Here is a 57,141-nt window from a genome sequence, read left to right on the forward strand (position 1 = left end):
AGGCATTCGCTATCAATGCCCATTGCCTCGCTTACTATGGAAAGCGATACTATTTCAAGGTCGCTAAATCTCGGAACGACGCCTGGGCGTGGAATATTACCTTGCTCATTTACTAAATCTTTTGAGAATAGCTTGCATATATCAAGGATTTTTACGAAATTTGTATATAAGTTGTGCATACTGATTTTATAACTTAATGTATTGAGCAATACTAAGTTACAAATAAATTCTTGTATGTACAACTTTTCTTTCATATAAATTTATCTATTATTTTAATTCCGCCAACGGGTAAACTTAGTTGCATTTTTTTTATAGAATCTTCCTAAACACTTTCTAAAGTTTAATTAACCTTGAACCATCGTCCTCTTCTTCTATAACAACTTTTATAACATTATCTGGTAAAAGATCTTCTATAAGCTCCGGCCACTCTAAGAAACAAAGATTACCACTATCAAAATAATCAGAATATCCCATATCATAAACCTCTTCAAGCTTCTTTATTCTATAAAAATCGAAATGATATATAGGTAATCCCTTCCCATCAGTATATTCATTAACTATCGCAAAAGTGGGCGATGTTATAACATCTTTTACCCCAAGTTCTTCACAAACAGCTTTAATAAAGGTAGTCTTTCCTGCCCCCATTCTACCATAAAAAGCAAAAACATTATTGCTGCCAATAGTATTAATAAATTTCTTTGCAGCTTCATTAATCTCTTCTAAACTATTAACTTTTATTTCCATTTTCTTATCTATAATTTATTACATTTTCTTACTATGAATAGTGATATTCCATACAGATTAATTAACCCATAACCTCACTGCTTTTACATTATACTAATTATATATATATTATTACTTTAATCATTCATCAATAAGTGCTATAAGCTCATCTTTTATTTGATCTGGCACATTAATACCCCGTATCATTAAGCTCCTACTCCACCCCTTAACCTCATAAGGCTTCATTGTATATAAGACATAAGCAAACTCATCTGCCTCATCAGAGGTATAACTGTCAGAAGACCTCCCTATAAACCTGTCCAGCTCTTCATCGTCATAATATTCAGCCTCATTTATAGCAGCCTTCATGACGCATACTTGTTCACAACTACCATCTGTAACCATACATGTAGAGCAGTCATTTGGAATATTACGTATAACTTTATGCTCACTACCATACTTATTAGCAATACGTGTAAATATACCAGCTATTAAGCCCAATACTATTAAAGACACTATACCTATTATTACTATATTCATCTTAACATCTTTCTTCTACTTTAAAACCCGCTTCTTTAAGATCTTTCCAAAACAACGGATATGACTTCGTAACAACATTAGGATCGCTTATGATTATTCTTCCTAACCTCAAGGCTAATGGTGCAAAAGCCATAGCAATACGATGATCTCCATAAGTGTTTATTATAGGCTCAGATTCTATATCACAGCGTTTACCGTCCCATCGCAATTCATCATCGTTATTATTATATAAAACATATCCTAATTTTCGCATTTCACACTTCATAGCCTCTATACGATCAGTCTCTTTTATCTTTAAGCTCGCTAAACCTGTAAAATGAAAGGACATATTCAGCAATGGGCACAAGGCTATAAAAGTAGGAGCAATATCTGGCTGATTTATAAAATTATAGTCTAAATGCTTTAACATACAGGTATGTTTAGACAATTTTACTACAGGAAGTGAATCATTTTTCTTTCTTTCAAAAAAAGTCTTAACTCCTAATAACGAAAAAATATAACGTAATGCAGAATCGCCCTGCCGCGAACAATCCATCAGACCTGGCAATAATAGCTCTACATTGTTACTTTTATGCAAAGCAATCATCTCATACCAATAGCTTGATGCGCTCCAATCATTTTCCACATAATAATGTCGTGCCTTATACTTCTGAACTGGGACTGTTATAGTATCGACATCTGTCCACTCTGCCTTAACACCATATTCATGCATAACATGTAATGTTAAGTCTATATAAGGTCTGGATATGATATTATTTTTTAAATGCAACTCCAACCCTTCTTCAAAAACTGGAGCCACCATTAACAAAGCAGATATATATTGTGAACTTATATTCCCTGCCATTTCAATGTGTCCTCCTTTTAATTTTTTACCTATTATACGAAGTGGAGGAAATCCTTCTTCTTCTTCATAAGTAATATTAGCTCCAATACTTCTCAAAGCATCTACAAGAACTCCTATTGGTCTATGTTTCATTCTCTCATTTCCAGTTATAACATGTTCCCCTTCAGTAACACTTAATAAAGCCGTCATAAAGCGCATAGCTGTACCTGCAGCATCTACATTTATCTGATATGGCATATTTTTTAAAGCATCAATTATAACCTTTGTGTCATCACAATCAGAAAGATTGTCTGGAATTATTATGCTTTTTGATAATGCATTGATAATAAGAGAACGATTACTTACACTCTTAGATGCTGGCAAATAAATGCAAGCATTTATAGGATTTGCTGGAGAAGTGATAGTATATAGCATTATTATATCTTACTTTTTAAAAGTTTTTTACTTATCCTATAATATTATAAAATCATATTAAACGTCCTCTTTATAGAGGTATACAAAAGTAATATTTATATTTGAGCCTAAGTAAAAACGAAACAAAAAAATTTGCTAATCTCACCTTTTATCTTTAATTTTGTAACGTAAAATAATCAACGGGATGTAGTTCAGTAGGTTTAGAATGCTGGTCTGGGGGACCAGTGGTCGCAAGTTCGAGTCTTGTCATCCCGACAAAAACAAAGCTAAGCAATTGATTATTTGACACTTCCGCATGGTCGGGGCTGTTGAGGTCGGCGAAAAGTCGGTGAAGCTTGATTTTAGTTTAATACTAATTGTTCAATGGGGCATTTCAAACAAAGTTTAGAAATGCCTAAAAAAAGTTTTTCTTATCAGAGCGGAGCAACAGCTACCAATGAGATAATTGGATGGAAAACTCCGAAGTTTCATCAGGCTTCGGAGTGTTATGTTTCTCTTTCTGCCTTTGACCCTGCAAGGGGTAAGTTTCATATTAAGAAGTTTATGCTTGGTCATATTAAAGGTAAGCGTAACCAACGGGTATATGGAGAGGCACTTATCAAGAGGCTCACGGAGAAGCTGATGCAGGGATGGAATCCTTGGGTGGAGATAGAACAACCTTTAGCATATTCTTCTTTCGATGATGTATGTAGGAAATATGAGGAATATTTATGGAAACTATTGAAAGAGCATAATATGAGAGAAGAGTCAGTGGTATCTTATATGAGTAGACTGAGGGTATTGAAGGAGTGGAAGGAAAAAGAGAAAGTAAACCTATTTTATTCTTATCAGTTTGACCATCGAATGGTGGGTCAGTTTTTGGATTATGTTTTTATAGATAGGAATAATACACTTCGTACGAGGAATAATTATTTATCTTGGTTAAAGACGTTTTGTAAGTATTTGGTGGAGCGTGGTTATGTTCCGAATGACCCTACTAAGAGTTATTCCGTGGTAAAGCGTAGGGGACAGGTAAAGAATCGTGATGTAATTCCTGATGAAGTGTTAACCATAATGCACTCTTGGTTATGGGAGCATAATAGGCATTATTTGTTGGCTTGTTATATGTTACATTATCTTTTTATTCGTCCTCGTGAGATGAGTTATATAAAGGTGGAGGACTTTAGTGTTAAACGGAAGACTTTGTTTTTACATGGTAACATTACAAAAAATCATCACGATGCAGTGCTTACAGTTCCTGATCATGTGTTACGACTGATGAATGATTTGAGAGTGTTTAATAATCCAGGAAGTTATTATTTATTTGGTGATGATTTTATGCCTGGTGCGGAGCGTAGAAACGAGAAGTGTTTTAGAGATTATTGGACTCGAGTGCTGCGTAAGGAGTTAAATCTTAGCGACCGTTATAAGTTCTATTCACTCAAAGATACTGGTATAACGAATATGCTTCGTGCGAACACGGATATTTTGACTGTGCGTGATCAGGCGCGTCATTCTTCGATATTAATAACTGACATTTATACGCCAAAGGATATTAAGGAGGCTAATAAGCTGTTGTTAAATTATAAAGGAGTGCTGTAACCTTTTAATATAAAAAATAAAATGGCATATATTACCATCCTACTGTCCATCTTTCCTACAAATTATTAAACAGAGGAATACAGTGAGAGGGATATGGGGGGCATTTTAGTTTTGCCACCCCCAGTACCAATAATGATTTTCAGCATCATAGACAAACTGATGAATATAAGCTCCCTCTAATTTCCTATCCGTATCTCCTCTACTATAACTTAATCTATCCCCGTCAGCAGTATGAATTGTTACTGTACGAGATCTGCTTGGTACAATATAGAAAGATTGCCCATCTTCACAATCAGAAGGTAGATACCAATCAGCGGAATCTGCTCTATTTACTAAGAATGTGTCCATCTTGTCGATATAATATGTTTCTTTATTAACACGCTTTACATTTAAGCGGAAGCCCTTTATATTTCCTCTCTTTATGTATAGCGCATTACAAATCTCGGTTTTACGGAAGCCATCAATTTCAACGGAAATATAAATACCTATTTTCCTATAAAGGAGGGTACTTCTTGTTATTGGAAAAGAATCTTCTAGCCTACACAGAGTTATCTCATAGTCTTCATCACTAACATTATTACCTATACTTACAATCCTGTTACTATCCCTATCTTTCTTCCCGAAAGTCATTTTGGCACTTGTTGTAATTGTTGCGTCATTAATTAACGAACCACCTTGTATATCAAACCCTCCAATTTTCCCCGTTTTAGCCTTAACACCACCCTCTATATTAACATTTTTAAAAGTTGCGTCTTTCGCATCAATGACTTGTGCCTTAACACCCTCTGCAACAATCTTCTTGGCATCAATTAAATTGGCATTAAGCTTACCATTCTCAAAAAGAGATGCTTCTTTATCGTTATTGGTAACTTTTACCTTGTTACCCATTAAATTAACGCTATCAGATGTTATCTCTATCCCAGCTCTCTTTAATCCGTCTGTAACAAACAACTTAATTTTATCCGATAACATCTTAAACATAGAGTAAACCTTACTTAGCAACGAGCCATCCTCTTTTATAGCTGTATCCGATACTACCGCTTCTATGGCTTTTTCTTGCGCTTCAAACTTAGCTTCGTACACGTGGTTAGCGTTCACATTGAAAGCTACACTGCCTACCCTTGTCTTGCCCTTGTAAATAGCCGTAATATCTACTCTACCGCTATATGCGCCCTTGGTAACGCTTGTAATAGTCAGCACACCATTAGCAAATGTAGCTGTACAATTCACAGGCGTAACATTGTACTTCTCGGCTGTTACCTCTGTCTGTCCGTCATACAAGCCCACCTTAGCCGTGTTCGCTGATAACACCTTTGTAAGAATTGCTCCGCCCTCATCGGTATCAAAGATTAGCTGACTAGGAATGACAGCTAAGGTAAGGGCGGGCGCACCGTCCTTACCGTGAATATTCTTTCTAACCGAGAATGTCTTTTGTGCTAATACCATACGCTAATCCTCCCCTCGGTTAGTTTAGTTCCACCGTGAAAGCCTGCGTACCGCTCAACAAGTCAGCGTATGCAATTGTTAGCTCATAGCGTGCTTCCTCTGCGTTGAGTGTACACTCTTTTTTACCTTGTGTTCCCCACGTGGTATCCATAGCGTTGTTGGTTGCAAATCGCCACACAAACATCTTATGCGCCTGAAGAAAATCAGCGTTCGTAACATAGGTAGCACCCTGACGGATTTTAAACCAATGTGCCAATGTGCCGCCTGTGTCCACGCTGTCGCCATTTGGCTGAAATACATCTATCTCGTAAGGGTCGCTACCGTCGTAGAGCGTGCCAATAGCAAACACTTCCTTTTGTGCTGTGGCACTACCCTCATCGGCATCTTTGATGACACACTTAAAGATACCCACATTCGTAACTGCCGAAGCAGGTACGGTGATTTCGTTAGTCGTAAAATTGGTGATGCCTTCTGCCGTGCTTGCATCCAGTTCCACCCACGAGCCATCTCTCAACATCATCCACTTGTAGGTAACATCTGTATTATCAATATCGCCACCACGCATAAGATCGCAGTGCAGCTTCAATGATGCTGTCGAATTGTCGAACGTGTCGCCTTGTGGCATATACATACTTGCAAGAATGTTCATACCCGCATTCTCCACCTTGGTAATATCAATAGAGGCGGTAATAGGTGCTGTTATCTTACTTGTTGGATCGGTATAAGTCGCTTCACAAGTGATTTTCAAACCTGTACAATCGATAAGGTTGGTAGCCAACTTCTTAGCCGAACTACTCTCAATATCCACTAACTTTGTAGCCGATGCCGTGCCGTCCTGCTTTACTACGCTCCACTTAAACCCGCTAACATTAGCGATTTGATCACCCGTAAGTCCACTTACCAGCAACATCGGTGTAATGGTAAGGTTCTGCTTTGTGTAGTCGGGCGCAAAACTCTTTGTGTCACGCGAATAAATCTGTGTTAAAGCCTTATCCACCTTTAGCGTAAAGGTGAGTGTCTTACCATTGATAATCTTTTTGACCGTAAAGGTCTTTTGTGCTAATACATTTGCCATTGTTTCTATTTTTAAAAAATTAAAAAGTTCTACTTGCTAATACATCATTGCCGTCGGCACTCAAAAACGCACAGATAAACGAGGTATCCCCCTTTAAGTCATCATAAGTTACCGATAGCGTATTACCTATATTCTCGTGCGCTCCATTCCAAGCCGTATCACCAGCCGAATACTCGCTTACCCTCGTCCAGCGAAAGCGAGTAGTGGGCAGCGTGTCTGTCGTCTCAATATCATTCTCCCATACGTGCAGCTCAAAGGTAGCCCTCCAATCCGTCTGTCCCTCCGTAAAAGCAGCACTACCAGCCGAGGAGAAACCCTCCACCCTTAGCCCACTGCCACCCTTAGCAGCATAGATACCCCATGCCGCAGATTGATCGTTAGGTTCATCAGTTGTATCCATGAGACATATCCTTGTACTTCCGTTATAGGTATAAGTCTCATATCGGTGTGCTTTCGTTCCAGGCTTCCAATCGCCCATATATAGCACATTAGGCACTTCCGCACCACTCTCGCTAATCCATTTCAAGCTATTAGAGCGTAATAACACTTGCCCCGCACTTAGATAAAATACGGCATTATCGGCAATGGAGTAATTGAAACTATAGATAGCCCTATATCCCGCATTGACGGGAGAACCACCGCTAATGGTCTGCATAATCACATTCATACGATTGGCAGTAGTAGCCGTATCTATGCCGTGTGCAAGATCCCATGCTGCATTATGTCCGAACTGCACCACGCTATCGCCAGCTTGTGGCGCATCTGTGCGCTTGTCGTCATAGTAAGGTGTTTCGTTAGAAAGAATAATATAAGCTTCTTCGCTGTCGGTCTTATCCTTAACATCGGCTACCACACGCCAATAAGTGCGATTAGCAGCATCTTTCGTCAATCCTTGACGAAGATTAGAAGTTTTGCAGAAAGCCTGATCACCGGCAGCCCAAGTGTTGAATATCTGTGTAGTGCCGTCATCTGTTTTGAGGTGGCACTTCCACGCTACCACCTTACCTTCAGTAAGTATTGGGATAGCATCTATCAATACGCTAGCAGCATTGCTCTGCATCTGATCGCCACTAATACCAATCATACGCCTAACTTCCAACTCGTGAAAAGCAGCTCTCACCATTGCTTCAAAGAAATCTACTTGTAAATGGCTTTTGCCCATGTGGTCTAACCACAACCTCCAACCAGCCCCACCTATACCTTCAGAGAAAGCATTACTCCCAAGACTGCCATGAACGGTAAGATTTCCTCCAATGGTAAGGTCGTGGCTAGTAGAGTCGTTGCGGTCTTTTCTCAGGATAGCATCCCAATCGGTGCTTTTCGGAGCAAGGTTGTTAGCTATCGTAGCCTTATCCGCCATTCCCGCTGCTATTTTCTCCGTTCCTAAAAGAAGATATTTTCCAAACCTATTCAGCGCATCAAGCACAGAGATGTTGGTATGCGTATGACCAAAAGCTCCATCTCCCTTATATGCCGCAGTTATAGTTTCTTTGAGAAATGCAATAATAGCATCTGCGGTTGTTACCCCCCATGACTCAGCATAAGGGTTCTGCACGGGGAAGAGTGCCCCACCACTCAGTTGTAGCTTTTGGAACTCAACTAAGCGTGGGGCGATGGTAAAAGACCCTACATCGGGTACTTTAATATTAAGTTCAGAGAGTGTTTCAGAGAGCGGAGTGCGTGGTAGGTTGAGATAAGGTCTGGCATCAGCATACTTATAAGTGAAGCTATAGCTAGACGGCAGTTTCTTCACTTCATAATTGACATTGCTCTCCGTTACTACAATGCGCCGTATATACGCATTAACATAGATATACTTGCCCAGCGACGGAAAGAAATCAAGTAACCACTGCCGTTCCTGCTTAGATAGTAATCCTGTATTTTTCTTAAATTCCCTCGCAGTATCAACACGATATTCCAGCGTATCGTTCTCTATCTCAGCAATATTATGCGTATGCTTTGCCGTATTTTCAGCATCGCCATAAGCACGGAACGTATCAACACCCCCGAGCGAGTTTTCAAACAAGATCCACTGTTCCTGTTCGCTCTTGATGTCAGAAGCATAGTACCGCTGCTTATAGGTGAGCCTGACACCCATGGTACTTTCTATCCAAACATCATAAAACGATGGCATCTTTTTAATTTTCTCCGCAATGATAGCATACTGTACGGGAATTGTCCATACACTGTCTTTAGGAATATTAGCCAATAGCAAGTCGGTAGTACCGTACTGCCCATTGTTGTCAACAAAGGCTTGACACTTAGCCACCACATCTTCGGTGGCATAATAAGTTAAAAATTCTGGTGTATAATAAGTAACGGGTTTTATGGATGGTTGCCATGTAAGAAAGTTCTCTTTCAGGAAATTGGTAGGCGAGTCAGCCAAATGGTCGACCCCTGCCCTCATAACTCTAAATGTATAAACGAATTTATTCTCCTCGTCATCCTTTTCCGCTATTTCTACTTTAAACGAACGTGCTATGAGTTCCTGCTTATATGGTTCTTTTTCCTCTTTAAGTATGAAAGTTAATAGCGGAGCAACAATTTTTTCGACATCAATATCCACCATATTCTTCTTATTGGGCGTATAAGCGTGCTGCACGACTATAGAGTCGCCCTGCTCAAGCCTTAATACAAAGGAAATTTCTTTATTCGCCGCAATAACGAAGTGATTGATGTTGCCAGTGAATGACAAGCTATCAGGTCTTAATATAATATCCATAAACGAAGATATGTGAAAGTATTAAGTACAAAAATAATTATAAGCACATAGAAAAGAAAGGACATACTCCCTTATTATTGCAACGATACTCTGTCGCAATTAGGCACACACTCCAACCATACTGTGGTGCGTGTAAACTCCCATTCCGAGTGATTCCAAAAAGAGCTATCCCTAAGCATTTTCGAGGTGAAGGAGGTTTGCAACCCATATTTTTTCCCCACAAACTCCTTAGACGGTAATGGGGGATAAATTGTAACGAAGGTGCGATCCTTATCTTTCCCCGAAGTCTCGTAAGCCTCTCTTGATACCTGCTCCTGCGTTACTTTAGGCACCCACTTGTATTCAGCCACCATATTAACAAGAATATCCTGTATTTTTGGAGCTTCGACAATGGGTTCCATTAATGATATGGTCTTAAACTCCGACTCAAAGGGTTCATTCTTCCCACCGAGTGTAAACTTTAGCTTATTAAAAAAGAACGGTGTACCTCTGATAACTACCTTAGCTACAGCGGGTAAGTTTTGCTTCTGCGATAGCGACAGTAACAATTTCACCTTCATGTCGTGTAACGAATTGCGAAGCATAAGATCGTAAGGACGATAAAACTTCTCGTAGATGCCATCAGAACCGTTATAATAGAGTGCGTAATCGAATAATTTAACATGATTACTATCATTAACCACCCGATAGGGCGAAATGGTAGCTCTTGTTTGGTCAATATCATAATAAGTGAAAGCCAGCATTGTATTTTGCTTCACTGGCTTTTCGGATGTCTCCTTCTTATCGCTACCTGTAACTATCATTTTCGAGTTAACCGCAATGTAATTACCCACATACAAGAATTTTCCCAATTCGGTAGTACGCTTCTCCCCCTTTGGCTTAACCGTTAACATTCTAAACTCAGGGATGAGTTCTGGTACCTTTATTTCCTTTAACGCTAAATGTTCACCTGTATTATAGTCTTGTGCCGCTTCCCCTATTTTGGTGATGACCTTATACGCACCCGAGAAGCCCACCTTATAGAAAGTGCCCTCTACGGGATTAAACAATGCGCCAGGGTTAGCATAATACATACTCTTTAGATCATCGTAAGAATCAGTAGACTCGGCATCGATCTTATTAGCAGCTCGCAGAATAATTCTTTGATAATCCTTTTCCGACTTATAGATAACTGTAGGTTCTTCCGTAATACAGTCCGTAAGATCCTCTGAAGGCACGTTCTGGAGTATCTCCCTTAAAAATACTACCTTTACCTCACGGCTTCCCTCATCGGCAGAGAACTCACAGCAGAACTTCTTGCGAAAGACCTCTAAAAAATCGGTACAAGTTACATCAGGTACAAGGTCAGCCACTTTTATTTTACCATTGACCAAAACATCGATAACATTATTAAGTACTGCCATTTTATCAAAAGGCTCGGTAATAGAAAAGAAATTATCTTGCAACGTGTATCCAAAATACTTGAAGATACGTTGTAGCAGATAATTAGCACGGATAAAGGGCGATATGTAGTAACCAGGCTTTAACCTAATGGGGATATTGTCGACATATTCCGTACGCTCTACAGCATTATAGAAGTCGCAAAGCTCTCCACCCACATCAGGAATAAAAGCAGAAACAGGGGCTCCCTTTTCCTCTTTTTTAAAAAAACCATTGGTTAGCACAAATTGCGGCTTGTACTGTAAAGGTGCTTCCCATCCAAAAGCATTAATAATTTTGTAATTATAAGCGTTAGCATCTCCAGAGTCGTCGGTAACGAGGATGGGGAAAATGGTAAACTTATCGTTAGTGTTATCGCGGAGCTTACGACAGAACTCTATGCCCTGCTCCACGGTATTAACACCAGGTATAAACTCACCTTTGAATACCTCCTTGAGCTTAATGTTTTTTATCTTCGAGTAAAAAGAACCATCGTTGATGTAAAAAGACGTAGCAATATCGCCTTTATATTGTGCCGATAGTACCATTTGTCGACATTGTGCAAAGTATTCCCCATCTTGGATAGTTACATCAATGAGTTGTGCTTTTCGCCTTTGTGCCAACATATCGGGAAAATTGAGCAATCGTCTGTTGTGATCAGAGGCAGGAAGCTCCAGCGGAGTTGATTGCTCGCCATAGTTATTGAAGAACGGATTGGTACGTTCAATTTGTATTTGGGTATCGGGCTTGAGGTTGTAGTCTTCACCCTTTTCGAGATTTGTTACTCTCATGATTTACTTCCGTATTTACGCGCTTTATCGCGCAGTTGTTGTTTCTGTTCAAGCTCGTTTAGTGCCACGCTAGCAGCAATGCCGTTGGTGGAGATACTATCGAGGACATCGGTAAGGCGTTTGATGAGCGAGTTCTGAAGGGGATCCTGGGCAATGCCACGCACATCACTGGTGGTGGGGATAATGTGTCCCCCTGAGGCACGCCCCGAGGCTTGCTGTATGAGGAACTTATTCATATCGAGGGTGCGTATCTTACCTGCACGCTGGGCACGGTCGATAATGTCGATGATAGGGGCTACGGTAGGATTCTCAACAGCTGCATTCGATGCCACCCACTCCTTGCTATGGCCATAGCCTCCCTCTCCGACGATGACCGTAGGTTTGTTGATAAACCCTCGACGGTTAGGGTCGTAGGCTGCGTGGAAGAGCTTGCCATCCTGCTCTCGCTCAATGTCTATGCTACCGCCCGACTCCAAACCAGTGGCGACACGTGCGCCCGAAGCGGAGGCTGAACCGCTCGCTCCGCTTAGGGTCATTCGCTTAACCTTCTGACGCTCGGCGTAGGCTAAGGCGAGCTGTGCTGTACCAGTGATACTCATCAGAATTGCTGCTGGGATACCTGCCGGATATCCAAGCTCAGCGAAAGTTTTAGCAACAGCTGATGCAGTAGAGGCAATAATCTGTGCAGCTTGAATTGCAAAGTTCACATCGGCATACTTCTTCTGTATATTCAGCTTCTCCTCGGCTTTCTTCTTCTCGATGTCAGTAGTGTCCTTACCTGCGTTTCGTGCAGCCTCTATCTCGGCATCGTACTTGGCGTCGACATTCGCAATCTCGGCATCTTGAAGAGCCTTGACCGCACCACTGGCAAGATTAGCGTAGTAGTCGAAAGCCTCCTTTGCCTTCTGTATCTTGAGATTCTTGACGGCTTCCTCGTATTCCTGCTGTGAGATTTCCTTGTTCTGCAAATGGAGTTGGAGCATCTCAAGCTCGGCGTTATAGAGTTCCTGCTGGGTAGCAAGTCCGTACTGCTGGCGTATCTGTAGGCGATGTTCTTCAGACTGCTGATCAAGATTGGTTAGTGCCTGTTGGTGTTGCTGCTCGGTGAGTACCCCTTTGGCGAAATCCTCGTCTATCTTCTTGCGACGTGCCGCAAGCTGGTCTTCAAAGGAGTCAAGTCCGTACTCCTGACGAGCCTGTGCCTTTTGCTGTTCAAACTCTTTTATCTTAGCAAGCTGCTTATCATTATATTCGGATAGGATATTGAGGCGAGCTTGCTTGTAGGCAGCATCAACGGCAGACTCGTCCTTGCCGCTTTGCTGCGCCAGCTGTAAAGCCGTGTCATAGTAGCCACGGAGGACTTCGAGTTTGGCATCGCGTTCCTGTTCCAGGGTTAAGGTTTGCTGAACCTTGCCCTGGTCTATGAGCTGTGTCATTACGCCTTGATACTTCTCTTCGGCAGCGATGCGTGCCTCTTCAAGTTTTTGCTTGGCTTGGGCAACGTTCTTACTCTGCCCCGTTTCGAGTTCCTTCTTCTTGGCAGCATCCTTGAAAGCCATCTGCGTGGACTTGGTGTAATAGTTCTGCTCAATAGTAAGGAGGTCGGTGGCGTGCTGCGTGTTGAGCGCAGAGGTATAGATGTCGTATTGCTCCTGTGAGATTTTCTTCTGGGCAAGCGACATATTGAGGTTGTTTACATCCTTTTGATAAGCGGCATTGGCTGCATCGAGCGAACTTTGTCGAGAACTTGAGAAATTACGAGACGCAATGCTATCAGGATCTACACCTTTAGATTTAGAAGACGCCTTTCCCTCCTTACCGCCTTTACCCCCACCAGATGAATATTCCAGCTGAGATTTTCTTTTTTCTAACTGTGCAATCTGAGCATCAATAGCTTTAAGTTCCTTTGTGTCACCAACCTTAATAGTAAGCCTTTTTGCTTTTAAAGCTTCTATCTTTTGATTAATTAAATCAAGGGTAGCTCCGACCGTCCCGACATTAGCACCACCACCACTATTGTATGTCGAAAAGAGTTTTTCACCAAACTCCTTACCAATAGCATCAAGAGAAGTGTCTATTACTTTAATTTTCTCAACCGTGTCCTTCAATTGACGTGAGATAGTAGAAACTTCAGCAGAATAACCAGACGCTGCATATACCTGCCCTGGAGCAACATTACCTTGCGAAGTCTGCGGACGACCTGCATTGTTTTTGGTAAAGTTCGCCTGTTCTTGCTTCATCTTTTTCAGGTCTTTTTCCTGCTGACGCTGTTTGATAAGCAACTCAGCCTTTTGCTTTCCTAACTCCTTAATAGCGGACTGTGCGCCTTCTAATAAGGCTTTTTCTTTTAAAGCATTGAGATAGCGAGTTAAGGCACGAGTATTCTCGTCGTAAACCTGTCCTTCACGAGAAAGCTTAGCTGTGTAATTAGGAACGATTTTCTGTAGAGCTACTATCGCATCTTGACGTTCTTTAAGAGAGAGCGAATGATCGTGAATGCGTTTGGTAAGCATTTCTATTTTAATACGTTCTTCCTCTGTCTTACGGCTGGCTTCTGACTGAATGTCATTAAGGTGTTTCTGTGCCACAGTGGCAGCGTCAGCACGCTTATTGAACATCAATAATGCCCCGACAACGAGCGTGATTGCTCCGAAAACGAGTCCCCAAGGGCTGAGTTTAAGAACAATATTAAAAGCCTTCTGCAAGGCAATAGAAGTTGTCATGGTCTTATTGAGCACTGCATGACGTAATACAGACAATTGCAGCATTGCATTCTCAACCGCAGCTGCGGCAGCCTTAAGTTTACTCACAGCAACAGCACGTAAACTCCATAGATAAGACAGTTTTTGCCCTGCCGTATAAGCAGCATAAGTAGCAGTAAGAAGTATAACAGCCTTTGTAAGAAGAACAAGCGTCTCACGATGGTCAACGAGGTATTTAATAGCCTTAATAGTCCCGACTTGAATCTGACCATAAATGTCAGAGAATTCCTCCTTAATAGGAAGTAAAGCCTTACCAAGTGCGAGTTGTGCATTCTGAAGGTCAACGGTACGCTGAGTTGCTCGGTCAGCAGCAGAGATATAAGTTTTTCCTGCTTGTGCAAGATTTTTTTCGACAATATTTGCGACACCTTTCATAAAATCGCCAGTCTCTTTTGTTTGTTCCTTAATCTCAGCAGCAGACAATCCCAAGTTGTCAAGTATCTGTGGCGACTGACGACCAAGACCAGTAACGATTGAGTCTACCATGTAGTCGAGTTCCTGACCAGTCTGCTGGGCTTTAAGCTGAGCAAAAGATAAGTATTTACCAAGGTCCTCAAGAGGGATGCGGAAGTCTTTTGCTTTAACCGCTGCCTTCATCAGTTCAATATCTGACACGGTGTTTTTTGTAGCAGAACGAAGTTCTTGCAAATAGTCTGCTGTGCCAATCTTCTCGAAGGCATGAGTTATACCATCGGCTGACTCGGCAAGTTCAATGCTTTTATCAATAGTATCTGAAAGTGTACCAAGAAGTTTCTTTCCCCAGCCAACAGCAACCTCAATACCTTTGACGGCAACTTGCCCTAAAAAGAATTCATTATATCCGTCGGAGCTCGCAAGTTCCTTGAAGTTTTTTGCATTTTGTCTTAGCTCAGCCATACGAGCATTAACTGTTTTCAGACGACTTTCAAGAGCTTCATATTGAGTAGGGTTGAGTGATTTAGACACATTGTCCAGTTCTTGTTGTAAGGACTTTGACTGCTTACGAAGCTGAGACATCGTCATAGCATTTGTATCCAAGGAACGTGTTTGTTCTTGGATACGTGAAGATAATTCTTTAATCTGTTTGCCTGCATCTCTATAGGAGGCTGAGAGTTTTTTGTACTGATCAGTTTCTTTCTTGCCTGAAGCTTCAAGCTTAATCATCTGCTGAAGTCGCTGCTTATTCTCATTACGAAGACTGGCAGACTGAGTTTCCAACTTGTGAATCTCTTGCTGTGCCTTTGCAGTCCTCACGTCAATGGTGTACTGAATTTCGTCTTCTGAAAGGTGTTTATTAGCCATACACTTATGGGTTTAATGAATGTTGTAATTGATCATGAATAGTTTTACGCACTTCGTCCGTGAATCCGAAACGAAGTTGTGGGAATGTTTCATGGTAGAGCACACCCCAAACAACACGATTATAAAGAGCAAGGTTACGTCGCTTGGATTTAGCGATGCGGTCACTGCGCTGACGATATGCCATATCCAAAAAACGGAGATAAGGCAAAATTCGAACAAAGATAGTATAAGACTCGCCTGTAATAGTGGAACTGGAAGAATGCTTGGAGAGAGAAGTTAGAAGACGCCCAGATTGAAGCTGATAATTACTACGCACAACTGACTCTTGCGTAGCATAAATTTTAGAGATACCCTGCTGAAGGGTATCACGAACGAATTTCTTACGAACGAGACTGTCTGTTACCATATTTGTCTTTTTATTTGCAAATATAATAACAGACAGCAGACGAATAAAGGACAGTTTATTCCTCTAAGAAGACATATTATTTCGTTAGATGTCGGTAAAGGGGTATTCCTATTATTGGAGTAAGAAAGCCACAAATACCGATGTATAATAATTTTAATGACCAAGAGTGTCCATGAGTAACAAACGGCATAAGTATGAGTGCTATTATTAAAGATAAGCCTTGTATCAGTTCCATAATATAATGTTTATTTTAATGCAAATATAAAATTAAATTTGGAATAAAAAAAGTTATTCTTCAAATTCTTTATAAAAACATATCTTGTATAAAACGTAGCTATATTTCCCTGAACATCCATTTAAACTCTAAGCTGTGCGCCCCGGGGCGGTTGCAGAAATTGAAACCTGCATCGATAAGTGCGGAAAACACTTGCTCGGGGCTTACCTTAGCAGAGGGGTCGATGCCACGGATGGCATCGACAACCTCGACGGTAGAGAAGAAATGGGTGGCTTCGGCTGGTGCGGAAGCAGGGCGGTAGGTAGTGAAGAGAGCTGCCACATAGATGCTGATGTCGGTAATGGTCTGCTCAGGGGTTTCTTTCTTATTACTCATTGTCTGAAGGGTTTTATTATTCGGTTTTGACGGGGAGATCATTGTAGCGGATGTCGATGGCTGCTATGTCGGCAATGCGCTCCTTAGTGAGAAGGAGGTCGGAGAGGGTTTCGAGACACTGCTGTGGCGTGTATTCGCGCGGGTTGCCCTGTCCGAACTCGATGAAGAGAGTATTGAGTTCGTCTATCATCTTGAGGATTATGCCTGACACTTCTTTTGCCTGTGCTATGGCACGCATCGCATCAGATGTGAGAGACAGCTTGTAGTTGTCAACGGAAACGATAGTTGTTGACTGGGTGGTGGCGTTATTGGTTTTCATTGTCGAGATCCTTTCTATAGTTAAGTTCTTGAATAAGTGCATCGGCAAAGGCTACTGCGAGCCTGGCTGCCTTTTCGGGCGTAATGGTACGAGGCGTGCCAGCGTCCCAGATGCGCTGGTTGGCGATGGCTGGCAGGACACGCTGTGCGGTGGTGATGCGAAGACGGCGGAGGGAAGCTTCTGTTATGTTCATTGTGCGCCTCCTTCCTCTTTTAGCTGGAGCTTCCATAAAGGCTGCCACGTATTATAACTCTCATCGTCTTGGAGCATAGTTACCTCAAGGGCTGCCTTGCCATCTTTGTAGGCAATGATGGGCGAGACTATTCGGCAAGGCTTGCTAAGCTGGTCGATGATTTTTCCATTAACCGAGCGTTCCACTACCATCGCCTCGCTTCCAACCTGTATGCGCTGGTGAAGTTTCTTGGCAACCCGACTAAAGATATAGCCGGCAAAGACGCCGTCTACCTTTACGTTGAGCAGCAGACAGTCGTTCTCCTCTGACATACGTTGCCCTTCGTTAAGAGCTTTCTTAACATCGCCATCAACTCGGCAACCACCCACATTATAGTCGCCTCCGTAAGCCATAGCTATCTCCATCTCTGTAAAATCATTATCGTGCATCACGTCCTCCTTTCTTTTGAAAACGATAAACCAAATAGCCAGCCGACAGCGTAGAGCATAGGGCTACCACTGGCGATTGCTCCGCAGCTATGGCTGATAGCATGAGGCACAAAGATACGGCATTTACGCGAAATACCAAACGACGGGTTACGGGAAACTCGGCGATACGGCTGTAAAACTCGCTCTTTGAGTCGAGCCAAAGGTTAATGGACTTGATTTTGCGCTGTATCGTAGCACGTACGTTGATAGCTGGGCGAGTAGTTTGCGCCTGAGCATCAAAATTGATTGTCTGTTGCATATTACGCTTTGTTTTGACATTTCCCAGAACCGCTGGGTACGGATACGAAAAAAGCGGATGCTCTTCCCGTTCGTCAAAACAAAGCGATTTCGCACCGAAGGGCAATTTCACTGGGAGGCATCCGCCATATCTTCTTTACAGCGAGGCTGTAATATGGGCATAAAAATAAGCCCATCGAAGTTTAATAAGTTCGGGGCTTGAAGTTCTTCTCGCCCTTCTGTTGCGTATTACTACGCTTTGTTTTGACAATTGCAAAGATAAGAAGTCTTTTTGTAACCGCCAAATAAAAATGCGATTATTTTTGCATGGCGAAAAGAAAAACAAGGAGAATATAGACAGAAAGGTTAAAAGTATTAAAACGAATACTTTTTATCAACTAAAAGTTCGGATAATAGTATTATTATTACTACCTTTGTGTTGTCAAACAATAACAATATACAACAAATGAAAAGGTACAAAGTAAAGGAAGTCATCAAGATGCTGGAAGCCGATGCTTGGGTGTGTATCACGACAAAAGGCGACCACAGACAGTTCAAACATCCCGACGAAGCCTGGAAAGGTAACGATAAGGGGTCACATGAACGAGGATTTAAGTCAGTTTTTACTGAACAGCATTTGGAAACAGGCAGGGTGGAAATAACCACCCTCCATTCCAACAAAACATAAGACAACTAATAACAAACACTATGGAGCAGATAAAAGTATTTATAGAATGGTGCGACCATAACTTTGGCGCAACCTTCGGCGACAATGTACCCGGAGCAGTGGTACTCACGGCAAAGACTTACGACGTGCTGATGAAGGAAATCCCTGAGACCTTGCAATTCCATGTGGAAGGCATGGTAGCCGATGGTGACGAGGTGCCAGAGTGGCTGCGCAATGGGGAATACGAGTTTGACTACGAGCTTGACACGGCAGCCCTTATTCGTTCGTGTGAGCAATATGCAAGCCTTGCCGCCATATCGCGTGCATCGGGCGTCAACGAAAGGCTGCTGAGTCACTATGCCAACGGCATAAAGAAACCTCGCCCGCAACAGCGTAAGCGCATTGTGGAAGGGTTGCATGAGATAGGCAGGAAACTAATAGCCGTTGTATAGTTATTGTTTGACAGCAGACTTCCAATGGCAGGTCGGGGCAGCAATGCTCCGGCTTTTTTCGTGCGCTCTGGAAGAAGTTTTGTAACTGCCAAGGAAAAGCGCAATTATTTTTGCGTGGCGGAAAAATTAAAAGCTGACATCATCAGTCCATGTTCCGTGCAGGTCTTCATCTAAGTCTGTAGCTCCAACACGCATCAATTGCAATCGACTCCACTCCCAATTAGAGATAGCGGTCCACTCTCCTCCCTTGTAATGCAGCCGTAGGTCAAACTTATGTTCCTCTCCATCAATTGTGTAATGTCCCAATACATTGTATGCATTATTTCCAATAGAAAAAGCGTCTTCGTCAGAGAAATCAATATCAGAAGATGTGTGCAAATTGACTCTTACGATTTGCTCGGCTATCGTTATAGCTTTTGTCCGCATAGGGTCCTGAGAGGTAACTTGTTCTGTTGAAGAAGGATCTACTGAATCAGTATCACCATCACATGTTTTTACTGCAAAAATGAAAAGAAAACCCATTAATAGTATCATTAAGCATCCCATAGAGCAGCTTTTGAAAGAAGATTCATTTTGTTTCATAAAAAGTTTTTAGTTAATATCCGTTGCAAAGGTACAAAAAAGAAAAAACATCAAAGTTTTTATCTCAACTTTCAAGAGTTTAATAAAAAACTTGCAAGCGAGAGGTTGCATCTTTCGTGGAAAAAAGAGATTATCTATGAAAGAGATATTTAGCAACGATGATGAATATGCCAATTACATTGGCTGTAGTAGTGGTGAGAAGTACATTGATAACAGTATTGTCGAGTAAAAGCCAGCAGAACCCTTTAGAAACTACAATGCAGAGTACCACTGCGAGATACACGCACATAAGTATAAAAATGCGACCAGCAAAGTTTCCACGCTGGCGTCGGTCTTGCCGTTTGCCTTCGAGGTCTTCGCGCAGATTTGCTAACTCAATGTCATCTTTGGTTGCAATTTGCTCTTCTTCCTTTCGTGTATTCTGCCCTTTCAGGGAAGACAGTCTTTCGAGTTCCTTAAAAAAATCACTGTCTTTCATTGTCTGCAATGGATAGAAGATGAGTTACCAATCGAGTGTAGTAACGTTGTGTGAGGAACTCTGGAATAGAATTATTCTTGCCTTCCTCATAGACAAAGGCCCATGGTGTACCCTTTCCATGAAGAAGCTTTACAAGCTCGGAGTCGGAATAATCATTGTATCGTTTCCATATATAATCACACAATGCTTTAGCGTCGGTATCAGAAAGTTGTGGTTCTACGAAAGTTATACGGCCTTTCTCATCACTATCCATTACAACAGTCTTAGCTGTAACGGGGGCATTTTTATAACTTTTAAAAGAATGATAAACGGAAGGAATAACTGGTCCATACTTCCATGCTTCTACCTTGTCAAAGCGAGGGTCTATGAGCGACCGATTAAGCATTGCCAACCCATAACCATAAGCTATATATACAAGTTTCATTAACTTTAGCGGGCGAACTTTCTTATTGTATTCTCCCGCCTTGTCGATGAAATAATTGGCTATTGATAAGGCATTGGTCTTCATTGTTATAATGGTTGATTTTATTTATCAGATGATGTTCGATACAAAAGTAGGGATAATCAACGAGATAAGCGACACTTAACGCAATTATTTTTGCGTGGCGAAAAAATTACCATTCGTCTTTTGTTTCAACCTCTCGCTTATCTACAAATTTCTCAAGGCTGGTAGAAAGCTCTTCAAAGGCACTTTCACAGAGAGGTTTACCTTTTTTAAAGAAATATTTATATCCAGCCTTTCTGTTTGCGCCTTCTATGCCTATCTCTTTTAAATCCTTTGGAAGGGAATCTACAAGAACTCCAAGGTGATTATTATACAGTGCCTCACGAATAGGGTCATGACGGAAGTCACTTAAAGTAAGTTTCAATCTTCCATCTTTGAATTGAACATCTATTAGATACTTGATGTGACCTTCAATACTTGAGAATATCATATTTGTCTTGAATGGAATGTTTCCATTACCTGTCAATTCTTTACCTGAGTTCTCATATTTCAATACAGCTCGTGAGTCAACATAGGTACGTACAAACCAGTTCTTGGTTGCATCGTACAACTGCTGAGCTGTAAAACCATCCTTCTGAATTACCTTTGTAAAAGTCAAAGGCTTCTGTGCGAAACACATGATCGTACTAACAAGTAAGATACATGTAAAAAATAATTTTTTCATATATTTAATAGTTCTCAGTTAATATTAGTTGCAAAGATACAAAAAGCGAATAGAAACGCAATGAAAAGCAAAAGAAAAAGCCTCCGATGTATCACACACCAGAGGCTTCGGCTCTTTTTTATGAAGTACGTCGCCTTTAGAACGAGGCGGCCTGTAATTCCGTTCTTATTTGTGAGATACAAGCGGAGAGCTTCTTATAGGTAGCTTCTCCTGCTGTCTTGACACCACTCGTGTACTGGCGCATGAGTGAAGGATTGATGCCGGCACGTTTGGCTATCTCGGTAACGTTGAGAAAGCTGAAATAATTGAAGAATGAACGGAGGTCATATTTATACTCGAAAGTAAGTCCTGTGTAGCGTGCATCTTCAGGATATGCCTGACGGCATTCTTCGACAGCTTTCAGAAAGTCGGCCTTAGCCTCACTGGCGGTTGCTCCGTCGCCATCAATGAGGGCGTATTCGCCAATGGGTTGTTCACTGTAGCAAGAATAAGTCCCATCGTCGCCGAACTCGATTGTTACCAAAATTTTGTGTGCCATATTTCTGTTGTTTATAATATACTTGAAAGAAAAGAGCCCCTCCTTATTATTTCAGCAAACCAACTCTTGAAAAAGGGGCGGTACGCCCGGACGATTAACGTCCGAGCAATACCTTGTAGATTTTCTTCAACAGTCCCGTTTTGACTTCATGGCTGCCATGCCTTGGAATCCTGATTTTCGCCCCAGTTGCAGGGTTTGTCCATTCATCGTGCTCGGCACCATGTTGAGTGAGTAAGCATCCTGCTTTCCTCAACTCCTTGTAAAGTTGATTGTACTTCATAATTTAAAAGAGCTCTTTTTGTCTTAATGACAATGCAAAGGTAGCAATTTCGCTACAAACCTCCAAATATTTTGGTAACTTTTTTGCTACCAAGTAAGATTTTTAACATTTGAAGCAAAAAAGCCCCCTTGCTTGGTGCAAGAGGGCTGGGGTGCGCCCATAGACCAAGGGCGACTTGTGTCTTAATATGGTCAACAGAAGACCAGGTCTAAATACTTTCAGCAGCTCGACGGATACGGTCGGAGAGGTCGAAAAGCGATCCACGGAGTTGCTCTACCTCTTCTTCAGTAAATCCACCTATGCCACCATTGCCGTCAATTCCTTTCATTTTATGGTAGAACCATGATGATGACTTGTGGAAGTATTTGTTAGCAAAATCCATCCACGATACAGAGAGGTTTATGTCTGCCAAACGCTGTTTCATATCGCTGACTACAACCTGTTTTCTGATAACTGTTTCCATTGTTGATTTCCTTTCTATTAGTTTTAAGCCCTCTCTCGGAGGAGAGGGCGAGAGGGTTTTATTAATTAGGCTGTCTTAGCATTGAGTAGAAATTCTCAATAATAATTTCGAGTAGCCTTGGATAACCGTCTGGATAGGAGCGATTATAATTTCTTATTTGCTCAATCAAATCTCTTTCCTCAGATGTGACCCTCATCATTTCTGTTTCTTGTTTCATATTTTGTTGTTTTATTAAGACACTACAAAGATACTACATTATTTCGTATTAACCAAATATCTACTACACTTTTTTATAGTAAAATATAATTTTAACATTTGAAGCAAAAAAGCCCCCTTGCTTGGTGCAAGAGGGCTAAGATGCGCCACCAGCCCACGTGGCGACTTGGTGTTCAAATCGGCTATATAGTAGCAGCCGGGGCTGGAATATTATCGGCAGCTCGACGAATACGGTCGCTAAGGTCTACGAGCGCACCACGAAGTTGCTGTGCTTCTTCAGGTGTGAAACCTCCCACACCACCGTTGCCGTCAATGCCATACATCTTATGCTGAAACCAAGGCACAGACTTCTCGAAGTAAGTGCGTGAGATTTCACGCCATGACACACTAAGATATATATCACGCATACGGTTCTTCATATCGGTGATTTTGTCTGCTTTCTGTACTGCTATTTCCATAATCTTGTAATTTTAGTTTTATCTTTTAAGTGGTTCTCCCCGTAGGGAGAACCTTTTGTTTTACTCTTTTGGCATATCCGTTAGTCGGTCGAAGATGTCCTGTGCATAAATAAGGAGCTGTGGATAACCGTTTGGATAACTGTCGCAATAATTTCTGATTGCCTGAATGAGGTCTTGTTCTTCGGAGGTAACCTCCATTTTGATTTTTTCTTGTTTCATACCATATATTTATTTGAACAATACAAAGGTACTACTTTTTTGGATAGTAATCAAATTTTTTACTATCTTTTTTGATAGTAAATTATGTTTTTAACATTTGAAGCAAAAAGCCCCCTTGCTTGGTGCAAGAGGGCTAAGATGCGCCACCAGCCCACGTGGCGACTTGGTGTTCAAATCGGTCAATATAGAAACCGAGGCTTAGTGTATGCCGTCAGCGGCTCGGCGGATGCGGTCGGCAAGGTCGGTAAGCGCACCACGAAGTATTAACTTCTCTGCCTCGCTAAACTCTGTGGGCTTCTTGTTACCGTCGATGCCGTCAAGTTTGTGGTAGAGCCAAGAACCTGATTTGCCGAAATAACGCTTTGCGAGATCTGACCATGAGATGGAAATCAGCAAGTCGCTCATTTGGGCTTTCATTGTGTCCGCCTGTGTTCTCTTTAATGTCATTGTTGCCATAGTTGTATCCTTTCTTTAATAACCCCTCCTCCGAAGAGGAGAGGCATGTTTGTTTTAATCTTCGTTGCCTTCGAGCCATTCTACAAAGAGACGTTCAAGATAGTATCTTAACTCGGGGTCTCCGTTTGGATAACTCTTGCGGTAGTTACGCCCTGACTCAATTATATCGAACTCGATTTCTGTGAGTGCTAATTTTTTTGTCTTCATATTCTATATTTATTTTATTGAACAATACAAAGGTAATACTTTTATCCGTACTACGCAAATATTTCAGTACTTTTATTTGTACTGAAATAAAATTTTAACATTTGAAGCAAAAATCCGTAGCAGTTTGAGGGCTGCTACGGCTACAAAGAACGAGCGGTGGGTGGGATTATTCTGCTACGACAAAACCGTGAGTTATGAGGTCGTCAAAGAAAATCTCGGGGATTATCTAAGGATAAAAACGATAATCGGGTAGGAGGTAAATGTTATTCATAAAAGGCAGTTACCTCCTACTTTCACATTTACCGACCTCCCACACCACCGTACGTGCCGTTCGGCATACGGCGGTTTCGTACTTTTACACCTCACGGTGTGTGGCAAGTTGTTTTCAGCTATCCCTTTGAGTAACGTCACTTCTATCCTATTGTCGGATTCCGTCCTATCGTCTTGGATAGAGAGCTCCTTTCGGACATCTGACGAAGAAATTCGCAGGGTAACATTCATTTACTATTGCACTGCACGATTCGGTCCTTCCCTGTAGGCACACGTACCTTGGGTACTATGACCTCTGCTGACTTCTCACGGCAAGCTTTACTCCGCTTCTTTCGTAAAAGCAACTATTTGAAACGTCCGTGAGACCTCCTCGGATAAGAACATTATCTTTCCATCTTATACCTACTTCATTTTTTCGCTAAGCTCAAGGAAACTCCACCGACCATTCCGAATAGCTATGGGACTTTGATTTGTCTGGCAATCTTATCCATGGTCATATGCCTTATATGAAGTTTCTGTTCGTTAGGCCAGATGTTTGCCACCGGCTTCCTTCAGATTTCACCTCACGATGAACACCCTTGCCTTTGGCTATGTAATTCCCGCTATTAGGGCTTACTCGGGACTTCCACCCATTAGATAATGCTCATGCCGAGCGTACCAAAAAGGGGCTTGCGCATCGCTGCGGAAGCCCCATCATCCTAAAAAATCTTCTAACCTAAAAACTAAACCTTATAAAAACATTTATTTGATTAACTGAAAATATCGTGCATAAGTGAGCCGTGTGTGTGGATTACGACTAATGATGTCCATGCGTACCTGCTTACAGCCAAAGCGAAAGAAAAGGAAACGCTTGGGAATGCGGTGGACGATGATGTCGAGGGTATCGGTGGAAGTTACCGACCCTCGGAATATACTGTCGGACACGCAGCCTGATAACGACAACCAAGAATCGTGCCAAGAGAAGCATACCAGGCTATCGGGACGATGCAAACTATCGGTAGATACTGTGGCGGTGTCGGTGGTGTGCCAAACTGGTGTGGTAATGTCGGCAGCGGTGGTAGTGGCAGCGGTGGCAGCCTCGGAGATACGTGAGGGCTTGATACCTATCTGACGGGCTACCTTTGTCAAGGTGTCTCCGCTTTCCTTAAACTCGGAAGTGCGAAGCGTGAGGGCTGGAGCAGAAGCATGGCTGTTGCCAGTGTTGGTCTCGCTAACCTCTACCATGCCGTTATGAAGCAGAAGGCTTTGGTTCTGCTTAATGCGGTTGCGGTCAGCTGCCGTATCGAGATAGAGCTGCACGAATAAGGCAAGAGCAACGATGAGTATCAGGAACGCACCGCAAATAGCATAGATAATCGCAATTCTCTTTTCCATAGTCTATTGACACATTTTACGAACAGAGACTATAAGCGAGAGCATCTGACGAAGGTAGTCGGGAGAGGTGGCATACTTGCTGCCACGATTATCGCAGATGCGACGGGCGAACTCTTCGGCATCGTGGCGGTATGGCCACGCATCGGCAAAGCCTGGCTTCTGCAATAGCCGTGAATGCTCGGCAAGGCAGTCGGCAAGGGAGTCGAAGTCCTTAAAGAGACGATAGACGGTGTAATACCAGCGATTTCCACCTTTGCACTTGCATATTGACACGACACGCTCGGGAGCGACGAAGGTGCGGTTGGGGGTATTGAAGTACTCGTGTGTCTTTACTAGAACGGTCTTGCCCGTCCATCGGCTGCCCTTAGTGATGCCGAAGAGGTTGTACTTGCCTACACGGGCTTTGCCCCAGCCACTCTCAAGAATAGCCTGTGCGGTAACGAACTCGGGGGCGATGTCGGTGGCTTTCTGAGCTGCCACATATATGTTGCGTGCGAAATCACGCTGTGCTATTGTTGCCATAATCAGTCTTTTTTGATGTATTCGCCCTTATCGTTGAAGTCTTTCAGACGGCGGACGAATGAGGTTGGAAATATGGGATAGATGGCTTGGATATTCTCTACGCAAGAGAAACACTCGCGTACCATCATAAATACGCAAAGATAGGTTCCTATCCACTGGGTAGCACCGACCACGCTGCCATTCACCTTGAAATTGGCAAGTACGTTGGAGAGGATGAGTAGAAGAATGTAAATGGCAATCTTCTTGCTGAACTTACCGAAAAAAGCCTCGCTGGAGGCGTCTTTGTGAAGAAAGTGCTTCCACACGCTGAGAATAGTGTCGATGATGATGGCGACGCCTATCCACTTGGCAAATTCCCAGTCCTGATAGAGATACTGCGAGAAGTCGGCCACTATGGTGAGTGGCAGAGAGACGATAGATATCATTGGTAGTTTTGTCATTGTTATCAGACTTTAATTTTGGTACAAAATTACGTTACTGCATCCGCTTGGCAAAGGACCGACTGAGGTGGTGGGTGCCGAGCGCATCGGGGCTGATGCAGGAGAGCATAAGCGTCCATCCGACAGAGGAGAGTTCCGTGGCGACAAAGGGAATTATCTCCGCCTTATCGAGTTCACCACGTGAGAGCCACTCGATATTGCCCTGCTCCGCATCGGCAAGCATCCAGGCGTGAACCCTTGAGAGTAGACGAAGTGTAGCATCGGAGGCAAGCATATATTCGGCAGCATCGGCACGGTTGGTCATCTTGTTGGCTACGGTGATGGCTATGCGCTGAGTAATCTGATAGGAGTTGCGCCCATCGGCAAGCATATTCAGTTCACCGTAATCAACGAAGAGGAACGAACCTGCCAGCTTATCGATGCGCTGCTTCAGTTCGTCAAACGACTGACCGTAGACATAGTTGGCAATCTCGGGGATGCGCGACATATCGGGAAGATTGTCGAGAACTTCGGTAAGCTCGTTATAACCAGGGAAGTCGCTCGACCCATTAGTAAGTATGGCACGGATACCCTCCTTGGAGGGGTACTGTGCGAAATAGAGAAACTGGTCTTTAATCATAATATATTGTCGATTACGGAAATGGGCAAGCCCACCTCCTCACTGATTTTCAACTTATCCCACCCAAAACCCTTCATATCGTGGACGGCATCGATAGTCTTCTTGCGCAGCACCTTCAGATAGGTAAGCACGTTCATCTGCTCTATCTGACGAGCATCGCCAAGCCCCTCTTTGGAGAGGTCGTAGAGCGCATCGGAGGCATCGGTAGTGATGGGATGTTTGGGCTTTTTGACGAACTTCGATAAAAGAGAGAATGAAGTATTACTAAAGAGATAGTTGTTAAAAGCCTGAAAATTAAATGATATAGCCGTAAGTAATTCGAGCGGTAGTTTAGCGAACTCTTTAGCCTTTTCGTGGACAAGCTCGGAATGGTACTCCTTTTCGGGATAGTAGAGAATGGCAGCGAGTAGTGGAAGTGACTCGTCGCCCTGCTCGATGAGTTCCTGTGCCTCGATATACTGAAGGGCTGTGAGCGAGCAGGTGAGCATTCCGTAGCCTGTCTCAATCTTGTAGCCTTGATAACGATGCTCGCCAATTCGGACGGCAGGGATGAGCTGCGCACAGAAGCACAGGTCCACCACATACTGATAGTCGAGCCGGCGCAGTACACGAGCAAGGGGAATATGCAGACGGTAGGGATCAATGCGACGGCATAACTGGTAAGTTTCGTCGTCCACGCCGTCCAGTACGGCGTTGTTGTCGGGATAGTTGATTTGAAACATAAACGTGAGCTGCTCGGAGATTGCAACGAGATTGGCTATCTGTTCCTCGGAGCGAAACTTATGCTTATCCCAACCCATAATGTCGCACAGCCAGTTGATGCGCACCTCTCCAGCAGAGAGTTTACCAGCAGCCATACGAAGCAAGTCGGCCACAAGGTGAACGTACTGGCGGTCGGTCATACCGTCCCAACAGTTCGGGATGCGGTGTATTTCCCCTTTGTAGACGAGTTCTATATCCTTTATCATGGCAGTATAATGATTTTGTCATCAGGGCGGTTATACGCAGAATTAGAGCAGAAGTCCACAGATGCGTCCGTTGCGAGCAAGGTATCGGCATTGGCGGTAAGTTCCTCGGCTTCGAGGTCAAGACGGTCGGCGAGGTCGATGGCTGCATCGTGTTCGTCCTTGCCCGAGCGAGAGACGTGGCTGTCGTCAAAGAGGTTGCGGATGGTTGGAGGGAACTCTAAGATGTCGAACCGACGGAGCGACTTGGCTACGGTCTTTTTAACCAGTGCAAGGGTCAATATCGGCTCTATTCGCTCACGATTGTCATCAGTGAGGCGGTCGTAGTATGCCGAAAGACGCTCGTCGAGGGTCTCCTTCTGAAGGGGAAGAATGCGGAAGAAAAAGAAGTAAGACAGGTCTATTGGATAGATAGAGTCGAATTCATCCGCAGTTCTGATTTTGCAGCTATCAATAATCTTGTAGTATCGGGATTTACGCCATAGGGCAGCAGGAGAACAGGTGTCCCCACTATTGACCTCTGCCGACATAAGCTGCTGGATAATGGTATCCATAGCGTTGTAGTAGTTGTCCATATAGGAACGCTTCATTCCCTCAATCTCGTACTTATAGACATCCACGTGGTTCTTACGACGGTTGATACTGTCAAATATCAGCTGCGAAGCCATTGTCATATTGGCCACAGCAGAACGCAGGGACTCTATCAGTGCATCGTCGGGATTAAGGGCGATGGCATTGAACACCTCGGCGGTGATGATGGTTTCCACACGCTTTCGGGCTGTTACGCCTGACGAGAGGAGGTCGTTTAAGTCCATATTCGTCTCGACACCGGGAGCATACTTGCTGAAGGTGCCGAAGTCTTTAAAGATATCAACTAATATATTCTTCATGCCTGTTGCTGATTAAGTCTGTCCTTGGGTGCTACATCTTCCTGTCGCTGCGGAACCTCACGATAGAAGCCTATGCGATAGCCCTGCTGCCAAAGGTCGGGGAAATTGAGGCGGAGCGCATAATTGAAAGGCTCGCAGCAAATCTCGTCCTCTGGTGTAAGCGACATTATATATATAAGGTAGTTATAGTAAGAGTCGGAACCCGACTTGCTGATAACCCCGTCTTTGTCCACTGCCGTTATGGAGGCATCGAGTCCGACACTTGAAAGCAAGGCTTGTTCGGTGCGTTTGTCGTAAGCTATCAAAGCCTCGATATATTCCTTGTATTTAAGGTCGATAGTCTCTATCTTCCATTGCTGCTCGTTACCTGAGCTGTCCATAAACGAGATGGAGGAATAAGCCTTTCCCTGGTTGCCAGAACCGCTTAGATAATCGCCAATCTTGCGTAGCTCCAATCGCATATACTCCACAAGTAACGACTCCCTATATTCCGTGCCGATACCGATACCGTTATATTTTACCAACTCCTGCTTCTTCGATTTACGGATTTTATTCTCCTCGCACAACTTCATCAGTTGGTTGCGCTTGCTCGATACCCACGCATTGGGGATAATGATGTGTATCTTGGCAGCTAACGAGTTGCGCAGGAAGGAGTTAATGTAGGTAGCAGTCTTGTTGCTACCCTGGATATAGGGGCGTGCGCCTTGGTGAGTTTCGTTCACGCCGTAGAACTCATCGACCGATTTCTCCCGATGGTGAGAAATGGCAGCATACTGGTAGTTGTCTACTTCTGATAAATTGAACTTAGGATATATCTTGTAGCTACTTGCACAATAGGTCCACCTGCCCACCGCTATATGGCGGAAGTCGCTGTAACTCATCATCTCGTAGGCTACATCCTGCCGTGTGGTGGCAAGACGGCAGTGCTTATTCTCCATCGCTTCCAGCCCAGCCACAGGCTGCATCCCCAATCGCTTACCACGGGTAAAACGCCACTTCACGAAGAAGTCGCCAAAGTAGTAGAAGTTCTTAATGCAGGTCTTGGCGAAAGCCTGTGCCGATGTTTCCATCCCACGCTCACACCACGTATTGATCCACTCATCCCACTGGGGCAGCGCAAGGTACTCACGCTTCATCTTGCCACCCTCTATCGTCTGCATATAGGCACATGGACCATGACCGTAGAGCATCTTAATCTCCTTGCTGTATAAGCGTGGCAGCAGACGGTTCTCCTTGATTTCCGCCGTTACTTCGTCGCAGAGTGCGTTGTTCACGCCACGCATACATACTTGATACCCATTGAAACTGAGCCACTGGTGTTCGTGCATGACTAACTGTCTGCCCTGCGGTACGAGCAGTCCAGGTGTTTGGAACACCTGCTTACCCTCGCCTATCTGAAAGGATAGTACGTTGCCGTCCATGATATATGTACCAGCATTGCCGTATAGTTCTATACTGTCTGTCATAACCAATTTATCTTGTGTAGTTTATATCCATCTTGCGGGAAGCCCATATACCTAATGAGTATGCGGTAGCACATCTTAGGTTCTCCATACTCGTCCTCGAACAGAAAGTAGTTCTCCGAGTTCACTGCAAACCTATCCTGTGGTAGTTGGGTGCGGTACTTGCAATGTGGTTTCACTATGAGCTTATCCCCTGCCACGCCCTGCGACCTCGAATAAGGGAAGAAGCACAGCGTGAAGTCGCCACCAGGGAGCTTGCTAATCTCCCTTGCCCACTGCATCGCATTGATGCCATCCATTTCGATTGCCTTCTTCATCACTTGCGAAATTACGCAATTCCCCTATGGGAGCAAAGGACGGCAAATGGTGGCTGGCGTCATATTTCCGTGCTTTTGAGAGGTTGCACCTCAATATCCAAAATCAGCGGTGCGTGCTGACAAACGCCGTTTGTTTATTTTCGTTTTTGATTTTCAGAACGCAAACCATTGATTTTCAACAAAGTAATTTTTTGATCTATGTAAATAGCCCTCGTTATTGCCTGTTTTTGCCAACTTTTTATGTTGCTTTTGCTACATTATTGGGGCTTAAATGGCTATGTTTTCGGGCAAATCATCGGGATAACTGCTTAATTCTTTCTTGATAAGGTCGGAATAAAGACCATAAAGCAGATAAATCATTGCACTGGGGAGCTGCGTCGTTAGCCCTGGTCGCCGTTTCAGTTCCTCCTTCTTCTCCGAGGCTTTGTCAAGCTCTATTTTGCCGTTGGTTTTCTTCAGCGGACTGATAAGAATGGCACTGCACAGGTTAGGGCACTCGTTCTCATCGATACGCACCTTTGGGAGCAAGGGAAGTTTCTCACCAAAGAGCAACTGACATAGGCGGAACTGCTGCCAGTGGTAGATGGTGGGCGCACCGTTGTTGTAAAGGATAACCGAGAAGCCGTAACTCTCCAAGGCAGCCTTCATCGTGAGCGAGTCGGTGGTTATCTGCTCCAGTTCCTCACGTGTCTTGTTGCCTGCACGGTCAGGGTAGAGGTGGATAACCTTGTTCACGGCATCCGTGCCGAAGAACGAGTACACCTGCTGTGCAAGCTGCTGCTGGTCGTCGGGAATGTATGCCCAAAACTCCTTGATGATGTCGAAACGGTTACCATAGTCCTTCTTCTGTCCCACGATGAGCGACTGGAAGTTGCCTGGGTCGTAGCCTATGTAGAGAGGTTCTCGCTTATCGTAATGGCGCAGGTAGCGTGCCGTGAGCAGGAACTGGTCCTTGAGGTCAAATTTCAGTATCTGGTCGTAGATATAGCTATCCTTGAACTGATGTCGCTCGTGATCGTAGGTTGTGAAAAACTTGTTGGTTACCTCCTTATGGCGAATGGCGCAGATAGCCGTGAGAAACTCGTCCATATCAAGCGTGTCGAGCTGTGTCTTGAAGAATTTAGGACCGAGAATGTCCTTGTTGCAGAATGATGATGCACGGATATAGTAGATGGCGTTACGGCGCATATCGGCAAGGCGAGGCTTCCAGCGTGCCACAAAGGCATTGAGCCGCTCGTTTTCCAGTCGTATCTTCTCCATCACGACGGGGTTCTTGGTGTTTCGCAGCTCCTGCTGAAGGGTGAACTGCTTGTACAGCGACTGGTTGATGGAGAGCGACACCGAGGCTATCTCCTCGATGAGCTGGCGGTCCATCTTGTTCTCGTATTCCTCAAACCAATCGTCCTCACCCAAATCGACACGCGCCGTATCGCTCACTCCCGTAACACCCTCGTAGTAGGCCGACCGTCTAATCTCTGCCGAGCCACCGCGGAGCGATGGGAACAGGCGCGACTTCAGCTTCTCGCCGCTGTTGTGCTTCATCTCCTCCACGAAGGCGTGTACGGCGTTACGACCTGCCACACTCTCGGGCTGGTCGGAAGACACGAGCTGCAAGTGTGCTCCGTTGCGGAAGATAATGGAGTGCTTGGCGTAGGCTATGGGGTAACGGGGACGGCGGAAGTGGGAAGGCAGCTTTGCTTCGCCCACCACATAGTCGATGCCATACTCCAGCATTGCCCTCTGCTTACCGTTTACCATGACGGGACGAGAGAACGATGCCTGAATATTCGGCCATACGTTGGTCATCAGGGCAACGTAGGTCTTGTGCACCAGGAACGACAGCTCGCCCGGCATATCGTTCGCCACACGGATGAGCCGTGGCACAATCACACCCTCGGTCTTACCCGTGGCACGCGCCCACTCGGCATAGAGCATATTGGGGTCGATGATGTTCGCCAATAGCTGCACGTGGTTCATATAATAATGCTCGAAGTCGAGCGTAGGGTTCTCGGTTGGTTGCATATCAGTCATTGGACAGTTCCTCCACTATTTCGGCATCCTGAATATCGGCATCACGCAGCAGACGCTTCTTCTCCTTGTTCTCGATGGGCAGGGAGTCGATGAGTGTAACATAAAATCCTTGGTTGTGCTTGGCTGCAATCTCCTTGAGGTTCTTCTTCGAGAAGCCAAGTTCCTCGGGGGTTAGTTCAGGAGAAATTAAGAAGAGAACTCCTAAATCCCTGTCTGCCTCTGCTATCTCTGAAGACCTACGACGACATTCCAAGGCAGCGTCATAGCATGACTTCATACCCTTGTAGTCGCGATTGAGGGCACAGAGTTTAGCAATATCCTCATACTTGTTGGCAAAGTTGCTTTCCCAAACTTTAATGGGGACATTACAATCCACCTGAAAGTAGTTGATAGCCTGATAGATTCTCGCCATACAGGTGCGTTCCTCTATCTTTAGCCGTTGCTCTGCATTGATACGGAGCTTCAGCTTTTTTGCAGCTCTTGTAATGTTACGCTCATGCTCGAATATCTCCGCAGACCATTGTAGTTGCTGTAAGAACAACTTTATTTCCTGTGGAATACCCTCGCAGTCCCCATTCGTCAAGAATGCGGATATAAGGTCAGGGTGTATGGAGTCTAACTTCTCAATTTCACTTTTCATATTCCAAAGAGTTTCATACGCAGGTCTTTCTCAGCACGCTCATTCTTGCGTTCCTCAAGCAAAGTAATAGAGTCATTATCCCCTTTCTCTGCTTTTTTAGCAAGCTCTGCGTCAATGTTATATTCGCCAAGCGCAAGTCCTTGCTGGTATGCCTCGCAATACACATCCCCAGGAATGGTGATACGATACAGCAAGGCTATACGCTTAGTTTTCCTCAGACCGAGTAGCTGGCAGATACGTTCGGGGGTATAATTCAATGCTCCGAACGTTCTGACTTGATAGATATACTCATCTGAGAGAATTTCATTCTGTACTAATTCCGACATAGAATTATCTTTTTGGTGTAATCCTCTGATAAGACATTGCCATCCCTCTCCAACAGAACTGGCTGTTGGGGAAACATTGCCATGTATCTTCGTACAGTAGCAGACACGTATTTAGGGTCTATTTCCATTCCATAGCCGATACGGTCGGTCTGTTGGCACGCCATAATTGTAGAACCTGAACCAGAGAACACATCAACAACAATATCGCCATTCTTGGCACTGTTGGTAATTGGGTATGCCATCAGCGCAATAGGCTTCATTGTTGGATGAATTCTATTGGCTTTTGGCTTATCGAAATTCCAAATGGTTGTCTGCTTCCTATCTGAGTTCCAAAAATGTGCAGCCCCAGGCTTCCAACCGTATAAACACGGTTCGTGCTGCCATTGATAGTCCTGACGTCCCATTACAAGGGAATCCTTGACCCAAACGCAGCATTGCGCAATCTTGAACCCTGCTTCTCGAATGGCTCTACGAAAGTTCTCGCCTTCAGAGTCTGCGTGGAAAACATAGAAGGAACCTCCAGCTTTAACAATGGAAAACATCACGTTGAATACAGACTGTAAGAAGCGGAGGAACAAATCATTCTCCATTGAGTCGTTCTGAATGGTAAGTTTACTATCTCCGCCACCTTCATAATTTACATTATAAGGAGGGTCTGTGAGAATCATATCAGCAACTTGTCCATTCATCAACATAACAATATCCTTTTTTGAACGACAGTCTCCACACATCAGTCTATTATTGCCAAGTCGGAAAACATCACCAGGACGGGCAAAGACATCACTGTCCTCTTGTGGAAGGGTATCAACGGCATCTTCTTGTATCTCTGCTGTATCATTCTCTGTGGCAAATAACTTATCTGTTCCGACAGAGAAATCGTTTTGCTTAACTTCATAGCCAAGATTGAATTTGGCAAGATCATCGCCGCTAATATTATATTTCGTGAATAAAAGGGTATCGGGATTCTTCTGCGCAAACTCTGAATTATATGCAGCGATTTCCTCTACTGCTTCTTTCTTGTTCGAAGCCTGTATTTCCTCATAGGGAATATCGGGAATCTTGAAACCATAGGAGCGAAGCCCGAGAAGAGCCTTCCTTCTTTGGTGCGCATCGATAATCCACAGCTTACCGTCAGGGTCTTTCCAAACTTTGAATGAATACTTGAAGCCACGAGTGATTATGAGCATCTGCAACTTCGATAATTTGTCTGCATCAGGCTTTTTGAAATCTTCCTGAAGTTCGATAAAAGAGTCCAGCGGGGCAGTAGGAAGACCACCCAAATTAAAAACTTTTATGCTATTTTCCATTGTCATTATTTATTTTGTTGTTCAAGAACCATTTTGAAAAGTCGCTCCCTTTCCTGATGCCTTTCGAGGTTCTTTCGGTCGGCGGTGCGCTTATCTTTTCTATCGCTTCGCTTGAGATAGGAGCGATAACGCTTGATATTGTCGAACACGTTCTTATGCTGACGGAGGAACTCGGCAGGGTCGGAGCGAAGCAACTTGATGAGCTGGGCAATCTCTGAGCGTCCGAAGAGTATGGGGTGCTTACAGAGAAACTTGCCCGTATCATTGAATGATTGCAACTCGGCAAAGGCTTGATTATTTCTTATCCTTAGCTCTGCCATATCAGTTACGGTGTGGGCTGTGGGGTGAGTATCAAGCACTTCGTCGAGCTGCTTCATCTGTCGCCAAGTGTTGATGCGGTCGTTGTAGATAACGGTTGCCATCTGCACGTCGGCATCGAGAAGATTAGTCCAGTCTACTTTTGGGTACTCTTCTTCTTTGGTGAGGTACTTTTTTTTTCAGTTGCTGGTTGCTCGCCTTCTTCTGCTGCCTCTGTGGCTGCTTCCTCTTTGGGCTGTTCCACCTCTTCAGCTTCAGCTTTAGGAGCTTCTTCAAGAACTGTTACCTGCTCTGTTTCCTCGGTCGTTTCTGTGGGAATCTCCTCTTTGGGCTGTTCCACTTCCTCGGCTTTAGGCGCAGGAGTTTCGTCGGTAGGCTTCTCATTAGCAGGATTATCGTTATCCTTTGGGGTTTCGTCCTCTTGCTTCTCGCCTTCGACAACAGACTTCTCTTTCTTCTCTTCATCAGGATTTGGATTATCATCACCATTAGGGGTGTTGTTTGTTTCTGCCTCGGCTTTCTGGGTTGCAAGGTATTCACGGCGGTTACGAACAACCTCGTCATGCGTAACAACATCCAGCAAATCGAACAGAATATCCTCGGCGTTCTTGGTTGGAGCAAGACCGTAGCGAATGAGATTGCTGTTGCCTGGAGACTTATCCTTCAATAGCGCAAGGTCGGCCTCGGCAACTGAGTGGTTTGACAGCTGGCGAAAATGATTGAGTTTCTCTTTTACACTATACATAATTAAAGGAATTAAAGGAGTTAGAGAAGTTACCCTCTCTAACCCCTAAAGATTATACTTCGGTACGAGATACTTCGATTAAGGTCGTTGTATCAAGGATGCGGAGTGTAAGGGTTGCCCCTTCCTTCGCCGTCCATGTAGCACCATTCTCCAACACGAAGGTTGTACCATCGGTAACGGTGGCTGGCTTATCAGTTCCTGCGCCAACAAGGGTGATGTAGCGACCCTTATCGGTGGCAGTAAGACCTGAAACGGTTGTGATAACCGCTGCCGAGCCTGTGCCGTTGGCAATCTTATAGGTGTTGGAAGATGCCGTGATGGCAATCTCGGTAGCACCTGCTGACACCTCCGTCGATGCGTTCATTGCAGGGTTGCCAGTGTAAATCAGCGGTAAGTCTACTGAAGAACGCTTGAAGGTAAAGGTGGTGTAACGGCCGTCCTTATCGTCCTTAGTCTCTGTGTTCGAGAGAATGATAGGGCGTTCCAGCTCGCCGATGATATACCATTCCTTCGACTTGATGTGTTTGAAGAAGATAATGAACTTGCCACCACCATATTCTTCGATGAAGTTGTAGAGCTGAACTCGTGCGCCACCCATGATGATAACAAACTGGTTTTCGCCAGTGGTAGTGATGTCGCCCTTCTCGGTTGTTCCTGTGAATGTAGGAATGTCGTGTGCCTCGAAGTAGTGCGGTATCTCTCCCTTCTTTAACGGAATGGGTGCCACCTCACGCTGTGCGTTGGGCTGTGGAAACTCCTTAGTACGGTCAATCTGGTTAATAGCAACGAGGTAGACTATATAGGATATGTCGCTACCGTGGGTATCACGATCGGACACATCATCGATATGCCCTAACATAGCCATAGAAGCAAGCGAAAGTCCTGAAGCAGAAGCCATTCCCAGAGAGTGGTCGAGCAACGCTCCGAGCAATAAGATAACACCGAAAGCCGCAAACGTAACCATGAACATATTGCGAGCCTGACGGTTGGCGTAATTAAATCCCTTCAAGGGATTGTACGCACGGTGTCGTTTTTGAATTTTATTTCTAATCATTGTTCTTTTTGTTTTGTAGGGAGCAGCCCTAAAGCTGCCCCCTGCGTTCAACTATCATTTAACTAACAACTAAAAAATGGCCGATATTTACCTGCCGCCTGGAACATTAGGCTGCAACTCCTTATTGATGGTGCGCTTGCCACCTACGCAACGCTCCAGCTCACGGAAGTTGCCATCGCCTCCGATGATAACCATAATGTAGTCGCCCACCTTCGTTGCCGTGAAGGCATCCGAGATATTGGCGAACTTACCCGACTTGGCGATGGTTGGAAGATGATCTGCCACACCAGCCTCGATGCAGTAGGCTACACCTTTCTTGGCATTGACGATGTCGGTAATGGTATCGGTGGTGGTGGTAGCATCTGTAATCTGCCAAAAACCATCGTTGCCGTCCACCTTATCCTTAATGGTGGCAGCGAAGAGGTTGATGAAAATTTGCTGCCATTCGTAAGCGTTCTTATCCATAGCATCACGGTTATCGAAGCGGCGACCTGTGAATGAAGCCGAGCAGCCTTCCTTCCAAGTACTCCACGCACGTACCTGCTCCATCTGCTCCTGCATCTTCATAGCGAGCATCTCTCCAGGAATATACTCCAAGAACTGGAGGTTACCGGGCTGATGCAACATCATAAATGGGAGCTGACCGAGGTAAGGCAGCCAAATAATGTTCGTGGTAGTATCGGGTACTACGTTGAGCGCACCCATCGGACCCGTGAAATCGGTATCCTTACCATAGGTAGTGCGGACATTCTTAATCCACCAGCCCTGATGGTTCTTGTTGAGGTAGATAACGTGCTGGTCGATATCCATATCCTCGGTAACGGTGCTGCGAACATCGGCAAGGAACTCCTGAACGGCAGCCAACATCGTTGCCTGTGTATAGCTGCGGTAGTCCTCGTCCACGTGTGGCTTAATGTCGTACTGATGCACATAGCGCAACAAGGTATAGAGGATACCTGTACCAGCGTTGAGATAAGAACCAGCCACACCAGTCTCGGGCTTCACGTAGATACCACGCATACGGCGTTTGTTCTGTTCCACCTGCGCTGTGGTAAGGGTATTGAGTAACTGATACTCTATCATCGTCCACTTGATAGGGTCAGAGCCTTCCTTGTTGAGATAACCGATGTACTTGCGTTCTAATTCCTTCATTGGTCCCCATTCCATCTTGATCATGGCATCATCAACGTAACCCATGTGATTCTCGATCTTCATGCCACCCTTGAATACTTCACCTGTCTGATAAGCCTGTGAAACCTCGTCGAAGAAGGCATTGAAAACAAGACCTCTATCCTGATAGCCGTAAGCCACTGGGAAGTACTGGGTCATATCGCGGAGCTGAAGCACACGTGCGATGAGTGCGTCCTGACGAAGAACGATGAACTGGTCGCCGACACCAGCCTTGTCCACACCCTCATAGTTGGTGGCATACTTACCAGCAGCGAGGGCTGGGGCATCGAGCAACTTATTCTCCTGAAGGTACTGGTAACGAGCCTTGAGCGACTTGGCAAAGCCGTAGGCAGCCTTGTAAAAGGCAACACCATCCACCTGCTCGTCTACTTCAGGCAATGCTGCGGCAGCACGAGGATTGGCGGCAATCTTATTCCAGCGATCCTGCATCGAGAACATTTGGTGTTCTACACCGAAGAGATACTTAGGTGTGTTGCCAAAGCCATTGATGCTAACAGAAGAAACCGTAATAGTCTGTGTTGGTTTGTCCTCTTCAGGCTTCTTTGCAAGGGCCTGGAAGTCGGCACGCATACCATTGAGCGACTCAAGAATACCCTCAAGAGTGGCATTGCTTTGTGGCTGCTCCTCTTCGGGATTCTCGTTCTCCTTAGACGCAGGGTCTACACCTTTAATAACTGACTGAATGGTGTTGAGCATCTGCTGGAACTCGGCAGCCTGCTTGGCGGTCTGCTTGGCTGCCTGTTCCGCAGCAAGGTCATCATTCAGCGTGGTCTGATACTTCTTCTGGTATTCAGCCACAATAGAATTGAACTCCTCTTGAGAAAGAGTCTTGTCCTCGAACTTCTTGCCGAGCTGCAAGAGGTCAAGAACGCTTTTCAACTTTTCTTTGAAATTCATAATAAACTAAAAACTAAAGAATTAAATATTGTATATGGCAGTCTTCAATTTGTTGGCGTTGGAATATTCGCTTCCCATTGTCATTGCTTCGGCCACGGCTTCAGCCATAGTTTTGCTACCATCGGCAAGACCTATCTCCACAGCCTTTGGCGTGTAGAAGGTCTCACCACGAAGCACAGGGGCATCGTCGGGCAACTCTGCCAGCGACTTACGCTGTCCCCTTACCTCTGCGAGGAACTGGGCGTTGAGAGGGTTGAGAATATTCTGAACGAAAGCTTCATCCTTACCATGACGGAGGTCATCGAATGTCTTATTCTTGAGATCGGAATTGGTAGCCTTGGCTTCTACTTTCTTGATACCGAGTTTGGCAAAATAATCCTCGAAGTCGTAAAAGCTACACATCGTGCCGATGCAACCTGCGTAATCGTTCTCCGTCAGCGCATAGATACGGTTACCATGACAACCGATATAGTATCCTGCCGAACAGCACATCTTCTCATAGAAGGTAAGGATTGGCTTTTTACAATTGCGGAGCGTTTCGCTCAGGCGGTCAAGATACCACGCCTCGCCACCAGGCGAGTTGATGTGAAGGAAATGGCAAGAAATCTGTGGGTTGGCTTCGGCAGCGAGGAGGTCGGCTTCAAGTTGCTTGGAAGAAAACCACCAATAACCCTCTGCCATCACTATGCCAAACACACGGTGGTAGGCAATAGAATTATCAGGGAGCTGCTCATCGTCGAACTCATCGGTAAGCGTTACCGCAGCCCCCCCTTCCTGTGCAAGCACCTTGATGAGTTTCTGAAGGGCAGTATGGGTTTCAAACTGATACCAAGTGTGGTTTTTCAAATAAACCTCTTTCTCGGCTTGAGAAAATCCACGTGCAGATTTCGGGTCTGCATTATCGTCGATTTTTCCATGCAAAGGAAAAACTGAGAGCATGGCTTGACGGAAACCATCTACCGTTATCCATAGTGGTTTACCTGATACAAGTAGGTTCTGTAATTCGTTCATCAACTTATTTTTGATGCGAATTTACTATATAATAAGGTGTAGACAAAAGACCTACAAAAGAGGGTCTGTAAGCATTTTGCACTTTATAACGAGGTTGGCGGAGGTGAGATTAGAGGCTATCTGAACTCGTGCAGGAATATCGGAAGTGCCTATACTATGGGGTTTCCTGTCTGATGTCTTGATTGTAACAATGGCACTTCGTTCAACAGAGAATACCCTGCGAACCTCCTTGACGGGGAGGTCTATCACTAAGGTCTTATCACAATTCCAATAATTACCGGCATCATTGTCAGTAAGTTGTGGTATGTATGAGAAGGTGTCGGCGATAAAATCATACACATTTTCCTTTTCGTGTTTATCTTGATTAACAAGACGCACTTGAACGGCATTTAAGAACTCTAACATAGTCTGCGATATTTGAATGACAAAAACAATAGTTCGGTCTGTATTAAAAAACTTTAATTGGATGCAACTTTTTGATACTTGCGCACCTTCTTAGGTCTGAGGCGGTTTCGGAAACGATAATAATTCTTCAAAAGCGCATCTGAGGAGATAGACTTCAACTGATAGGTGTGAATAAAATCGTAGATGACATCAATGTTCCTACGTTGCCTACCGAACTCCTCGTTCTCCAACAGAACACGGTGCAGTTCAAAATTGAACATTCGTCGTATCTGCTTCTCTATCTCCTTAGCTGCGGCCACGGAAAGGTAGTTGTAATAGGCAGGGTCTTTCCAAGCAACGCCATTACCAGCCTTCCTTGTGGGTAGCTGGATATAAAGATTACCGTCTTTTATATCGGCTTCATTAGAACGACTATGCGACATATTCTCCCAAACACAGTGATAAAGGTCTGTATTGTAAGGTATTTTTACTGCCTTACTCTTCTGATCTAATCCATATTTTCCAATGACATACTCTGCAAGATAGGGTTCTATCCTGATAGTCGTTATTTTTTTGAGAGCTCTTTTTTCTTTGTACATTGCTTTTTAAAGATTTTAGCTTCCTACCGTCCTACAATCCTACAAATTTTAAACGGGTTTCACAAAGTTACTGAAAATAAATGAGTTAAAAAAAGGAATACAACAAAAGTTGTCCTATTTCACTCAAAAAAGCGAACCTACAACCTCCTACTATGACCTAAAATGGGATAATTTGTAGGACGAAGCGACTCAAAAACCATTTCCTACAAAAAAAAGCCATTTCCTACAACATCCTACAATCCTACAGCATATCCTACAAACATAAAACCTTTAATAAACAGATATAAATATATGATATATAAATAGTTATAAACAATATCACTTAAAAACTAAATGTCATTTGTAGGATTGTAGGATTGTAGGAAGCACTTTTTTAAAAAATTATTTTCAAAATCGTTGTTTTTATTGCTTTCTTATATTTTTTTGGGGTACAGGGGAAAATGTGTGTTTTGATTGTCAATATTTAAGATAATAATAATTACCTTGTAAGAAAAAGCCCCAACACAAGTAAATGTGTCGGGGCGCGTCAAAATAAAACCAGACTGGATTAGAGCCTGTCTGCGGCATTGGCTACACGAACTGAAATATCTTTCAAGGCTGCGCGCAGTTTTTCACGGTCAACATCGCTGAAATCATCGGGTGCACCATTGTTCCGTCCACTAAATTTGTGATACAGCCATGTGCGACTCTTTCCAAAATAGTTTTTGGCAAGGTATGCCCAGTTAACTTCCTCATATACATCGTCCAGCACTTGACGAACACTTGCCTTTTGTTTTTTAATAGCTACTTTCATATTATTTGCCTTTTATACCCTCCATTTGCAGGGAGGGCGATTTGTTACTCTTGCTCCATTAACTCGTAAACAAACTCGATAATTTCTCGTTCCATCATCTTTGCTCCATTAAGGTAGGCTCTTCGATAATTGCGAATGAGTTGGATAAGCTCGTCTTCTTTTTCTGTTCTTTTCATTATTTGTTTGTTTTATTTTGACATTACAAATATTATCATCTTTTGCGGATTATGCAAATATTTGGCTAATAATATCATCAAATGATGAAAAGATTAACATTTGCATAAAAAAACGCACCTACCCATTGCGGACAGGTACGGCTGAGGATATATATGATAATGGATGCTTAGAAAGGTTCGTCGCTATCAACCATTGCAGGGAATGGTAGTGCAGGGTCTGCAAGTTGGGTCGGTTGTTCAGATACTGGAATAGGTTTAGCATCTTCCTTTGGTTTAGCTTCTTCGGGATATGTGCGCCTAAAATCGATATTATATATTTCCCTAAACTTATCATAGTCGATGATTACTGCTGATGTAGAAGTTGATTTTGATTTACGTATCTTCACCAGTGTAATATCATAATCAGTTCGTGTAACATCCTCTGTTTCCTCCCATGTAAATCGACGAGAGGGAACGGTTCCTATATATGAGGGATGACTACGTAGATTCTGCTCGATGGTAGACAGCGTGCTGCCCTCACTATTATATCCGCTGCGGTCGAAGATGCTGAATACCGAACTGAGACGGATAAACATGATGTTCGTGTCAGGCTCGAACGTGAATGTATGCTGGTCGCCTCGAGAATCCTTGCCTGTAACCTTCTTTGGCTGCTCGATGAGGAACTCACGACCCTCGATAACCTGCTTTGTGTCAATCATATTGTTGACAGCCGTGAAGAACATTGCCAATTTATCTGTGCTACGGATGAGAGAAAGCTGGAATCTGATTTTCTCTTGTGCAATCTTGAAGAACTCTGCGTATGCAAACGGAAGCTGAAGGCTGGAATATTGCTCTATCAATTTCACTGTTCCAAGGAACAGCGAAGCAGTCTTCATTAAACGATCCATTTCTCCTGAATTGATAACATCTTGTTTCAGCTCATTGTACGCCTCTTGCTTGAGATGACGGAAGTGGTCCATAAACATTGGGCGAAGTTCCAATATCTGAAGCAGCACATTTGACAGTCCCACCTTATTTGGGTCTTCAATAGTCTTCAATTCCTCGAAGATACGAACTTCCTCCTGTGTTCTGTTGCGAGGCTTGGGTACTTCGCACACAATAACACGGCTCATAAGCGCATTATCATCACGCTGTGGGGTTTCCTGACCGCAGATAACGACTGGGGCAAACACTTTATCATTTTCTATTTCCCTTCCTGATGTACCCTTACGCTTCTGCTTCCCATCACCGTCATATACGATACCTTTCAATGCTTGAAACTTATTATCGCTGATGTCCTTGTTATTGTATTCGTCAAGTACGACTGGAACATCCTTGAACATACCCATAATAGTGGCCATGGCTGCGTCGGTACCTGTATTCAGGTTGAAGATAGGAATATTTGGGGAAATGAAGAGTGAGCGAATGGATATGGCAATCTGTGTTTTACCTGAAGACATCGGACCCATAAAGAAAGGAGCTGTGAACAATCGGTCGATGCAGTGGATGTTGCTTCGAAAGGCACACATAATGGCGAAGATAAGTGCCCACTTTCCATTATCGTTGATTTTATAGACCTGGTCCATCAACGATGCCCACTTCTCGAATGTTACCCTTTTCTCCGCAGGAACTTCCTTATATACCAGTTGACTGATAAGCTCGTACTTATCCGATTGCTTTCCACTGCCAGCATATATCGTTGAGAATGCTGGCAGATAGTAGTTGTTCTTGTTGTGTGTAACAACTCCCAGTTCATTGACTGGCTCAAACTGCCATTTCCCCTCTACGTTGTGGAATATACCGTTGGCGAATGCGAAGAATTGTTCGTCTGCCTTACGGCTCATACCCTCGCTCTGCTGATTGCCATATGTATTGACCTCTGAACACATCACGAAATGTCGGCTCATATATGTCTTGATGGCTTTCCATTGCCATTCCTCGCCATTAAAGTTCACGGCTTCGTAATTGATAAGCACTTCCTCTATCGATGACATCTTCAGCATTGCCTTGGAAGGTATCTCTATGTAGATGGGGGTGTCATAAAAGCGACGATTGATACGAAGCACACGCTTGTTTTGCTCGAAATCATCAGAAAAGATGTGAAGCAGCGGAGTCATAAAGAAGTCGGCTACCTGTGTCATTCCATTACCGTTCTTATTGCGGAACATATAGCATACAGGTTCGCTCTTTTTATTTAAACGGGGATAATAGCCACATTCTTTCCACATCTTTCGGTAGTCCTCATTCTCCATCACATAATCAGGAGGCTCGTTTACATCGAACTCCTCATCGTCAAGGTTATCTGCTTGCATACTCACCTTCATCGCAGCCTTGCGCTTGGAAACGAAAGGCTTTCTCAGTTCATCAAACTGTCCCTTGGTGAGCTTTAGATTTGAACAGTAGTGATTACGGTTTACCGTGATTACCGTATCCTCTGCATAAGATGTGAGTTCAATACATCGAGAAACAAGGGGAACTTTATCTCCTTGGAAGGTTTCTAAGAACCTGCCATACAGCCCAATGTAGTAATCGACGAACGAGCCTGTGGAGTCATTGTAGGTCATCTGAATATTGATGCCTGAGCGAAACATCTCTGCAAGTGTACTTAGATAGTCGCTTTCATCGCCGTCTGCATTAATGCTACAGCCTGTTTCTGATGATGCAAAATAGCAATAAACACGGCGTAGCTCCTGAATATCATTGCTGGATGGGCGACCAGCAACATAGACGATAGGTTCTTCACCATAACCGTCAAGAAATTCCTGCATAACCGAGGTTAAAATACCTGGACGGTCGCTTTCAAGATTCTCCTTTAGCGCATCAAAACCAAAGATACCCGACTGCGTCTTGGTTTGAGGCAATACTTCCTTTACCTTGGCACGTAAGCCTCTGACCTTACCGTCAATAATGCCGATCTTGCTCTTGAAATCGACAGCAATAGACTTAATATACTCTAATCTCAGAGCAGCGTCCTGAACGAAAGCAACAAGCGAACATATCGTATTCAGGCAGTCGGCAATAACTGTCTCGTCCTTACAGCCGTGAGGTATCATCATTCTTTTGAGAGCCTTGGGGAAAGGTTCTGTCAGTTCTTTGAACTTATCTTGTGTTGCCTCTCCATTGGCTTTGGCAAATTCGTCGGGGTCGGTTCCTTTCGGGAGACGAATACATTTAACCTTTGCCCCAGCTTTCAATAGCAGCTCGCAATTCTTCAACGAAGCCTTGACTCCTGCTGCATCTGCGTCATAGACCATAACGATAGAGTCCGTGAAGCGAAGAAGTAGCTTTATCTGGTCATCTGTAAATGCCGTCCCACTTCCACCGATTACGTGCTCCACGCCAACCTTATGAAGGGACATAACATCGAACTGACCTTCTACAAGATAAGCGTAGCCTTTTTTGCCGATGGGCTTTCTTGCCTGGTAAAGACCAAAAATATGCTTACCTTTTGTAAAGAGGGGTGTTTCTCCTGTGTTCACGTACTTACCAACACCCTCCCTTGGTGTAATGATACGCCCTGAAAAACCGATAATATGTCCCTGCATATCATAGAAAGGGAACATTACACGGTCTCTGAATCGGTCGTAGAACCTACCTTCAGTAGAACCAACAACATCGACTTCCTTCAATCGGTCGAGTGAGTAACCAGCAGCAGTGAGCGTGTTCATTGCGACATTGCCCACTGGGGCATAGCCTACACCGAAGTCGGATAATGCTTTGTCATCTAATTTGTACCCACGGTTATTCAAAAAACTCTCGACTTGAGATAGATTCTTTTGGAAAAACTTGGCTGCTGCCTCGATAGCAATCCGCTGTGCTTCCTTTTGTTTATACTTTGCTTCTTCTTCAGGACTCATTTCCTTCTGTGGAAACTCCAATCCTGCTAAGGTGGCGCACCAACGTAAGGCTTCGATGAAGCTCAAGTTAAGATGATGTTGGACGAACGAGATGACATCACCGCTCGCTCCACAAACAAAACAATGATAAGTCTGCCTTGAAGGGCTTACCACCATAGACGGTGTGTGATCATCATGGAATGGACAGACTCCCTTATAGTTTACGCCAGCTTTATGCAAGTGTGTAAAAGACTCGACCACGTTCACGATGTTCAAAGCAGATTTTACCTTTTCAATAAATGACTTATCTACCATATTATTTTTCCTCAAATAATTCTAACTGGCGTGATTCCAACACTTCTTAAATGGTATACCCAAGAACTCCGCCACTGCGATGTATTCCTCTCCTGTGATTGATTTCCTTCCGTAGTACAAATCCCACCAACGGCGTTGCCCGATACCAGTTTCCTTATAAAAAGCCCTTGTAGGGGTAAATTCTTCGAGATGTCTGAACTTCAGCTTCAGCATCTCCATCGATAAATTGCGTTTAACCAATGGGCCAGGAGTCATTCTCCTGCGCGGAACAAAAAGTCTGACGGACATCGGGCTGCGACCAAGACTGGCAGCCATATCCTCAAATGAGACCTTGACAAGGTTCTGCTGAACATACTCAGCCTCTTGTGCAGTCCACCGTTTATTCTTTCCATTATTTTTCATGCTTAATTATACTATTGAATTCTCTGTCAAATTTCCAAATTCGTAGCCGGTCAGTTTTATCCACATGACCAAATTTGCATTGAACATAGGCTTGTAATGCAGCACGGAGCAGTTTAAGCTCTTTATCCGTGAGTTCTTGTATGGAGTAATTTCCCCAGCCATCTTTATCAATGAACATTTTTTAGAAAATTTCTTAATGTTTTCGCTACTCCATCTCGCCAACGTTTTCGCCAAGTAGGAGTGAATACTGGTTTTACTTTGAATTTACCACGAAAACGGATTTCTTTTGCGACAGCCTTTCTTTTGGATAGCTTCATTATCTTTCTTATACTGGTCATTGTTAATCGAATTTTAGGTCGAACAAATTATCTCTATCTAGAGGATGAGCATCTACTATTCTCCATATACCTTCTTCGTTAGGAGCGATAGTAACGCCATCATTCTCTCGGGTAGTGAAAGCGCGACCGTGTTCGTCCCAAACTATTCCTTTGTCGCCTTGGTGCGCAATGACTTGGCGAACATCGGAATGTCTCAATTTCATCTCATCAATGACGATGTCTGCATTTAATGCAGCAATAGCTGTTTCAAAGTCTTTTGTTTTCATAAGTTTGTTGTTTTAGATTCACATTCTTTCTTGAAGGTGTATTGAACGTATTTTTTCAGTTTAAAGCAATACAACCCATTGATACAATTGCGATGAAACTCGCAATTTCGGCAGTCGTTAGACATTTGGCCACAGCTCCTTTTCGGGAATATTCAGATACTCTGAGATAACCTTTCTTTTCAAAGCATCAGGAACAAAGTCCCCTCGAAGCCATCTGTAGACCGTACTCTCATTCACACGACATAGTTTTGTTAAATCCATAATCGCCTCCTTCCTCTGATTTGGCAGCGATTTAATGTACTCTGTAAATTTCATTTCTAATCTTTTTTAATGTTTTCATTCCTACGTCAAATGTTTTTATTATTTTCGTAATGCAAATATTCTTACGCAGTGCAAAGATAGAAATATAATTTCAAAAACAGAATTTATTTATTGAAAATAATGAAAATATATTTCAAATACATCAGTATTATGCGATGTGATCTTTGCTAACTTTAACTACATAAAAAAAATGTAATATGTTAAGTGAAACTCTGATTAATAATATTCGCAAGATAATGAATGATAGGAATATTACACAAGCTGCTATGGCTGGCTATTTAAAAACAAGTCCGTCTCAGTTTAGTAAGATATTAAGTGGACAAGTTAAATTGAAATTAGAGGAAGTTTCAAATCTTGCAACATCTATTTCTATGAGAGAAATAGATATTATAACTTATCCTGAAGTATATGTTTCACAGAAAGAAACGAAACAGAATGAGCCTGAGGTTTCATTACAGATTAAGCTAAAGAAAGATAAACGTGATCAAGTCTTAAGGTTGATCTTTGGTGATAATAACATAGAAATATTAAATAAATAGCACTATGAATAAAGAATTAGAAGAATTAAGAGGCAAGGCTGCCATAGCTGCTATGTCGGCTTTATTGCCTTCTTATAAAGCTCCTGTACCAGATTATTTGGAGAAGAAAGGTATGAGCTCAGAAGAATATTTGGCAAAGCAGTGTATTAAATTTGTCAATGCTTTAATCAAAGAATTAGAAGTAGATGGTAATGAGTGAGTCTATTACAGACCGAATAAAGCATATATTAGATTCAGAGGGGCATACGGTTAGTACGTTTGCACGAAAGCTGGGAATATCCTGGACTTCTGCAAATAATATTGTGTCAGGGCGAAATGCACCAAATTATGAAACGATAGTAAAGATAATCGAGAGTTTCGATAATATAGATGCTAACTGGCTGGTTATGGGACAGAAAGGAGCAAAAAGGACTGATGCAGAAAAGCTGTATTCTATTATATCCACCCAACAAAAAACCATTGAAAGCCAGCAAAAAACGATTGACCGACTTACGGCAAAACTTGTCGGAAACATACCTGAAGAGTCTGATAGAAAAGTGGAAGATGCCGTATAATTAAGATGTATCCTGAAGGCTTCAAAAAGTGATTTTACGGTGTAATTATCTAAAAATGCAAGTAAAAATATCACTCAAATATTTGAAGCACAAAGTAGTGTGAAATCGATACTGTCGGTGGAAAGTCGGCAATATATAGCTAATAATATTAAATTGCCCCATTGAATATCAGCAAGTTAAAGTTACACTTAATGCAACCGAAGTCTTGTCATCCCGACAGCTCATAATAAAAGGGGATTGATTTTCAACCCCCTTTTTTACATTTTACAAATAAAAACGCTTTTTATAAATAAGCATACCTTCTATTACAACTGGCTAAACAGAACATTTTACATTGCTTACTTATACCTACATGTACAAAAAAAATATATATTCCTAATGCTTACCCTTACTACGATTTGTTTTTACTGAAGAAGCCTTTTTACTATTAGGGGTAGTTGTAATGTTATTCTTAGCCATTGTGTAATATTTCATTGCCTCTGGCATCCACTTCTTAATATCTTCTATACGATGCTTATCAGAGGGATGATCACTAAGAAACTCTGAAATCTTCCCTTGCGTTGCAGCTGACATCCGCTCCCAAAAATCAATAGCATTACGTGGATTATAGCCAGCCATTGCTGCAAATATCAACCCCATATAATCTGCCTCACTTTCATTAGCACGACTATACTTTAAATTACGAAAAAGAAAATATCCATTAGCTGCTTGCGCAGCAATATCTCCGACACCAGAGCCAACCGTAGAATTTAAGACTGAACTTAAAACACTTGTGCCTATAGATTGAGCTTGTTTCTTTGTTATCTGCTCTGCCCCATGCTTTGCTACAGCATGAGCTATCTCATGACCTAAGACAATGGCAAGACTTGATTCATTCTTTGTATAAGGCAGTAAGCCTTCATATACAACAATCTTACCCCCTGGCATACAAAAAGCATTAGCCTGATTATTCTGAATGAGATTAAACTCCCATGACAGATTTTGTATTTCTTTCGAATAACCATTGTCAAGAAGATATTTTTCTACTGCTGAAGATAAACGATGACCTACACGTTCTACCATTTGAGTATTTACTTTACTTACAGATTTTGTAGCAGAAGTCATAAACATAGAATATTCTTTATTACTCAAACTCAACATCTGAGCATCAGAAATCCCTATACGATGCACTCTTCCCGTTAAAGGCACTTTCTCTGTAATACCACATGATGCTAATGTAACAAACATAACACCAAATAAAAAACACTTAATTTTATTCATCATATATGATAATTATTATTATACTGTAAAATTATTCTTTTTCTATTATATTTACAACTATCTACTTAATAAAGCAGACTCTTTTATTAATTTTTAAAAACCTCTATTTTTCGTAATCTCACAAACTTCTTAAACATATTATCTGTTTCGCTATTAATAGAAATTATCTTTACACTAAAAAGAGGTATAATTCCTAAAAATGATATAAATATAAATATCTGCTGATAACTAAAATATTCTGTTAACATACCTATAAACATACTAGAAGAAAAAAAAGATATCCCTAATATTGATGCTCCTATAGAATAAAAGAAAGTGGGATGCTTGCCATGTGTAAAAAAGAGTAACAACAACACATACATAACAACAGAGTATCCTGCAAACAAATAATCTAAAAACACAAATAAAGATACTATAAGAAGTGAAGAATTAAAAGAAAAACTAAGATAAAGAAACAACAACTTAGATAAAACTATTGCAAACGCCATCGACCAACGTAAAGTAATAACACCACACTTGCCAACTGCCCAAAAGCCTACAGCTGCTCCTAAGAGAATAGCTACATAACCAATTGCACCATGTATAAATCCCACCTCCTGAGGAGAAAATCCTAATCCGCCACCACTACCAGTATCAAAAAGAAAGAAAATTATAATACGTAAAAAAATAAATTCTGGAAATAAATATAAAAAAATAAACAACAAATGATAAATATAACCATTACGTGCCATTATCATTTGCACAATATCTAAAAACCATCTTTTTGTTACACCTACACAAAAAGGAAGTTTTGCGCGAATATAAGCTTTCGGTAACACTATGAAATGGTAAAGACAACATATTAAACTTACACTACCTAAACTATAAAAAATTGTTATCCATGGTGTTTTTACTAAACGTGAAACTACTTCAAAATAGCCTACTGCCAATAGTGGGAAAGTAAAACCTATAACAATAGCACACATATAAAAAATAGTACGTATTCCCATAAAAGCAGAACGACGCCTATAATTAGCATTCCTCTTATAAAAATGCTCTATTGCAATATCGTGAATAGATGCAGCAATAGCTATAACAAAAAGAAATACAAATGATAAACTAAAATTATATCTATTCGGAACAGAAAGGGCTATTCCTATAAAACTTAATCCTATAATAAATTCACTAAGCAAAATCCAATAACGCTTACTATCAAAGCTTAATACTACCCTGCTAAGAAATGGACGAAAAATAAAAGGAAGTATAAGCCATGTGTTAGATATTATAATATCACTATTATCTATTCCTAACTGACTGAAAAATACTAATGATGTCATAAACAACACCACATAAGGTAAACCTCTCATCATATAAAGTGAAGGCAACCATAACCAATGGTTGTGCCAAACATTTACTATTGGTATTCCACTAATAACGTCGCTATCTTTCTTCATATATTTACTTTTAATGATACAAGCGTGTTAATACAGAATCTGAATAATAATGAGAAAGTATTTGTTTGTAATCATAACCTTGAGCCCCCATAACTGCTGCACCTATCTGACAAAGACCTACACCATGTCCCCAGCCTGCTCCTACTATTTTGAAAAGTTGTGGTACACCTTCTAATAAATCTTTCTTTTCTACTACAAAAGCCGAACTGTAAAGATGGCTTTTACTTAAAACGCGTCGTATCTCAAGTTCTTTCCCCAATATTATAGAGCGTTCTGTTCCTTCTATCTCCATCTCATATAATCTCCCACTCTTACCACGTTTTAAAGGATTAAGAGAAAGTATCTGCCCAAACTTAATACCTAATTTTTCTTCTAATAAAGAACTAAGCTCAGTTTGTGTATAAGATATTTCCCAGCGATAAAAATCTGTAGTTTCTTGATCGTAATCATTAAGCACCTGACGAAGGACTAACTTATCTTTAGTATTACAAAATGCTTTTGGGCTTGTTTTTATCCATTCCTCTGCTATAGCCTCTTTCGTAAGATCTGGTAAAAAACTTCTTTTATCTATACTTGTATCTACAATGGATTTTAGATAAGGATACTTTATATTATCCCAACAATACTCAAAATTCTCAGTAACACCTCCACAACACTTAGAAAACCGCGCATCACATAATTCTCCATTATATGTTAACACCTCTCCACGCGTTGCATCAATGGCTTGTTTTGCAAATACACTTATTGCACGCCCAAGCCCCTGATAACGTTGACAATGATCATCAGCACACACATCAAAAAGAGTATGTTCCGAACGCTCATACCACCGAATAATCTTTTGAGAATTTTCAATAAAATCATGTTGTGAGCTGTTTTCCTTGACTTTCTTTCTATTTATAATCTGCGATAACAACCAACTACGAGAAATAACTGCATGAGCCTTAAGTAATTCAAGTGACGACGTAGCACGCATTTCACTAGATATAACACTATAAAGATAATTTTCCACTTTTATTTCATTTATAGCATATATACTGCTATTATCCACTACCAAACGCAAACTACCTTTAAAAGTTTGATCTTCTTTACGCTGCCAATGAAAATTCAGTCCTATTACTACATCTTGCAATGTAAATATAGAACTTTCTTTAATTGGTACGAATAATAATTCTGAATAAAAAACATCTTCTAAACAAATTTTATCATCTACAAGCTCTGCAACATAAGTACCAGAAACCTTTTTACTTCCATTTAGCAAAAAATCATTAGTTAAGGAAAAAGTAATAGTCTTATTACTCAATATACCAACAGTTACAATAGGTTCTTCTGAATATATCATAATCGCTATATAATTATTTTTTTAGTTGACTAAGTACTTTTTCTACATCTTCTGATGTTAAAGTTACTTCCTTAAGAATAGAAGTTGCTTGTAAAGGGGTAATGGTCTCAAAATCTTCCCTACGTGGCAAAATTATAAGTCCTCCCATATCTATAGCACCTGGACTCACTAAACATTGTTCTGTATATTTTCCATAATAACAATCTGGTCGATGTTTAAGACGAGGGAATATCAAAGTTACAAAAAGATCCTTCTCCTTCCAAGAAATAACATTCATCATTGGCTCTACATTGCCTTCTGGTAAAGGAAGCTCTTTATATATCTTATTAAACAAAAAAACAATACTATTTATATTCAAACCTGTTATAGCTATAAGTGGGCAAACATAATCATTCACATATAACACTTTCGCATCTTCTCTAAAAAGAACTTCTTCTGAAGTTTTAGCCAATGCTTTCCAATTTTCATACACAGGTAACATTATCTTAGGCACTGCTTGAAAATGTAAGTGATCAGGAGCACTCGCCCCACAAAATGGACCATTATAAAAAACAATTTCTTCAGCATATTCTTCTACAAATAGAAGCATTTCTATAAAATTATTCTTTATTTGTTGTGGCTCATGTCTTATAGAAGGTATTGTAAAATGTTTTGGAAGAATAGGAAAAGGATTAATCAAAATATCAAAATGACTATTAAAAGACTTTACTATTTGCTCTTTAGGTCTATTTACAGCACACAAGAAGCAAGGTCGTTTTTCTATAATAAACCTATCAATTTTAGCACCTGTACTTATCATACGAGAAGGATTAAATTGTGCTTTTAATTTTCCTAAAGACCTTATCCTTATATGCTGTAAATCATCAAAACGTTGTTTAACATCTTGCCATAAAACTAATTGTGCTTCATAAAAACAAGTTAAATCACTCATAAATATTACTTTTCCTCCATATTTTTTAATAAACGAGCCTTTAATTCTATAGTACGAATACGATCCTTATAAAGATTATTAACATTCTGTTTATCAATACTTAATGAGGAATCACTATTACCTATCCAACGACGACAAAGATATAATTCTTCGTATATGCGTGCAATACGATATTCACGACTAATAGCTAATTCCATAGCATAATCTTCGCCATAACTAGTATTAGGGAATTTTAGTTTACGTGCAATAGGAGTAAAAAACGCACGAGGTGCACCTAACCCATTTATACGTAAAGCATTATTACATCCATTGTTTTCTGTCCATTCTCTATGATCAATTAACCCTGGAGGTATAGTATTAAGCTGAAAATCGCACATACGATAAGACCCTATAAGCATAGCAGCCCTTTGAGTATAAAACTGATCTATAATGTACTGCAAGACATTATCTCCAGAGTAAAGATCATCACTATCTAACTGAACTGCAAACTTCCCACATAAAGAACTTTCTAAAGCATAATTCCAACATCCCCCTATACCTAAATCATATCTTTCAGGTATTAGATGTACAATACGATTATCTTGTTTTGCAAATTGTTCTATAGCCATAGTAGTACCATCATTAGAATGGTTATCTACTATAATAACATTAAATTTAAAATTAGCTTTTTGTGTAATTACAGAATTAATAGCGTCCGTAATTGTTTTCACACGATTAAAAACTGGAATTATAACAGAAGCTTCTACAGGAAAAATATAATCTTCTAAAACCGGTGTTTTATATTTTGTAACATCTATCCACCCACCTATTTTACGAAGATGTGCTGTAAAAACCTTTTCCATTTCTATCTGTACATCACGATTAGAAGGATTTACATAATCAAATTGCTTTTCGCCACTGTTCCGTAAATCTATGTTCGTTTCAGTATATAGATATTCATTAAGATGAAAAAGTTCACCTTGCCTACTCAAAAACAATCGCAAACTATACCAACCTGCATATTTGTAATTTGTAGAATCTTCCTCTGCCCATAACTTCAATGTAGATGTTTTTATAAGTACTACAGAACCAAAATCGAAATCATTACGTAAACTACCAAATTGATAATCAATAACAGGATGCTGTGTAATATTACCTTCTAATACAGAATAATAATCACTATATACCATTTCTGCATTTGTATATATAGCTACAGAAAGTAATCTTTTTATAGAGTTTTCCCCAAATGTTAAGTTAGCTTTATTAAAACAAAATAAAGTATACTCACTATTAGTTTTTTCTGCTAATAACTTTATAGTAGACGTCGAAAATATATTATCTATATATATTGCATTAGTATTAGCTAACAATGCTGGCTGCAATTTAATATCTTTAGAATAAAAAACATTCACTTTATTTACCTCATCACAACCAAATATATCTTCTATTATTCTTTCATTATTTGCTCCTTCCAAATAAGGAAGGAAACAATCTACTTTCATATCCTTTATCATAGATTAATTTTTTATATTACAAAAGTATATATTTTTAGTAAACAATCAAAATCTATAATAAAAGCAATTCTTTAAAAATTCAGAATAAACAAATTTTATTCCCATACATAAGTTAATAAATAGTTTGACGTAGAATAATGAAAAATAGGAATACTTTTTCTTGTTCGTAAATCATAAATAACAGCAGCTTCTACATCAACACGCATATCTTGGAATCCTAAATGTAAAGATGAATGAAGTTTATACAAACTCTCTTTAGCACACCATACATATAAAATATCATTTGTTTTAATATAAGGCTCGTCATCACGTAAAAATCTTTTAGCTACCCTGCAAACCCTATCACTTTTATATTCTATATCAATACCAACATTATGTTTTTCAGATAATATCACAGTTGCCCATCCTTGTGTATGAGATATACTTATATTATATCCTTCTATAAATGGTTTTCCATCTTTATTATGCACTACATTTACTCTCTTTTGTAAAATAATTTGCAATAAAGATAAGACTGTTGCAACCTCTGCTTCATGCCCTCTACCATTTATAGGAAGGATACCTATAATTATATCTGGAATTCTTATGATTTTAACATCACTAAGACTCATTTTCTATTGAATGTATAGTAACCTTTATCTTACTTATTCGCCTTCCATCAAGTTCAAGCACCTCAAATAAATAATTTCTATAAGTCAACTTTTCATGTACGAGAGGGAAATTCCCCTTCAATTCAAGAAGTAACCCGGCTAAAGAATCAGCCTCTCCTTCTATCTCTGCAAACTCTTCATCATCAACTTTTATAATTTTAGTGAAATCACTTAATAAGGTTTTACCCTCAAAAATATAAGTATTTGCATTAAGGCGTGTATAAGTTTTCTCATCTTCATCAAATTCGTCATTGATCTCTCCTACTATTTCTTCTAAGATATCCTCTAAAGTAATTATCCCACTAGTACCTCCAAACTCATCTACAACCGTAGCTATATGTACTTTATTTGACTGAAAATCGCGCAAGAGATCATCTATCTTCTTTGTTTCAGGTACAAAATAAGGCGGTCTTATCAAGCTCTGCCATCTAAAAGTATTGCCTTTTGATAAATGAGGTAATAAATCCTTAATATATAAAATACCTCTAATGTTATCTATACTATCTCGAAAAACAGGGATTCTGGAATAATTATTATCTACTATACTCTGCAAAACAAATACATAAGTACTACTAATATCTAAAGCAACTATATCTTGCCTACTTGTCATTATCTCTTTTGCTGTTTCATCACCAAAACGAATAATTCCACGAAGCATACTTTGTTCATCTTTGAGATCGTTCTTATCCGTTAGTTTCAGAGCTTGTTCAAGTTCGTACATAGATAACAGATAACTTTCCTTATGAATTACTCTACCTGCAAAAGTTCCACTTTTAAGAAGAAAATATACCAAAGGACGAAAACACTGACGAAGTAATATCAATATACTCGCACTACGTCGACAAAAAGCCAAAGGATTGATTCTTGTATACATTTTGGGCATTATTTCACCAAAAAGCAATAATATAAAAGTTAGTAATACTGTAATACAAAGCATCTCTATCCATTCTGCTTTAAAAGTAACTAGCTTACTAAATATATAATTACATAACAATATTATTGTTACATTAACCAAAGTGTTAAGTATTAATATAGTTGCTAAAGTACGCTCACTATCATTCCTTAGATTGTTTACTTTAACATCTACTGCCGACTTTTCTAAATCTATCTTATCTAAATCCCTGGGAGTTAAACTAAA

The 57,141-nt window shown here is 41.8% G+C and carries 63 protein-coding genes, 1 tRNA gene and 1 pseudogene (1 of these 65 only partly in view); 7 read left to right on the forward strand and 58 right to left on the reverse strand.

Features of this window, described 5'->3' with window-relative positions; genetic code table 11:
• From F596_RS0100005 to F596_RS0100020, 4 genes and pseudogenes are all read right to left on the reverse strand, one after another.
• A pseudogene (locus tag F596_RS0100005) lies at positions 1 to 254 on the reverse strand (IS982 family transposase); the annotation flags it as partial.
• A 79-nt stretch (positions 255 to 333) separates the two neighbouring features.
• The gene (gene tsaE, locus F596_RS0100010; protein WP_019035362.1) at positions 334 to 744 is read right to left on the reverse strand and encodes a tRNA (adenosine(37)-N6)-threonylcarbamoyltransferase complex ATPase subunit type 1 TsaE; all 411 of its coding nucleotides are present in this window, start codon (positions 742 to 744) and stop codon (positions 334 to 336) included.
• Between the two features lie 120 nt (positions 745 to 864).
• The gene (locus F596_RS0100015; RefSeq protein ID WP_019035363.1) at positions 865 to 1,263 is read right to left on the reverse strand and encodes a hypothetical protein; all 399 of its coding nucleotides are present in this window, start codon (positions 1,261 to 1,263) and stop codon (positions 865 to 867) included.
• A 1-nt stretch (position 1,264) separates the two neighbouring features.
• Complete coding sequence (locus F596_RS0100020) at positions 1,265 to 2,521, reverse strand: 3-phosphoshikimate 1-carboxyvinyltransferase (protein WP_008449051.1); 1,257 nt, start codon at positions 2,519 to 2,521, stop codon at positions 1,265 to 1,267.
• Positions 2,522 to 2,701: 180 nt separating this feature from the next.
• On the opposite strand from F596_RS0100020, the gene F596_RS0100025 reads away from it, so the two are divergent.
• A tRNA-Pro gene (locus tag F596_RS0100025) sits at positions 2,702 to 2,776 on the forward strand.
• Positions 2,777 to 2,884: 108 nt separating this feature from the next.
• On the forward strand, positions 2,885 to 4,102 hold the full coding sequence (locus F596_RS0100030; protein WP_019035364.1) for a tyrosine-type recombinase/integrase: 1,218 nt from the start codon (positions 2,885 to 2,887) through the stop codon (positions 4,100 to 4,102).
• A gap of 105 nt (positions 4,103 to 4,207) precedes the next feature.
• On the opposite strand, the gene F596_RS0100035 is transcribed toward F596_RS0100030, so the two are convergent.
• From F596_RS0100035 to F596_RS0100085, 12 genes are all read right to left on the reverse strand, one after another.
• Positions 4,208 to 5,548, reverse strand: coding sequence for a hypothetical protein (locus F596_RS0100035; protein ID WP_019035365.1), 1,341 nt, complete (start codon positions 5,546 to 5,548; stop codon positions 4,208 to 4,210).
• 19 nt (positions 5,549 to 5,567) lie between these two features.
• Positions 5,568 to 6,623, reverse strand: a complete 1,056-nt coding sequence (locus tag F596_RS0100040; protein WP_019035366.1) for a hypothetical protein — start codon at positions 6,621 to 6,623, stop codon at positions 5,568 to 5,570.
• Positions 6,624 to 6,642: 19 nt separating this feature from the next.
• On the reverse strand, positions 6,643 to 9,345 hold the full coding sequence (locus F596_RS0100045) for a hypothetical protein (protein ID WP_019035367.1): 2,703 nt from the start codon (positions 9,343 to 9,345) through the stop codon (positions 6,643 to 6,645).
• 74 nt (positions 9,346 to 9,419) lie between these two features.
• Entirely contained in the window at positions 9,420 to 11,555 is a 2,136-nt protein-coding gene (locus F596_RS0100050; protein WP_019035368.1) for a hypothetical protein, read from the reverse strand.
• Positions 11,552 to 15,598, reverse strand: a complete 4,047-nt coding sequence (locus F596_RS0100055) for a hypothetical protein (protein ID WP_019035369.1) — start codon at positions 15,596 to 15,598, stop codon at positions 11,552 to 11,554. The genes F596_RS0100050 and F596_RS0100055 overlap by 4 nt, the downstream gene beginning before the upstream one ends.
• A 4-nt stretch (positions 15,599 to 15,602) precedes the next feature.
• A complete protein-coding gene (locus tag F596_RS0100060; protein ID WP_019035370.1) occupies positions 15,603 to 16,004 on the reverse strand; it encodes a hypothetical protein in 402 nt (133 codons plus the stop codon).
• 76 nt (positions 16,005 to 16,080) lie between these two features.
• On the reverse strand, positions 16,081 to 16,239 hold the full coding sequence (locus F596_RS11730; protein WP_154648157.1) for a hypothetical protein: 159 nt from the start codon (positions 16,237 to 16,239) through the stop codon (positions 16,081 to 16,083).
• A 99-nt stretch (positions 16,240 to 16,338) separates the two neighbouring features.
• Positions 16,339 to 16,614, reverse strand: coding sequence for a hypothetical protein (locus F596_RS10700; protein WP_019035371.1), 276 nt, complete (start codon positions 16,612 to 16,614; stop codon positions 16,339 to 16,341).
• A 16-nt stretch (positions 16,615 to 16,630) separates the two neighbouring features.
• The gene (locus F596_RS0100070) at positions 16,631 to 16,933 is read right to left on the reverse strand and encodes a hypothetical protein (protein WP_019035372.1); all 303 of its coding nucleotides are present in this window, start codon (positions 16,931 to 16,933) and stop codon (positions 16,631 to 16,633) included.
• The gene (locus F596_RS0100075) at positions 16,920 to 17,126 is read right to left on the reverse strand and encodes a hypothetical protein (RefSeq protein WP_019035373.1); all 207 of its coding nucleotides are present in this window, start codon (positions 17,124 to 17,126) and stop codon (positions 16,920 to 16,922) included. Before F596_RS0100075 ends, F596_RS0100070 begins: the two co-directional genes overlap by 14 nt.
• Positions 17,123 to 17,554: a hypothetical protein gene (locus F596_RS0100080; RefSeq protein ID WP_019035374.1), complete on the reverse strand. Its 432-nt coding sequence runs from the start codon at positions 17,552 to 17,554 to the stop codon at positions 17,123 to 17,125. Before F596_RS0100080 ends, F596_RS0100075 begins: the two co-directional genes overlap by 4 nt.
• Positions 17,544 to 17,852: a hypothetical protein gene (locus tag F596_RS0100085; RefSeq protein WP_019035375.1), complete on the reverse strand. Its 309-nt coding sequence runs from the start codon at positions 17,850 to 17,852 to the stop codon at positions 17,544 to 17,546. The genes F596_RS0100080 and F596_RS0100085 overlap by 11 nt, the downstream gene beginning before the upstream one ends.
• 444 nt (positions 17,853 to 18,296) lie before the next feature.
• Here F596_RS0100085 and F596_RS12285 point away from each other — a divergent pair, with 444 nt between their 5' ends.
• Complete coding sequence (locus F596_RS12285) at positions 18,297 to 18,518, forward strand: type II toxin-antitoxin system HicA family toxin (RefSeq protein WP_238292583.1); 222 nt, start codon at positions 18,297 to 18,299, stop codon at positions 18,516 to 18,518.
• A gap of 173 nt (positions 18,519 to 18,691) precedes the next feature.
• A complete protein-coding gene (locus tag F596_RS12100; protein WP_248621383.1) occupies positions 18,692 to 18,949 on the forward strand; it encodes a hypothetical protein in 258 nt (85 codons plus the stop codon).
• A gap of 126 nt (positions 18,950 to 19,075) precedes the next feature.
• Here F596_RS12100 and F596_RS0100105 read toward each other — a convergent pair whose 3' ends face one another.
• The 35 genes from F596_RS0100105 to F596_RS0100290 form a co-directional block, all read right to left on the reverse strand.
• Positions 19,076 to 19,531 carry a hypothetical protein gene (locus F596_RS0100105; RefSeq protein WP_019035378.1) on the reverse strand — a complete coding sequence of 152 codons (456 nt, stop codon included), beginning with the start codon at positions 19,529 to 19,531 and terminating at the stop codon, positions 19,076 to 19,078.
• Between the two features lie 130 nt (positions 19,532 to 19,661).
• On the reverse strand, positions 19,662 to 20,009 hold the full coding sequence (locus tag F596_RS0100110) for a hypothetical protein (RefSeq protein WP_019035379.1): 348 nt from the start codon (positions 20,007 to 20,009) through the stop codon (positions 19,662 to 19,664).
• A complete protein-coding gene (locus F596_RS0100115) occupies positions 19,996 to 20,517 on the reverse strand; it encodes a Panacea domain-containing protein (RefSeq protein WP_019035380.1) in 522 nt (173 codons plus the stop codon). The genes F596_RS0100110 and F596_RS0100115 overlap by 14 nt, the downstream gene beginning before the upstream one ends.
• Positions 20,518 to 20,623: 106 nt before the next feature.
• On the reverse strand, positions 20,624 to 21,178 hold the full coding sequence (locus F596_RS0100120; RefSeq protein ID WP_019035381.1) for a DUF4468 domain-containing protein: 555 nt from the start codon (positions 21,176 to 21,178) through the stop codon (positions 20,624 to 20,626).
• A 136-nt stretch (positions 21,179 to 21,314) separates the two neighbouring features.
• Positions 21,315 to 21,716 (reverse strand): pilus biosynthesis protein HicB, encoded by a 402-nt coding sequence (locus tag F596_RS0100125; RefSeq protein WP_019035382.1) that lies wholly within the window; start codon positions 21,714 to 21,716, stop codon positions 21,315 to 21,317.
• Positions 21,717 to 21,810: 94 nt separating this feature from the next.
• A complete protein-coding gene (locus F596_RS0100130) occupies positions 21,811 to 21,996 on the reverse strand; it encodes a type II toxin-antitoxin system HicA family toxin (protein ID WP_004378591.1) in 186 nt (61 codons plus the stop codon).
• Positions 21,997 to 22,204: 208 nt separating this feature from the next.
• Entirely contained in the window at positions 22,205 to 22,459 is a 255-nt protein-coding gene (locus tag F596_RS0100135; protein WP_024992582.1) for a DUF5053 domain-containing protein, read from the reverse strand.
• A gap of 61 nt (positions 22,460 to 22,520) precedes the next feature.
• Entirely contained in the window at positions 22,521 to 22,676 is a 156-nt protein-coding gene (locus tag F596_RS11735; RefSeq protein ID WP_019035384.1) for a hypothetical protein, read from the reverse strand.
• A 181-nt stretch (positions 22,677 to 22,857) separates the two neighbouring features.
• Positions 22,858 to 23,133, reverse strand: coding sequence for a DUF5053 domain-containing protein (locus tag F596_RS0100145; protein WP_008449032.1), 276 nt, complete (start codon positions 23,131 to 23,133; stop codon positions 22,858 to 22,860).
• A 60-nt stretch (positions 23,134 to 23,193) separates the two neighbouring features.
• The gene (locus tag F596_RS11740; RefSeq protein WP_019035385.1) at positions 23,194 to 23,352 is read right to left on the reverse strand and encodes a hypothetical protein; all 159 of its coding nucleotides are present in this window, start codon (positions 23,350 to 23,352) and stop codon (positions 23,194 to 23,196) included.
• Positions 23,353 to 23,550: 198 nt separating this feature from the next.
• Positions 23,551 to 23,808 carry a DUF5053 domain-containing protein gene (locus F596_RS0100155; RefSeq protein ID WP_019035386.1) on the reverse strand — a complete coding sequence of 86 codons (258 nt, stop codon included), beginning with the start codon at positions 23,806 to 23,808 and terminating at the stop codon, positions 23,551 to 23,553.
• A 1,218-nt stretch (positions 23,809 to 25,026) separates the two neighbouring features.
• Positions 25,027 to 25,659 carry a DUF6549 family protein gene (locus F596_RS0100165; RefSeq protein WP_019035388.1) on the reverse strand — a complete coding sequence of 211 codons (633 nt, stop codon included), beginning with the start codon at positions 25,657 to 25,659 and terminating at the stop codon, positions 25,027 to 25,029.
• A gap of 3 nt (positions 25,660 to 25,662) precedes the next feature.
• Complete coding sequence (locus F596_RS0100170) at positions 25,663 to 26,181, reverse strand: glycoside hydrolase family 73 protein (protein WP_019035389.1); 519 nt, start codon at positions 26,179 to 26,181, stop codon at positions 25,663 to 25,665.
• 2 nt (positions 26,182 to 26,183) lie between these two features.
• A complete protein-coding gene (locus F596_RS0100175; protein ID WP_004378599.1) occupies positions 26,184 to 26,621 on the reverse strand; it encodes a bacteriophage holin in 438 nt (145 codons plus the stop codon).
• Positions 26,622 to 26,655: 34 nt separating this feature from the next.
• The gene (locus F596_RS0100180) at positions 26,656 to 27,240 is read right to left on the reverse strand and encodes a hypothetical protein (RefSeq protein WP_019035390.1); all 585 of its coding nucleotides are present in this window, start codon (positions 27,238 to 27,240) and stop codon (positions 26,656 to 26,658) included.
• Positions 27,237 to 28,208, reverse strand: coding sequence for a hypothetical protein (locus tag F596_RS0100185; protein WP_019035391.1), 972 nt, complete (start codon positions 28,206 to 28,208; stop codon positions 27,237 to 27,239). The genes F596_RS0100180 and F596_RS0100185 overlap by 4 nt, the downstream gene beginning before the upstream one ends.
• A complete protein-coding gene (locus F596_RS0100190; RefSeq protein ID WP_008448993.1) occupies positions 28,205 to 29,095 on the reverse strand; it encodes a hypothetical protein in 891 nt (296 codons plus the stop codon). Before F596_RS0100190 ends, F596_RS0100185 begins: the two co-directional genes overlap by 4 nt.
• Positions 29,092 to 30,561, reverse strand: coding sequence for a hypothetical protein (locus tag F596_RS0100195; protein ID WP_008449028.1), 1,470 nt, complete (start codon positions 30,559 to 30,561; stop codon positions 29,092 to 29,094). Before F596_RS0100195 ends, F596_RS0100190 begins: the two co-directional genes overlap by 4 nt.
• Positions 30,558 to 30,875, reverse strand: coding sequence for a hypothetical protein (locus tag F596_RS0100200; RefSeq protein WP_019035392.1), 318 nt, complete (start codon positions 30,873 to 30,875; stop codon positions 30,558 to 30,560). The genes F596_RS0100195 and F596_RS0100200 overlap by 4 nt, the downstream gene beginning before the upstream one ends.
• A gap of 267 nt (positions 30,876 to 31,142) precedes the next feature.
• Entirely contained in the window at positions 31,143 to 32,906 is a 1,764-nt protein-coding gene (locus F596_RS0100205) for a hypothetical protein (RefSeq protein WP_019035393.1), read from the reverse strand.
• On the reverse strand, positions 32,899 to 33,546 hold the full coding sequence (locus F596_RS0100210) for a hypothetical protein (protein ID WP_008449019.1): 648 nt from the start codon (positions 33,544 to 33,546) through the stop codon (positions 32,899 to 32,901). Before F596_RS0100210 ends, F596_RS0100205 begins: the two co-directional genes overlap by 8 nt.
• Positions 33,543 to 33,872 (reverse strand): hypothetical protein, encoded by a 330-nt coding sequence (locus tag F596_RS0100215; RefSeq protein ID WP_019035394.1) that lies wholly within the window; start codon positions 33,870 to 33,872, stop codon positions 33,543 to 33,545. Before F596_RS0100215 ends, F596_RS0100210 begins: the two co-directional genes overlap by 4 nt.
• On the reverse strand, positions 33,860 to 35,185 hold the full coding sequence (locus tag F596_RS0100220; protein ID WP_008448940.1) for a DNA-methyltransferase: 1,326 nt from the start codon (positions 35,183 to 35,185) through the stop codon (positions 33,860 to 33,862). The genes F596_RS0100215 and F596_RS0100220 overlap by 13 nt, the downstream gene beginning before the upstream one ends.
• Positions 35,185 to 35,601, reverse strand: a complete 417-nt coding sequence (locus tag F596_RS0100225; protein ID WP_008448974.1) for a hypothetical protein — start codon at positions 35,599 to 35,601, stop codon at positions 35,185 to 35,187. Before F596_RS0100225 ends, F596_RS0100220 begins: the two co-directional genes overlap by 1 nt.
• Before the next feature lie 32 nt (positions 35,602 to 35,633).
• Positions 35,634 to 36,164: a hypothetical protein gene (locus tag F596_RS0100230; RefSeq protein ID WP_238292558.1), complete on the reverse strand. Its 531-nt coding sequence runs from the start codon at positions 36,162 to 36,164 to the stop codon at positions 35,634 to 35,636.
• 130 nt (positions 36,165 to 36,294) lie between these two features.
• Complete coding sequence (locus F596_RS0100235) at positions 36,295 to 37,296, reverse strand: hypothetical protein (protein ID WP_024992578.1); 1,002 nt, start codon at positions 37,294 to 37,296, stop codon at positions 36,295 to 36,297.
• Between the two features lie 87 nt (positions 37,297 to 37,383).
• Positions 37,384 to 39,384, reverse strand: a complete 2,001-nt coding sequence (locus tag F596_RS0100240; RefSeq protein WP_019035398.1) for a hypothetical protein — start codon at positions 39,382 to 39,384, stop codon at positions 37,384 to 37,386.
• Between the two features lie 21 nt (positions 39,385 to 39,405).
• Positions 39,406 to 40,395 (reverse strand): S49 family peptidase, encoded by a 990-nt coding sequence (locus F596_RS0100245; RefSeq protein ID WP_019035399.1) that lies wholly within the window; start codon positions 40,393 to 40,395, stop codon positions 39,406 to 39,408.
• Positions 40,396 to 40,446: 51 nt separating this feature from the next.
• Positions 40,447 to 40,800 (reverse strand): hypothetical protein, encoded by a 354-nt coding sequence (locus tag F596_RS0100250; RefSeq protein WP_019035400.1) that lies wholly within the window; start codon positions 40,798 to 40,800, stop codon positions 40,447 to 40,449.
• Between the two features lie 53 nt (positions 40,801 to 40,853).
• Positions 40,854 to 41,378, reverse strand: a complete 525-nt coding sequence (locus F596_RS0100255; protein ID WP_019035401.1) for a hypothetical protein — start codon at positions 41,376 to 41,378, stop codon at positions 40,854 to 40,856.
• Positions 41,379 to 41,925: 547 nt separating this feature from the next.
• Complete coding sequence (locus F596_RS0100260) at positions 41,926 to 42,171, reverse strand: DUF5053 domain-containing protein (protein ID WP_019035402.1); 246 nt, start codon at positions 42,169 to 42,171, stop codon at positions 41,926 to 41,928.
• Positions 42,172 to 42,215: 44 nt separating this feature from the next.
• Positions 42,216 to 42,347, reverse strand: a complete 132-nt coding sequence (locus F596_RS12210; protein WP_019035403.1) for a hypothetical protein — start codon at positions 42,345 to 42,347, stop codon at positions 42,216 to 42,218.
• A gap of 167 nt (positions 42,348 to 42,514) precedes the next feature.
• Entirely contained in the window at positions 42,515 to 46,477 is a 3,963-nt protein-coding gene (gene dnaG, locus F596_RS0100270) for a DNA primase (protein ID WP_019035404.1), read from the reverse strand.
• 21 nt (positions 46,478 to 46,498) lie between these two features.
• On the reverse strand, positions 46,499 to 46,765 hold the full coding sequence (locus tag F596_RS10710; protein ID WP_248621385.1) for an XRE family transcriptional regulator: 267 nt from the start codon (positions 46,763 to 46,765) through the stop codon (positions 46,499 to 46,501).
• 454 nt (positions 46,766 to 47,219) lie between these two features.
• The gene (locus tag F596_RS0100290; RefSeq protein WP_231551691.1) at positions 47,220 to 47,420 is read right to left on the reverse strand and encodes a 4-hydroxybenzoyl-CoA thioesterase; all 201 of its coding nucleotides are present in this window, start codon (positions 47,418 to 47,420) and stop codon (positions 47,220 to 47,222) included.
• A gap of 581 nt (positions 47,421 to 48,001) precedes the next feature.
• Here F596_RS0100290 and F596_RS0100300 point away from each other — a divergent pair.
• The 3 genes from F596_RS0100300 to F596_RS0100310 are packed head-to-tail and all read left to right on the forward strand — an operon-like array spanning position 48,002 to position 48,897.
• Positions 48,002 to 48,343, forward strand: coding sequence for a helix-turn-helix domain-containing protein (locus F596_RS0100300; protein ID WP_019035409.1), 342 nt, complete (start codon positions 48,002 to 48,004; stop codon positions 48,341 to 48,343).
• A 4-nt stretch (positions 48,344 to 48,347) separates the two neighbouring features.
• On the forward strand, positions 48,348 to 48,542 hold the full coding sequence (locus tag F596_RS0100305; RefSeq protein ID WP_019035410.1) for a hypothetical protein: 195 nt from the start codon (positions 48,348 to 48,350) through the stop codon (positions 48,540 to 48,542).
• A complete protein-coding gene (locus F596_RS0100310; RefSeq protein WP_019035411.1) occupies positions 48,535 to 48,897 on the forward strand; it encodes a helix-turn-helix domain-containing protein in 363 nt (120 codons plus the stop codon). Before F596_RS0100305 ends, F596_RS0100310 begins: the two co-directional genes overlap by 8 nt.
• Before the next feature lie 375 nt (positions 48,898 to 49,272).
• On the opposite strand, the gene F596_RS0100315 is transcribed toward F596_RS0100310, so the two are convergent.
• The 7 genes from F596_RS0100315 to gldE form a co-directional block, all read right to left on the reverse strand.
• Positions 49,273 to 50,157 (reverse strand): M48 family metallopeptidase, encoded by an 885-nt coding sequence (locus F596_RS0100315; RefSeq protein ID WP_024992577.1) that lies wholly within the window; start codon positions 50,155 to 50,157, stop codon positions 49,273 to 49,275.
• A gap of 86 nt (positions 50,158 to 50,243) precedes the next feature.
• Complete coding sequence (locus F596_RS0100320; RefSeq protein WP_019035413.1) at positions 50,244 to 51,590, reverse strand: MFS transporter; 1,347 nt, start codon at positions 51,588 to 51,590, stop codon at positions 50,244 to 50,246.
• A 10-nt stretch (positions 51,591 to 51,600) separates the two neighbouring features.
• Positions 51,601 to 52,929: a SpoIID/LytB domain-containing protein gene (locus F596_RS0100325; protein ID WP_019035414.1), complete on the reverse strand. Its 1,329-nt coding sequence runs from the start codon at positions 52,927 to 52,929 to the stop codon at positions 51,601 to 51,603.
• A gap of 13 nt (positions 52,930 to 52,942) precedes the next feature.
• Positions 52,943 to 53,860 carry a DUF4922 domain-containing protein gene (locus F596_RS0100330; protein WP_019035415.1) on the reverse strand — a complete coding sequence of 306 codons (918 nt, stop codon included), beginning with the start codon at positions 53,858 to 53,860 and terminating at the stop codon, positions 52,943 to 52,945.
• A gap of 5 nt (positions 53,861 to 53,865) precedes the next feature.
• The gene (locus F596_RS0100335) at positions 53,866 to 55,353 is read right to left on the reverse strand and encodes a glycosyltransferase family 2 protein (protein ID WP_019035416.1); all 1,488 of its coding nucleotides are present in this window, start codon (positions 55,351 to 55,353) and stop codon (positions 53,866 to 53,868) included.
• Positions 55,354 to 55,448: 95 nt separating this feature from the next.
• A complete protein-coding gene (locus F596_RS0100340) occupies positions 55,449 to 55,964 on the reverse strand; it encodes a 4'-phosphopantetheinyl transferase family protein (protein ID WP_019035417.1) in 516 nt (171 codons plus the stop codon).
• A protein-coding gene (gene gldE, locus F596_RS0100345; RefSeq protein ID WP_019035418.1) for a gliding motility-associated protein GldE crosses the window boundary here: on the reverse strand, positions 55,954 to 57,141 show its 3' portion. 135 nt of this gene lie beyond the right edge of the window; 1,188 of the gene's 1,323 nt are visible here — the last part of the coding sequence; its start codon lies off the right edge, out of view — the gene reads right to left on this strand; its stop codon occupies positions 55,954 to 55,956. The genes F596_RS0100340 and gldE overlap by 11 nt, the downstream gene beginning before the upstream one ends.

The organism is Prevotella amnii DSM 23384 = JCM 14753, assembly GCF_000378745.1.
Lineage (GTDB): Bacteria > Bacteroidota > Bacteroidia > Bacteroidales > Bacteroidaceae > Prevotella > Prevotella amnii.

Bases quoted from the DNA above. Each gene is read 5' to 3' on its own strand.
- tsaE (WP_019035362.1), bottom strand. From the start codon at position 744: ATGGAAATAAAAGTTAATAGTTTAGAAGAGATTAATGAAGCTGCAAAG.
- F596_RS0100015 (WP_019035363.1), bottom strand. From the start codon at position 1,263: ATGAATATAGTAATAATAGGTATAGTGTCTTTAATAGTATTGGGCTTA.
- F596_RS0100020 (WP_008449051.1), bottom strand. From the start codon at position 2,521: ATGCTATATACTATCACTTCTCCAGCAAATCCTATAAATGCTTGCATT.
- F596_RS0100030 (WP_019035364.1), top strand. From the start codon at position 2,885: ATGGGGCATTTCAAACAAAGTTTAGAAATGCCTAAAAAAAGTTTTTCT.
- F596_RS0100035 (WP_019035365.1), bottom strand. From the start codon at position 5,548: ATGGTATTAGCACAAAAGACATTCTCGGTTAGAAAGAATATTCACGGT.
- F596_RS0100040 (WP_019035366.1), bottom strand. From the start codon at position 6,623: ATGGCAAATGTATTAGCACAAAAGACCTTTACGGTCAAAAAGATTATC.
- F596_RS0100045 (WP_019035367.1), bottom strand. From the start codon at position 9,345: ATGGATATTATATTAAGACCTGATAGCTTGTCATTCACTGGCAACATC.
- F596_RS0100050 (WP_019035368.1), bottom strand. From the start codon at position 11,555: ATGAGAGTAACAAATCTCGAAAAGGGTGAAGACTACAACCTCAAGCCC.
- F596_RS0100055 (WP_019035369.1), bottom strand. From the start codon at position 15,598: ATGGCTAATAAACACCTTTCAGAAGACGAAATTCAGTACACCATTGAC.
- F596_RS0100060 (WP_019035370.1), bottom strand. From the start codon at position 16,004: ATGGTAACAGACAGTCTCGTTCGTAAGAAATTCGTTCGTGATACCCTT.
- F596_RS11730 (WP_154648157.1), bottom strand. From the start codon at position 16,239: ATGGAACTGATACAAGGCTTATCTTTAATAATAGCACTCATACTTATG.
- F596_RS10700 (WP_019035371.1), bottom strand. From the start codon at position 16,614: ATGAGTAATAAGAAAGAAACCCCTGAGCAGACCATTACCGACATCAGC.
- F596_RS0100070 (WP_019035372.1), bottom strand. From the start codon at position 16,933: ATGAAAACCAATAACGCCACCACCCAGTCAACAACTATCGTTTCCGTT.
- F596_RS0100075 (WP_019035373.1), bottom strand. From the start codon at position 17,126: ATGAACATAACAGAAGCTTCCCTCCGCCGTCTTCGCATCACCACCGCA.
- F596_RS0100080 (WP_019035374.1), bottom strand. From the start codon at position 17,554: ATGCACGATAATGATTTTACAGAGATGGAGATAGCTATGGCTTACGGA.
- F596_RS0100085 (WP_019035375.1), bottom strand. From the start codon at position 17,852: ATGCAACAGACAATCAATTTTGATGCTCAGGCGCAAACTACTCGCCCA.
- F596_RS12285 (WP_238292583.1), top strand. From the start codon at position 18,297: ATGAAAAGGTACAAAGTAAAGGAAGTCATCAAGATGCTGGAAGCCGAT.
- F596_RS12100 (WP_248621383.1), top strand. From the start codon at position 18,692: ATGGTAGCCGATGGTGACGAGGTGCCAGAGTGGCTGCGCAATGGGGAA.
- F596_RS0100105 (WP_019035378.1), bottom strand. From the start codon at position 19,531: ATGAAACAAAATGAATCTTCTTTCAAAAGCTGCTCTATGGGATGCTTA.
- F596_RS0100110 (WP_019035379.1), bottom strand. From the start codon at position 20,009: ATGAAAGACAGTGATTTTTTTAAGGAACTCGAAAGACTGTCTTCCCTG.
- F596_RS0100115 (WP_019035380.1), bottom strand. From the start codon at position 20,517: ATGAAGACCAATGCCTTATCAATAGCCAATTATTTCATCGACAAGGCG.
- F596_RS0100120 (WP_019035381.1), bottom strand. From the start codon at position 21,178: ATGAAAAAATTATTTTTTACATGTATCTTACTTGTTAGTACGATCATG.
- F596_RS0100125 (WP_019035382.1), bottom strand. From the start codon at position 21,716: ATGGCACACAAAATTTTGGTAACAATCGAGTTCGGCGACGATGGGACT.
- F596_RS0100130 (WP_004378591.1), bottom strand. From the start codon at position 21,996: ATGAAGTACAATCAACTTTACAAGGAGTTGAGGAAAGCAGGATGCTTA.
- F596_RS0100135 (WP_024992582.1), bottom strand. From the start codon at position 22,459: ATGGAAACAGTTATCAGAAAACAGGTTGTAGTCAGCGATATGAAACAG.
- F596_RS11735 (WP_019035384.1), bottom strand. From the start codon at position 22,676: ATGAAACAAGAAACAGAAATGATGAGGGTCACATCTGAGGAAAGAGAT.
- F596_RS0100145 (WP_008449032.1), bottom strand. From the start codon at position 23,133: ATGGAAATAGCAGTACAGAAAGCAGACAAAATCACCGATATGAAGAAC.
- F596_RS11740 (WP_019035385.1), bottom strand. From the start codon at position 23,352: ATGAAACAAGAAAAAATCAAAATGGAGGTTACCTCCGAAGAACAAGAC.
- F596_RS0100155 (WP_019035386.1), bottom strand. From the start codon at position 23,808: ATGGCAACAATGACATTAAAGAGAACACAGGCGGACACAATGAAAGCC.
- F596_RS0100165 (WP_019035388.1), bottom strand. From the start codon at position 25,659: ATGGAAAAGAGAATTGCGATTATCTATGCTATTTGCGGTGCGTTCCTG.
- F596_RS0100170 (WP_019035389.1), bottom strand. From the start codon at position 26,181: ATGGCAACAATAGCACAGCGTGATTTCGCACGCAACATATATGTGGCA.
- F596_RS0100175 (WP_004378599.1), bottom strand. From the start codon at position 26,621: ATGACAAAACTACCAATGATATCTATCGTCTCTCTGCCACTCACCATA.
- F596_RS0100180 (WP_019035390.1), bottom strand. From the start codon at position 27,240: ATGATTAAAGACCAGTTTCTCTATTTCGCACAGTACCCCTCCAAGGAG.
- F596_RS0100185 (WP_019035391.1), bottom strand. From the start codon at position 28,208: ATGATAAAGGATATAGAACTCGTCTACAAAGGGGAAATACACCGCATC.
- F596_RS0100190 (WP_008448993.1), bottom strand. From the start codon at position 29,095: ATGAAGAATATATTAGTTGATATCTTTAAAGACTTCGGCACCTTCAGC.
- F596_RS0100195 (WP_008449028.1), bottom strand. From the start codon at position 30,561: ATGACAGACAGTATAGAACTATACGGCAATGCTGGTACATATATCATG.
- F596_RS0100200 (WP_019035392.1), bottom strand. From the start codon at position 30,875: ATGAAGAAGGCAATCGAAATGGATGGCATCAATGCGATGCAGTGGGCA.
- F596_RS0100205 (WP_019035393.1), bottom strand. From the start codon at position 32,906: ATGACTGATATGCAACCAACCGAGAACCCTACGCTCGACTTCGAGCAT.
- F596_RS0100210 (WP_008449019.1), bottom strand. From the start codon at position 33,546: ATGAAAAGTGAAATTGAGAAGTTAGACTCCATACACCCTGACCTTATA.
- F596_RS0100215 (WP_019035394.1), bottom strand. From the start codon at position 33,872: ATGTCGGAATTAGTACAGAATGAAATTCTCTCAGATGAGTATATCTAT.
- F596_RS0100220 (WP_008448940.1), bottom strand. From the start codon at position 35,185: ATGACAATGGAAAATAGCATAAAAGTTTTTAATTTGGGTGGTCTTCCT.
- F596_RS0100225 (WP_008448974.1), bottom strand. From the start codon at position 35,601: ATGGCAACCGTTATCTACAACGACCGCATCAACACTTGGCGACAGATG.
- F596_RS0100235 (WP_024992578.1), bottom strand. From the start codon at position 37,296: ATGATTAGAAATAAAATTCAAAAACGACACCGTGCGTACAATCCCTTG.
- F596_RS0100240 (WP_019035398.1), bottom strand. From the start codon at position 39,384: ATGAATTTCAAAGAAAAGTTGAAAAGCGTTCTTGACCTCTTGCAGCTC.
- F596_RS0100245 (WP_019035399.1), bottom strand. From the start codon at position 40,395: ATGAACGAATTACAGAACCTACTTGTATCAGGTAAACCACTATGGATA.
- F596_RS0100250 (WP_019035400.1), bottom strand. From the start codon at position 40,800: ATGTTAGAGTTCTTAAATGCCGTTCAAGTGCGTCTTGTTAATCAAGAT.
- F596_RS0100255 (WP_019035401.1), bottom strand. From the start codon at position 41,378: ATGTACAAAGAAAAAAGAGCTCTCAAAAAAATAACGACTATCAGGATA.
- F596_RS0100260 (WP_019035402.1), bottom strand. From the start codon at position 42,171: ATGAAAGTAGCTATTAAAAAACAAAAGGCAAGTGTTCGTCAAGTGCTG.
- F596_RS12210 (WP_019035403.1), bottom strand. From the start codon at position 42,347: ATGAAAAGAACAGAAAAAGAAGACGAGCTTATCCAACTCATTCGCAAT.
- dnaG (WP_019035404.1), bottom strand. From the start codon at position 46,477: ATGGTAGATAAGTCATTTATTGAAAAGGTAAAATCTGCTTTGAACATC.
- F596_RS10710 (WP_248621385.1), bottom strand. From the start codon at position 46,765: ATGTCCGTCAGACTTTTTGTTCCGCGCAGGAGAATGACTCCTGGCCCA.
- F596_RS0100290 (WP_231551691.1), bottom strand. From the start codon at position 47,420: ATGAAATTGAGACATTCCGATGTTCGCCAAGTCATTGCGCACCAAGGC.
- F596_RS0100300 (WP_019035409.1), top strand. From the start codon at position 48,002: ATGTTAAGTGAAACTCTGATTAATAATATTCGCAAGATAATGAATGAT.
- F596_RS0100305 (WP_019035410.1), top strand. From the start codon at position 48,348: ATGAATAAAGAATTAGAAGAATTAAGAGGCAAGGCTGCCATAGCTGCT.
- F596_RS0100310 (WP_019035411.1), top strand. From the start codon at position 48,535: ATGAGTGAGTCTATTACAGACCGAATAAAGCATATATTAGATTCAGAG.
- F596_RS0100315 (WP_024992577.1), bottom strand. From the start codon at position 50,157: ATGAATAAAATTAAGTGTTTTTTATTTGGTGTTATGTTTGTTACATTA.
- F596_RS0100320 (WP_019035413.1), bottom strand. From the start codon at position 51,590: ATGAAGAAAGATAGCGACGTTATTAGTGGAATACCAATAGTAAATGTT.
- F596_RS0100325 (WP_019035414.1), bottom strand. From the start codon at position 52,929: ATGATATATTCAGAAGAACCTATTGTAACTGTTGGTATATTGAGTAAT.
- F596_RS0100330 (WP_019035415.1), bottom strand. From the start codon at position 53,860: ATGAGTGATTTAACTTGTTTTTATGAAGCACAATTAGTTTTATGGCAA.
- F596_RS0100335 (WP_019035416.1), bottom strand. From the start codon at position 55,353: ATGATAAAGGATATGAAAGTAGATTGTTTCCTTCCTTATTTGGAAGGA.
- F596_RS0100340 (WP_019035417.1), bottom strand. From the start codon at position 55,964: ATGAGTCTTAGTGATGTTAAAATCATAAGAATTCCAGATATAATTATA.